Genomic DNA, 56,589 nt, shown 5'->3' on the forward strand with positions numbered 1-56,589 from the left:
TGGAATGCGCCTCGTTGACCAGGACATCCGTGGCGCCACCCGCGTACAATCCGGCAATACAGGCATTTACGTCACTGGTGAACATCGGCCGGAAACGTTGCCACTGTTCCGACCCGACCTGCACATCCGCCGTCCATGTGACGCCGCTGGCGCCTTCCATGTCGGCTGAAATCATGATCCGCACAACCGACACGTTACGTCTTGGCACCCGTTGCTGACACAGATTGACTTCAAGCCCCCATAGGTGGTTACTTCCTCTCAACTTATGAGGAAGAGGTGATCATCGTGAGATCGAGGCTACTGGCGCTCGGTGTCACCCTAGCGGCGTCTGCCCTGGTCACGGTGCCGTTCGCGGCGCCGGTCGGTGCGACTCCGGCCAGTGCGCGAGCAGCCGAGGCGGCGAGCGGTCAGGACGGAAAGCTACTCCGGATCGGGGTCAGCCGGGAGGTTGACACGCTCAACCCGTTCATGTCCATCACCCTGATGGGCACCAGCATCCTGCGGTACCAGTTCGAGTTCCTGACCACCTACAGCCAGGGCTCGATGACACCCGAGGGCGCTCTCGCCGAGAAGTGGGAGACCTCGGAGGACAAGCTGACCTGGACCTATCACATCCGCAAGGACATGAAGTGGTCGGACGGTAAGCCGGTCACCGCGAAGGACGCGGCCTGGACGTTCCAGAAGATGCTGGACGACGAGGTTGCCAGGACCGCGAACGGCAGCTACGTCCAGCAGTGGGAGTCGGTCACGGCGACCGACGACTGGACGCTGAAGATCAAGACCAAGGTCCCGCAGGCGACGATGGACGCCCTCGACATCCCGATCGTGCCTGAGCACGTGTGGTCGAAGGTGTCCGACATCAGCGCCACGCCCGAGCTCCCGATGGTCGGCAACGGGCCGTACTACATCACGGAGTTCAAAGAAGCCCAGTTCACCAAGATGAAGGCCAACAAGAACTACTGGCGCGGGGCTCCCAAGGTCGACGAGATCCACTTCATCTACTACAGCAACTCCGACGCCGCGGTGTCCGCGCTGCAGAGCGGCGAGGTGGACCTGATCAACCCGCTCACGCCGACCCAGTTCGACGCGTTGCAGAGCGAGCCGGACATCGCGCTCAACAACGCGCAGAACCGCCGGTTCAACGAGTTGCTGATCAACCCGGGCGCCGCCACCAGCGACGGCACCGCGATCGGCAACGGCAACCCCGCGCTGAAGGACGTCAAGTTGCGGCAGGCGATCGCCAGGGCGATCGACTCCAAGACGCTCGTGGAAAAGGTGTGGGGCGGCTACGCCACCGAGGCGGCGGGCTACATCCCGCCGATGTTCAAGGACTTCGCGTGGGAGCCGACCGGTGACCAGGTGCGGAAGTTCGACCTCGGCGCGGCGAGCAAGGCGCTCGACGACGCGGGTTACAAGAAGGGCTCCGACGGCATCCGGCTCGACAAGCAGGGCAAGCCGCTGGTTCTCCGGCTGCTCTCGCACGCCGAACGGGACGTCGACGAGAACGCGGGCCCGTTCATCAAGGGCTGGCTGAAGGAAATCGGCATCGAGGTCACCATCCAGCCGAAATCGGACAACCAGGTCAACGAGGAAACCACGCGCGGCGAGTACGACCTGGCGATCTCCGGGTGGAGCGCCAACCCCGACCCGGACTACGTGCTGTCGCTGCAGACGTGTGCCAGCCGGCCGAACGCCGACGGGACGGGTGCCACGCCGGACTCGTTCCTGTGCAACGAGGAATACGACGACCTGTACGCCAAGCAGCTGTCGGAGTTCGACCGGAACAAGCGGATCGACATCGTCAAGGAGATGCAGGCGCTGCTGTACGACCAGGCGACGCTGGTGATCTTCGGCTACGACAACGCTCTCGAGGCTTTCCGGAAGGACAAGTTCGAGGGTTTCCCGCAGCAGCCGACCGGCAGCGGCGTGATCATGTTCCAGCAGAGCTACTGGGGCCTCCTCGGCGCGACGCCGAAGGGCGAGGGTCCGGTGCCGGTGTACGACGGCAGCCAGGGCACCGCGTCCGGCGAGGACACCACGGATGCGGCGGGTGAGGACAGCAGTAACACGGGGCTGATCCTCGGCATCGTCGGCGGTGTGATCGTCGTGGTGCTCGTGGTCGGTCTGCTGGTCGCCCGCGGTCGCCGCAAGACCGCCGACGACCGCGAATAGTAGGTAGCTTCGGCGCGCAGCGTGCGAAGCGACAATTGTTAAGGACAACTGTGTCGGACATCCTCACCCCGACTGAGGAGGCACTGGCAGAGGCTCCGCCACCCACCCGTGGTGGCGGAGCCCTCCGCTACGTGCTGACGAAGATCGGCGGCGGCCTGCTCAGCTTCGCCCTCGTGATCGTGCTGGGCTTCCTGCTCTTCCGCGCCCTGCCCGGCGACGTGGTCCAGACGATGGTCCGCGGCCGGCCCGCGACGCCGGAGATGATCGCGAACCTCAGGCGCGACTACGGGCTGGACCTGCCGCTGTGGCAGCAGTTCATCAACTATGTCGGTGACCTGCTCCACGGCGACCTCGGCGACTCCTACGTCTACCGCGTGCCGGTGCTGGAGAAGATCGGGGAGCGGTTCTGGCCGACGGTGCTGCTGGTCGGGGTGTCCACCCTGATCTCGGTGGCACTCGGGTTGTGGATGGGCACCCGGTCGGGGTGGCGGCGGGGGAGCAGGTTCGACCGGCTATCCACCGGTGTCGCACTGGCGCTGTGGTCGACGCCGACGTTCTGGCTGGGCATGCTGCTGCTCGCGGCCACGTCCGGGCTGTTCCCCACCGCGGGCATCGTCTACTCCGACACTCCGCCGGACTTCTTCTCCCAGGCACTCGACATCGCCCACCACCTGGTGCTGCCGACGGTCACCATGGTCGCGGTCACCTACGCGCAGTACCAGCTGGTGATGCGGTCGTCGCTGATCGAGGAGATGGGCGCTGACTACCTCACCACGGCCCGCGCGAAGGGCCTGCGGGACGACGAGGTGCGGCGCAAGCACGCCGTGCCGAACGCGCTGCTGCCCACGGTCACGCTGGTGTTCCTGCACCTCGGGTTCGTGATCGCGGGTGCCATCAGCGTCGAGACCGTGTTCTCCTGGCCCGGCCTCGGCCGGCTGACCTACGACGCGTTACGGGTCGGTGACCTGCCGCTGCTGCAGGGCACCTTCCTGGTGCTGGCAGGTGCGGTGATCTTCATGAACGTGCTCGCGGACCTGCTGTACCGCGTGCTCGACCCTCGGGTGCGTGCCTCATGACCGCGCCGTCCCCACGCGCACTGGCCTGGCGCAGGCGCGGTGCCGCGTTCGCCGCCGGGTGGCGGGAGTTCGCCAAGCAGCGCTCCGGTCTGGTCGGGCTCGGGCTGCTCGTGGTCATCGTGCTGCTCGCGCTCCTCGCGCCGGTCCTCACCGATCGCGAGGGACTCGACGTCACCAAGGCCACCGGTGGCCGGATGGAGTCGCCGAGCTGGGAGTTCCCGCTCGGCACGGACCGCCCCGGCCGCTCGGTGCTGCTGCTGACGCTGTGGAGTGCCCGGATCTCGCTGACCGTCGGGTTCGTCGCGACGCTGCTGTCGGTCGCGATCGGCACGATCATCGGCATCCTGGCCGCACACTACGGCCGCTGGGTGAACGCCGGTCTCATGCGGATCACCGACTTCTTCCTGGTGCTGCCGTCCCTGGTGCTGGCGATCGCCCTGTCGACGGTGCTGGAACGCGGCATCGGCACGATCATCCTGGCGATCGGGCTGACGTCGTGGCCCTCCGCGGCCCGGCTGGTCAGGGCGCAGACGCTCACGATCGAGGCGCGGCCCTACATCGAACGCTCGCAAGCCCTCGGCGGCGGGCACCTCCACGTGATCTCCAAGCACGTGCTGCCCGCGGTGATGCCGCTGGTGTTCGTGAACACGACCCTCGCGGTCGGCTCCGCGATCGTGGCCGAGTCGACGCTGTCGTTCCTCGGGCTCGGCGACCCGGACCCGATGCGGCCCTCCTGGGGCTCGATGCTGCGCTCGGCGTGGCTCGACTCGGCGATCATCGCGGAGGCGTGGTGGTACCTGCTACCACCCGGCATCGCGATCGGCATCGTCGTGCTGGCGTTCACCATGTGCGGGCGAGCCCTCGAGGCCGTCCTCAACCCACGACTGCGGGAGGGCTGACGTGCCGCTGCTCGAACTGCGGGACCTGTCGGTCCGGTACCGGAACCGGGGCGTGGAGGCGGTGCGCGGGGTCAACCTCACCCTCGACGCCGGCGAGACGCTCGGGCTGGCGGGGGAGTCCGGCTGCGGGAAGTCCACCCTCGCCATGTCGGTGCTGCGGCTGCTGCCGGTCAGCGCCGACATCAGCGGCGAGATCCTCCTGGACGGCGAGGACATCAACACGATGAAGTGGGGCCGTCTGCGTACCGTGCGGTGGACCTCGGCCGCGATCGTGTTCCAGGGCGCGATGCACGCGCTGAACCCGGTCCGCCGGGTCCGCGAGCAGATCGCCGAGCCGATCGAGTTGCACAGTGAGACCGAGTGGTCGGCCTCTGCGCTCCGCAAGCGGGTCAACGAACTGCTCACGCAGGTGGAGCTGCCGACCGAGAAGGGCGACTCCTACCCGCACGAGCTGTCCGGCGGGCAGAAGCAACGGGTCATGATCGCCATGGCGCTGGCGTGCGAGCCACGCTTGGTGATCGCGGACGAGCCGACCACCGCGCTCGACGTGATCGTCCAGGCCCAGGTCCTCGCGTTGATGTCGGACCTGGTGGCGAGGAAGGACATCGGGCTGGTCATGATCAGCCACGACCTCGCCGTGCTGGCCTCGACGTGCAAGCGGCTCGCCGTGATGTACCAGGGCGAGCTGGTCGAGGAGGGCGAGTCCGTGGCCGTCATCGCCGACCCCCAGCACATCCACACCAGGACCCTGGCCGCCGCGTTCCCGACCGTGGGCGACCCGGTGTCGCGGTACGCGCCCGCCACGACCACCACGATCCCGGACGCGGTACCGGAACCCGGCGACGAGCTGCTGCGCACCACCGACCTGCACGTCACGTTCCGCACGAGGGGCGTGACCCACGCGGTGGCCGGCGTCGACCTGTCGGTGCGGCGCGGTGAGATCGTCGCGCTGGTCGGCCAGTCCGGCTCCGGCAAGACCACCCTGGCCCGCACGATCCTCGGCCTGCAGGCGCCGACCAGCGGCCAGGTGACCTACGACGGGCAGCCGGTGCCGCGCTCGTCGCGGGGCCTCAAGGCCTACCGGCGGCAGGTGCAGCTGGTGCTGCAGGACCCGACGAGCGCGCTCAACCCGCGCCACTCGGTGTACGAGTCCATCGCCGAGGGCCTGCGCATCCACAAGGTGCCCGGCGACGAACGCGAGCACGTCGCCGCCGCACTGGACGCGGCGGAACTGCGGCCTCCGGAAGAGTTCATGCCGTTGTTGCCGCACCAGCTCTCCGGCGGTCAGCGGCAACGCGTGGTGATCGCCGGCGCCCTCGCGCTGGCGCCGAAGCTGCTGGTGGCCGACGAGCCGGTGGCGTCCCTCGACGCGTCCGTGCGCGGCGAGATCCTCGCGCTCCTGCTGCGGCTGCGGGCCAACCTCGGCCTTGCCGCGCTGGTCATCACCCACGACCTGGGCCTGGCGTGGAACATCGCCGACCGCGTCGCGGTGATGTACAAGGGCGAACTGGTCGAGGTCGGGCCGGTCGACGAGGTGCTGAACGCCCCGAAGCACTCCTACACGCAGTCGCTGCTGGCCGCGTTGCCGACCACCCGTCCGAAGGAAACCGACATCGCGAGCGGGTGAAAGCAGTATCTCAGGCCGGTAAAGAAGCCTTCTAACGATCAGTATTGGACGCGACACTCAGGGTGACGCCACTTTCTGTTGGCGCCCTGGGGGTCGTCCAATGGCGAGCAGGACAACGAGTCGGGTCGTGGTCGCAGCCGCTCTGGTCGCCAAAGAACAGGGTCGGTGCTGGATGGACACGTCCGACGAGACAGTCCAGAAGTACGCCTGGGTGAAGAACATCGAAGCGTGGACGATCGCCGTCAGCAGCGGACGAGCCGCCGATGACGTGCTTCGGGCCTATGGCGGCGATCCGTAGACCGGCGTCGTGGTGGAACCCGGCTGGCTCACCCAACCTCATCCGACCTACCGGATCCCGGAGCCGTACGGCCGCTACCGAGACGTCGACGGCGCTGACCGCATCGGATGATCACTACCTGACGTATCGTCCCAGGCACGCCTGGTCGGCGAAACGCCACCGTTCCTACGAACGGACCAACCCGCCTGTGTAATCTCAGACCGCCATGTCAACCACCACCGACGCCCACGGGGTGCCCCCCGCAGTGAGCACCGTAGAAGACGCGACCCCAGCGCCCGCACCGGTTCGGCGCGCGCCCGCGCTCCCGGTGCGCACCATCGCGCTCGGCACCATAGGCAGCCTGCTGATCCTCGTGAGCGCGCTCGGTGCGGGCGCGATTCTCGCGCAGGACCCGATGCTCGGCCGCGGCCCGCTGTCCTGGATCCGTTACGGCCACGGCCGCATCCTCGCCACCCTCGTCCTCTACACCGGCTTCGCGCTGGTCGTGTGGGCGTGGGTGCTGCTCGGCCGCCACGTGCTCGCCGGCCGGGTCGGCGCCCGCCCGGTGCTCGTCGCCGCGGTGTGCTGGATGATCCCGATGCTGCTCTCGCCGCCGGTGTTCTCCCGCGACGCCTACCTGTACATCGCGTACGGCACGCTCCCGCTGCACGGTTACGACCCGTACTCGGTCGGTCCCGGCATCCTCGATGTGGACCCGGTGGTCGACAACGTCGACTCGTTCTGGCAGGCCACCCCTGCCCCGTACGGGCCGCTGTTCATCCTGCTGGCCAAGGGCGTCATCTCGATCGCGGGCACCAACATGATCGCCGGTGTCATCCTCATGAAGCTCGGCCTCGTCGTCGGTGTCGCGCTGATGGTCATCGCGATGCCGGGCCTGGTGCGGCACCTCGGCGGCAAGCTCCCGGTGGCACTGTGGCTCGCGGTCGCGGGCCCGATGACCGTCGTGCACCTGGTCGGCGGGCCCCACAACGACGTGCTCATGGTCGGTCTGCTGGCCGTCGGCACGGTGATGGTGCTCGACCGCAGACACGTCCTGGGCATGGTCGTCGTGACCCTCGCGGTCGCGACGAAGGCCACCGCGGGTGTCGCGTTGCCGTTCCTCGTGTGGGTCTGGGCGGGGCACCTGGAGTCGACGCGCTGGCGCAACTTCGCCCGCGCCTGTGCCGCCTCGGTGGGCATCTTCATCGTGACCTTCGCGGCCGCGACGATCGTGTCGGGCGTCAACCTTGGCTGGATCTCCGCGCTCGACGCGCCGACCGCGATCGTGAACTGGCTGTCCATTCCGACCGGTGCGGGTGAGATCCTGCACGGCCTCGTGAGTGTGTTCATCGAGGCGCCGAAGGTCTGGTTCGTCACCGTCATGCGCGTGGCCGGCGGCATCCTGCTGTTGTGGATCCTGGTCCGCCAGTGGTGGCTCGCCCGCGACGGCGGCCCGGACGCCATCCGCCGCGCCGCGATCGCTCTGTTCGCGTTCGCCATCCTGTCGCCTGCGACGCTGCCCTGGTACCTGGTGTGGGGCCTCGTGCTCGCCGCCGCGCTGCGCTGGGAGCGCCGCCAGCTCGCCGTGCTGGTCACGTTCGCGGTGTTCCTCGTCCTGACCTACTCCCCGGCCGGTGACGACCTGCTCTACGACTGGCTGTTCATGGCGCTGGCCGCCGGCATCTCCATCCTCGCCGGACTGTCGCTGCTGCGCCGTGACCCGCTGAACCTCTTCCCCGCTCGCGAGCCGTTCCTGTCGCGCGAGTCGAGCGTTGAGCGCTGACACGGCCGAGAAGGCGGCCGACTCCGTACCCGACGCGCCCGCGCACCCGAGGGGCACGATCGTCCTCGGTACCGTCGGCAGCGTCATCCTGCTGGTCGCGAGCTTCGCGGCCGCGGCGGGCTCGGTGCGGCACCCCTTCGTCGGCGGGCCGCTGGACTGGGTGAACTACGGCCACGGGCACATGCTGGCCGAGCTGGTCACCTACGTCGGCTACGGGCTGCTGGTGTTGGCGTGGATCCGGCTCGGCAGGCTCGTGCTCGCCGGCCGTGTACGGACCAGGTCGGTGCTGCTCGCGGCCGCGTGCTGGACGGTCCCGATGCTGTTCGCCCCGGCACTGTTCACCCGCGACGTGTTCTCCTACCTCGCGCAGGGCGCGGTGGCACTGGAGGGGCTCGACCCGTTCACCGTGCCGCCGACCGTGCTGGGGCACTCCTCGGAGATCCTCAACAACGTCCACCCGTTCTGGCAGGGCACGCCCGCGCCGTACGGGCCGCTGTTCATCCTGCTGGTCAAGGGCACGGTGTGGCTGGTCGGCTCGCACGTGTACGCGGGCATCCTCGTCACCCGGCTGATCGAGGTCGCCGGGCTCGCGCTGCTGGTGTGGGCACTGCCGGGGCTGGTGCGGCACCTCGGCGGGCGGCTGCCGGTCGCCGCGTGGCTGCTGCTCGCGGGCCCGCTCACGGTGGTGCACCTGGTCGGCGGACCGCACAACGATCTGCTGATGATCGGGTTCCTCGCGGCGGGGACACTGCTCGTGCTGGACCGCAGGCACGTGCTCGGCATCGCCGTGGTCACGCTCGGGGTCGCGGTGAAGGCGAGTGCCGGGATCGCGCTGCCGTTCCTGGTGTGGGTGTGGGCGGCGCGGCTGCCGTCGACGCGGTGGCGGAACTTCGTGCGTGCGGCGGCCTGCTCGGTCGGGGTCTTCGTGACCGTGTTCGCGGCCGTGTCGCTGGTCGCGTGGGTGAACCTCGGCTGGCTGATGATGGTGAACGCGTCGTCCCGGCTGGTGAACTGGCTGTCGCCGCCGACCGCGCTCGGTGAGCTGCTGCACGGGCTGGTCAGCATCGTGGCGGACGTGCCGAGGGACCCGTTCGTGACCGTGACCCGGCTCCTCGGCCTTGCGGTGCTGGTCGTGCTGGTGGTGCGGCAGTGGTGGCTCGCGCGTGACGGCGGCGCGGACGCGGTGCGGCGCGCGGCGATCGCGTTGCTGCTGGTCGCGGTGCTGTCGGCGACCATGCTGCCCTGGTACCTGACATGGGCGCTCGCGCTCGGCGCCGCGCTGCCGTGGCGGCCGCGCCGGCTCGCGGTGGCGGCCGGGGTCTCGGTGTTCATGGTGGCGCCGTACTCGGCGTCGGGGGAGCAGCTGCTCTACGAGTGGCCGCTGATGTTCGCCGCGATTGCGTTGTCGGCATGGGCGGGCTACGCGCTGGTGCGGCCTCGCGGAGCACAGGCGCGAGCGTAGCGGCGCCGTCAGACGGGTGCGATGAAGTCCGGCACCCAGCCCGGGTCCTCCTCGCAGATGGGGCAGGGGAGCTCGACCATGATGCCGGGGGTCTTCTCCGCGACCACGACCCCCGACCCGGGCAGGACCATCGGGCGTACCGAGCCGTCCTCGGTGCGGTACTGGGTGATCTGCCGGCAGCCGTGGCACACCGTTCTGGTCGGAGTCGCGGTGCTGTCCATCATTCGCGACAGCATAACGGCGGCCGTGGCAAAACGGATTCTCCGCGATGGCTGGTCGGCGGCGCGGATGCGGCCACGCGTGCCGCGCTCGCCTGAACCGGTCAGCTCAGCGCGGGCTCGTCCAGCGTGAGGGTGCACAGGTCGCCGTCCAAGGTGGCCAGCACACCCAGCGGGATCGTGAGCTGGTCGGCGCAGTGCCCGAAGCCCATGTCCCACACGACCGGCAAACCCAGCCCCACGAGCAGATCCGACACCACGGCCCGGACCTCGTCCGGTTCGCCGCAGCCCGTCCACGAACCCAGCGCGATGCCGGTCGCGCCGGTGAACCACCCCGACCGCAGCAGCTGCGTGATCATACGGTCGACTTGGTACGGCTCCTCGTTGACGTCCTCCAGCACGATGAGCGCACCGTCCGGCGGCACGTGCGCATCGTGCGCCCCGACCTCGGACGACAGCAGCGACAGGTTCCCGCCCACGACCACCCCCGACGCCATCCCGTCGTTGAGCGGCACCGAGTCCGGCCCCGACAACGTCAGCACCGACTCCGGCTCGAACAGTGTCTGCCGGAAGTGCTTCTGTGCACCGATGTCGAACGACACCTCGCTCGCGATCAGCGGCGCGAACAACGTCACGACGTCCAGTTGCGCGCCGATCGCCTGGTGCAGCGCCGTGATGTCGCTGGACCCGGTGAACAGCTTCGGCCCGGCCTCGGCCATCGCGTCCCAGTCGAGCAGGTCGACCATCCGCATGGTCCCGTAGCCACCACGCGCGCACACGACCGCGTCGACCGTCGGATCGCACCACGCCGCCTGCAGGTCCGCGGCCCTGTGCACGTCGAGGCCCGCCAGATAGGGCACCGAAGGGTGCCGGTCGAGGACGTGCTTGCCGACCTCGACGACCAGCCCCCAGCTCTCCAGAATCGACACACCCCGCGCCAGCAGCGCCTCGTCGACCGGACCGGAAGGTGCGACCAGGCGGACCCTGCTGCCCGCCAGCAGCCGCCCTGGGCGCACCCGCGTCACGACTTCAGCTCCAGCACCGGCACCCCGGGCGGTGTGAACCCGAAAACCTGCCCGTAGAACGACAGTTCGGCCTCCAGTGCCGTGGTCACCGATGACGCACGCCGGAACCCGTGTTGCTCACCCTCGAACGTCAGGTACGCGTGCGGCAACCCGCTCCCGTCGAGGCTCGCGACGAACCGGTCCGCCTGCTCGGGCGGGCACACCTCGTCCTCCAGCCCCTGCAGCAACAACACCGGGCCCGCGAGCCGGTCGACGTGGTTGCATGGCGACCGGTCCGCATACCGGTCGGCGTGTTCCGGCAGGACCCCGACGAGTCCCTCGATGTAGCGCGACTCGAAGTCGTGTGTCTCGCCACCGGCGCTGGTCCAGTTGGTCAGGTCGAGGATCGGGAACATGATCGTCGCGCACGCGTACGTCGGCACCGAGGTCATCGACGCCGCCGCCGTCCACCCGCCCGCACTGCCGCCACGCACGGCGAGCCGGGCACCGTCCACGACGCCCTCCTCGGCGAGCGTGCGGGCGGCCGTCGAGCAGTCGTGCACGTCGACCACGCCCCACTGCTCGTTGAGGGACTCGCGGAACTCCCGTCCGTAACCCGCCGAACCACCGTAGTTCACGGCCACCACGGCGATGCCGCGGCTGGTGAAGTACGCGATGTCGCGTTTGAGCACATCGGAGACCTTGCCCGTCGGCCCGCCGTGGACGTGGACCAGCAACGGTGGCGCCGCACCGTCCGGGCCCGCGAAGCCGGGGTTTCGCGGCAGGTACACGAATGCCGGGATCTCCCGCCCGTCCTTGCTGGTGAACACCCGGTGCTCCGGTGTTGGCAGGTACGACGGGTCCGGCAGGTCGTGCGGCTGCCCGGACACGATCGTCTCCACGCCGGTGCCGAGATCGAGCCGCACCACGGCCGCCTCCCGCTGCTGACCGCCCGCCGCCGACACCACGACTCCGTTGTGGGCCACCAGATCCGACGACCACGCGGTCAGATCGGTGTCGACATCGGTCACGGTGCCGCTGCGCTCGTCGAGCACGGCGAGCCGGTCCGACCGCAGCACGGCGTGCCTGCCGCCACCCAGCGGCGCGAACCACCGGCAGCCCAGCACCCACAGCGGCCCACCGAGTTCTTCCTCACAGCGCGCGAGGTTCACCGCACTGCCGTCGAGCCCGACGCGGAACAGGTTCCACCAGCCGTCGGGGTCGTTGAGCACGAGCAGTGAATCCGCCGACTCCCATTCGGCCTGACAGACGCTTTCCCTCGGCCCGCCTGCCAGGACGCGATGCGGCTGACCTGGTTCCGCGACGCACAGTTCTGCGCCGTCCCACGGCATGTTCGGGTGGTCCCAGCCGATCCACGCGAGCCGCGTGCCGTCCGGCGACAGGCGAGGCCCGGACATGAAGTGATGGCTCGCGCCGAGCGAACGCGGGCCGGTGCCGTCGAGCGGCAGCTCCACGAGGTCGCGTGCCACGTCGGTCGGCCGGTCCCCGGTGACCGTCTCGCGGACACACAGTACGGAGGTATTGCCAGGGCCGGGGGAGAGGTCGGCGTACCGCAGACCGTGCCTGCGTGCGGGCACCGGCGTCAGCGGCCGGGGTTCGTCCGTGCCGTCGGCCCAGTCGTAGGCGTAGACGCGTTGATCACCCCAGTCCGTGAACACCACGGTGTTCCCGAGCACAGTCCAGGGCCGCCCGCCGTACTCGTGCACGCGGTTGCGCACATTCCACGGCGCGGCAAGCACCTCGACCGGCGTCCCGTCCGGCCCCTCGCGCATCAGCGCGACCCGTCCATCCTCCGTCGGCCTGCTCTCCGCCCACCACACGATGCCGTCATGCACGTCGACCCATTTGGGAGCGACACCTGCCGCGGCCACCGTCTCCGCCGTGAGCGGCGACTCCCAGCTACCGAACTGCGCGATCTTCACCACGCCGGAGACACTAACCGGGGGATCGGGTCGATGGTGGGTCCGGCAGGCTTCGATACCGTTGTGTCGACTCGCGTGTCGGGGTGGGGACAGGCCTGCTCCAGCGAGGCGTTTGCCGTAGGGTCGGAGGTGCCATGGCTCGAGTAATTCATGTCTTCCGCCAACCCGATCGGTTCGTCGCAGGCACGGTCGGTCAACCTGGCGACCGCACGTTCTACCTACAGGCCTCGGAAAGCGCCCGCACCGTGTCCGTCGCGCTGGAAAAGCAGCAGATGGCGGTACTCGCGGAGCGCATCGGCTCGCTCCTGGAGGAGGTTCACCGCCGCTTCGGCGCGGACCTGCCGGACGAGACGCCGGGCGAGTTCGTCGACGCCGACCCGCTCAATGTCCCGGTCGAGGAGGAGTTCCGCGTCGGCACGATGGGTCTCGGGTGGGACTCCGAGACCAGTGCCGTCGTGATCGAACTGCTGGCGATCACCGAGGCCGAGGTCGACGAGTCGATCGTGCTCGACGACACCGAGGAGGGCCCGGACGCGGTCCGGGTGTTCCTCACCCCGGTCGAGGCGCGCGCGTTCGCCGAGCGCGCCGACCGAGTGATCAACGCGGGCCGGAAGCCGTGCCCGCTGTGCGGTGAGCCGCTCGATCCGGCCGGGCACGTGTGCCCTCGCCAGAACGGCTACCGGCGCACCGAGGACGACGAGGCGGAATAGGGAGTTGCAGCCGTCGGATCCGGGTGTCCTCGAACTGCTCACGCGCGGACGGATCGAGATCGAGGGGCGCCTGGTCGACGCCTCCAACGCCACGCTCTACTGCGAGATCACCGGTGGGGACGAGGTCGCGCACTGCGTGTACAAGCCGGTCAGCGGTGAGCGCGCTCTGTGGGACTTCCCGGACGGCACCCTCGCCGGCCGTGAGGTCGGCTCCTACCTGGTGTCGCAGGCCGCGGGCCTGACGTTGATCCCGCCGACAGTGCTGCGCTCCGGCCCGTTCGGGCCCGGCATGGTGCAGCTGTGGGTGGACACCAAGGAGGGCGACGACCTGGTCGACGTGTGCGCGCCGGAGGACCTGCTGCCCGGCTGGCGGATGGTGCTGCGTGCGCACGACCGGTTCGGTGAGCCCGCCGTGCTCGCACACGCGGACCATCCGAGCGTGCGGCTGATGGCCGCGTTGGACGTGGTGCTGAACAACGCGGACCGCAAGGGCGGGCACGTGCTGCACGGCACCGACGGGAACGTGTACGGCGTCGACCACGGCATCTGCCTGCACACCGAGCACAAGCTGCGGACGGTGCTGTGGGGCTGGGTCGGCGAGCGGCTGCCCGAGGACGTGGCCGACATGCTGGAGACGCTGCGTGCCGGGCTGGACGACCTGTCGGCCGGGCTCGCGGAGCACGTGACGAAGGCGGAGGTCAGGGCGCTGCGGTCACGGCTGTCGGCGCTGTTGTCGGCGAGCGAGTTCCCGACGCCGGGGTCGGACTGGCGGGCCATTCCCTGGCCCGCGTTCTGACTCGTCGACTCAGCGCGACGCGCTCATGACACGGGCGGCGGCCACGACGATGTTCCACAGTGGACTGTTGGTGGTCTCGTAGTAGACGCGGCGGCTACCCGCCTCCCGGTGCTCGGTGAGCATGCCGAGGTGCACGAACCGGCGTAGTTCGGTGCCCGCCGCGCTCTGGGGGATCACCTCGTCCGGCGGTTCCGACTGGTAGAAGCGCCGCGCGCCGCGGTCATGGATCCACAGCGCCACCCGCAGTCGGCACGGACGGCCGAACATCAGCCGTCCGACCTCACCCACGTCCAGCTCCATCGGCGCTCCACCCTCTTGAATCCACTAAGACCTATATAGATGTCCGATGTTAGCGCCCAAGATCGCGCTCGTCCAGTCCGCAACGGGGGACAGGGCAGCAAGGAAGGGGAGATCGTCGGTCGCCGCGGTGCAACCAGGCCCGGCCGCGCCGCGGCGATACCTGACGGGACAGCGGCCTCGTGACGCCGCGGCAGTCCTGGCGTCGCGGGATGGCGATGCGTCCGGCTTCGGGTGACCACTCCCCTGTTCCGACAACAAAAATTAGTTATCAACTATATAGATGTCCAATTTTTCTCGCGATTCCGCCGGGTCGCGACGAACGCGGGAACCTCAAAAGCGGCAAAGAGGGGAGGGTCCTGTGTTCAGGACTCGATCAGCACGTCCTTGGTGTCCGCGCCGGGTGCGTGGAACTCGAGCAGGCGCGTGCCTTCCTTGATGAGCGCTGCCTGGTCCTTCTTGGTGGTCCGCGCCCACGGCGTGATGGTCAGTACGGCTGACTTGCGTTGTCTGGTGATGCGCCATGCGCCTCGGACGAACCCGTCGACGAGCAACGTGCCGGGGAAGACGCCGTTCTTGACGCCGAACAGTCGTTTGCGGTGTTCCTCGGTCAGTACGCGGGTGCGGTCCACGTATGAGAGCAGGAGGTTGTCGAACTCGGGCAGGAAGCGGACGGGTGCCGGGGTGTCCTCGTCGGGGCGGGGCGCGTCGGGCAGGTCGAGCAGTTCCCGGCCGTCGTCGGCGGTGAACCTGCGCACGTCGAGGGTGTCGGTGACTTCGCGGAGCCGGGTCAGGCCTGCCCATGCCTGCAGGTCGGCGACCGACGCGGGGCCGAACGCGGCGAGGTAGCGTTCCGCCATCCGTTTCGGGTCGGGTGACTTGTCCAGGTCGCGGCCCAGCCAGTGCTCGGCCGTGTGGTACTTGGTCTGGCCGCTGCGGCCCCACACGGCGCGTGGCGGGGTCTGGACGAGGGGCAGCAGTCCGCGGACGGCGTGGGCGAGTGCGTCCGGTTCGCGGTCGGGCCACGGCTCGGCGAGCGCGGCGCCCAGTTCCTTCGCGGTGAGTGGCTGGCCGGCGAGCGCCTGCCGGGCCAGATCGGCGAGTTTGGGCAGGTCGAGGTCGGTCAGGTGCCGTGCGTGCAGGGCGTTGGTGCGCAGGTCGCGGTCAAGCAGCGGCTGGATGAGTGGCCGCAGGAAGCACGCGTCGGCGGCGCTGACCAGATGGACGGTGCCGCGCATCAACGCGATACGGACGACTTGCCTGTCGACGAGCGCGTCCGCGAGTTCGGCCGGCTGGAAGTCGGTCAGCCGGGTCCACAGCCCGGTGTACGGCGGGAAGGGCGCTTGTGCCTGCATGCCGACCAGGTGCTCGATCATGCCGATCGCGGGCATGCCGGATCTGGCGAGCAGGTGCTGGCGTGCCAGCGTGGCCCGGTTGATCGCTCTCAGGCTCAGAGTGCCCACCCCGTCGTCCCTTCTTTCAGCGCAGACCGCGGAAGAACTGTCGCATGTCGGTGACCAGCAGGTCCGGCACCTCGAGTGCGGCGAAGTGCCCGCCGGTGTCGAAGTCGGTCCAGTGCGTGATCGTGTTGGCTTGCTCGGCGAACTTCCGGATCGCGATGTCCTCGGCGAAGACGGCGACGCCGGTGGGGACGTCGGTGCGGTATGGCCAGTCGCCGGAGTGCATGTTCTCGTAGTAGATCCGCGCGGAGGAGCCCGCGGTGCCGGTCAGCCAGTACAGCATCACGTTGGTGAGCAGCCGGTCCCGGTCGATCACCGTGTCGGGCAGGGCGTCGACGGGGTGGGTCCACTCCTTGAACTTCTCGATGATCCACGCGAGCTGGCCGGTGGGGGAGTCGGTGAGCGCGTACGCCAGGGTCTGCGGGCGGGTGGCCTGGAGCAGGAAGTAGGCGTTGCCGTCGTTCATGTACAGCTGCTGGCGTGCCCAGCGGGCTCGCTCGACCTCGGTCAGTTCGTCCTCGTCGACGTCGGTGAAGGAGATGAAGCCCGCGGTCGCGGCGTTGACGTGCAGGCCGACGACGTGCTCGGCGTCGACGCGGCCGAGGTCGGGTGTGACGAGGGCGCCGAAGTCGCCGCCCTGTGCTGCGTAGCGGTCGTAGCCGAGGCGGCGCATCAGTTCGGCCCAGGCCCGGGCGATGCGCATGGTGTGCCAGCCTTGGTCGCGGGTGGGGCCGGAGAAGCCGAAGCCGGGCAGTGACGGGATGACCAGGTGGAACGCGTCGGCGGGGTCGCCGCCGTGTGCCGTGGGGTTGGTGAGCGGGCCGATGACGTCGAGGAACTCGACGATGGAGCCGGGCCAGCCGTGGGTGAGGACGAGGGGCAGTGCGTCGGGTTCGGGGGAGCGGACGTGGAGGAAGTGCACGTGCTGGCCGTCGATCTCGGTGGTGAACTGCGGCAGGTCGTTGAGCAGCTTCTCCTGGGCGTGCCAGTCGTATTCGGTACGCCAGTACTGGGTGAGTTCTTTGAGGTAGCCGAGGGGTACGCCGTATCGCCAGTCGACGCCGGGCAGTTCGTCGGGCCAGTGGGCGGCGTCGAGGCGCTGGTTCAGGTCGTCGAGGTCGGCCTGCGGGACGGCGATGCGGAAGGGCTTGATCTCGCTCATGGCGGGCACGCTACGAGCCGATGGTGACAGGTCCGGTCACCAATTCGTGGCACGATTGCCGCATGTTGGAGACGTCGGCTCGGCTGTTGAAGCTGCTGTCGTTGCTGCAGGCGCGGCGAGGCTGGTCGGGTGCGTTGTTGGCGGAGCGGCTCGGGGTGACGTTGCGGACGGTGCGGCGTGACATCGACCGGCTTCGCGACCTGGGTTATCCGGTGGTGGCGCAGCCAGGGGTCGCCGGTGGCTACTGGCTGGAGGCGGGTGCGGCGATGCCGCCGCTGCTTCTGGATGACGACGAGGCGGTGGCGGTCGCGGTGGGGCTGCGGACGGCGGGCACGGTGACCGGCATCGAGGAGACGTCGGTGCGGGCGCTCGCGAAGCTGGAGCAGGTGCTGCCAGCGCGGTTGCGGCACCGGGTGAACGCGGTCGGGCAGGCGACGGTGTCGCTGGCGCACCGGGGTCCGACGGTGGAGCCCGCGCTGCTCACCCGGTTGGCGACGGCGTGCCGGGACCGGGACCTGCTGCGGTTCACCTACGAGCGGGCCGACGGGTCGTCGTCGCCGAGGACGGTCGAGCCGGTGCGGCTCGCGTGCACTGGGCGGCGTTGGTACCTGCTGTGCTGGGATCGGTCGGCGGAGGAGTGGCGCACGTTCCGGGTCGACCGTATTGCGTCGGAGCCGTCGGTGGTGGGCCGGTTTCCACCTCGGGAGCCACCGACCGACGACGTGGCCGCGTACATCTCGCGGGCGATCTCGAACGCGCCGTACCGGTATCAGGGGAAGGTGTTGCTGCACGTGCCGGCCGAGGTGGCGGCCGAGCGGGTGTCGCCCGCGTCGGGGGTGATCGAGGCGCGGGATGCCGATACGTGTGTGTTGCATGTGGGTGGGCCGTCGCTGGACGACTTCCCGGTCTACGTTTGCGCAGATCGGTTTCGAGTTCGAGGTGCTCGAGCCGCCGGAGCTGGTGGAGCAGGTGCGGGTGCTGGCCGGGTTGTTCGGGCGGGCGGCCGGGTTCAGCCGCTGAACAGCCGGTCGAGGTGGTCGTCGAGTGCCTGCTCGGCGTCCGGTGCGCAGTGGTGGCCGACGAGCACGTGGGTGATGAGGCCGTCGAGCACGGCGAGGAGGGTGCGTGTCTCGCGGGCGGGGTCGAGGTGGACGGCCACCATGCCGCGGCGCTGCCCGCGCCGGAGCTGGTCGACGATGAAGGCGTGCAGGTCGGCGTGTTCCTTGCGGAGGCTGGCGGCGAACTCGGCGGACACCGCGGACCGGGCGAGGAACATGAGCAGGAAGTGCGCTTCGACGGTGCGCTCCTCGTCGAGTGGCAGCAGCTCGGCGAGCGCCTCGCGGACGATGTCCCTCGGTTCGGGCTCGTCGGCGCCCGGTGGGTCCTCCCGCTGACTCACCCGTGCCGCGATGCGGTCGGTGAGCAGGTCGTACGCGAAGGCCAGCAGCTCGTCCTTGGTCGTGAAGTAGTGCTGGACCTGGCCGAGCGACATGCCGGCGGCCGCGGCGACGTGCCGCATGGTGACCGCCTCGATGCCGCCGTACGCGGACACCCGCCACACGGACTCGGCGATGGTGGCCCGGCGCGAACGATGATCGACCTTCTTGGGCATGGCTTTCCAATACAGAAGACTTGGGGGTGCGGCCACGCCTCGTCTTCGAGTGCGCGCCCACGGTCACGGCGGGGAGCCAGCCGACGACGGAGCGCGACGTGACCGCCTTTGACGTGCACGCCTTTGACGTGCACGGTACTCGATGCCCTCGGGCGCCTATGTGTTCGCCATTGCCCTCAGTGCTGTCAATCGATTGGCTGCCACAGCTGGAAGTGTGTGCCCTGGTTGTCGGTGCACTCCGACAGCAGGCCGTACGGGTGCCTGGTCACCTCCTCGGCCTCACCGCCGGCCGCGCGGACCCGTGCGGCGGCCGCCACGATGTCGTCCACCCGGAAACACAGCTGCACCTCTGGTGCCGTGTCCTGCGGTGACCACATGCCCAGCTGCGGGCGCGTCTCATCGGTGCCCCACGAACCCGGCGTCCCGCCCGGCGTGAGCGGTACCTGGAGCACCGCCTCGTAGAACTCCCGTGCCCGCACCGTGTCCGGGGTCACGATCGTCGCGCGAACGACGTCGCCCTGTCGCAGCCGTGTCGCACCGCGCGGCGGCTGGAGCAGCAGCCAGCGGTGACCGAACGGGTCCACGACCACCCCGGCCCGGCCGTAGGGCTCCGTCCTTGGCTGCCGTTCGACCACGGCGCCGCGGCGTTGTGCCAATACAACTGTCTCGTCCACGTTCGGCACCTGCAGGTGGAGCGAGTGGCTGAACGTCGTCGGCGCGTCGGGTGCGCGCACCGGCACGTCGGGGTAGAGGTCCGATGCCTCGGCGAACATCAGCACGGCGTCGCCGATGTCGACCTCCATGTGCCCGACCGTGCCGTCGGCGTCGACGTGTGCCTCCCCGCGCTGCCGGGCGCCGAAGACCTCCGTGTACCAGTCGAGCGCCGCCCGCGCGTCGGACACCACGAGGTAGGGCGTCAGCGACGGCGGCCACGCCGGTTCTCTGCGAGTCATCTGTACTGCCATGGTTTCTCCCTGGTCGAACACGGCGCGGGTCAGACGCTCCCGCAGCCGTGCGGTGAATGACGGGTCGGGTGCCACCGGGACGGCCGGCTCGCGCAGCACGTCGAACGGGTCGGTCATGACGAGCCCTCCTCCCGATAGCTCCTGCGGAACGCGGTGCGGGCCCGCACCAGCAACGCCTCCGTCGCGTGAGGGTCCTGCCGAGACAGTCCGCGACCTCGCCGACCGGCAGCCCGTCCACGTACCGCAGCGTCAGCGCCGCCCGGTGGTGCGGGCCGAGCCCGGCGAGGACCGTGCGGGCGCGGATCGCGTCGACCGCCTCGTCCCATGGGTCCTCGCGGTCCTCGGCGCCGCCGTCGACGAGCCGCAGCCCGCGCTCCTCGCGTGCGAGGCGCCGCCAGTGGTCGGCGAGCTTGTGCCGCGCGACCCCGATCAGCCATGGCACGGTCGGCTCCGGCGCGCCCGGGGTGCGGACCGCGACCACCGCGGCCAGGAACGCGTCCGCGGTCAGGTCCTCGGCGAGCGACCGGTTCCCGCAGCGCGCCAGCAGGTAGCCGTAGACGTGCGGTAACGCCTCGTCGTACCGTGCCAGCAGGCCCAGCGCCGGGTCCGGTGCTGATGCCGATGCCGGGCCTTCTCGCGTGCCCATGTCCCCATCGTCGTCCGGGACACGCGTTCTCCGACGCCCTCGGTCCAAAGTTTTCGCCACCAACCTCGATAGGGTGACCAGCCGTGCGATCGGAGAACTACGGCGACATCCTGGCCCGCGGCCGGGCCCGCAAGCAGATCCCGGAGGTGGCCGCCGAACCGGGCCTCGTCGCGGAGGACCCGGCGAGCGGCTTCACCGGCGCCGTCGTGCGGTTCGAGAACGGCAACGTGGTGCTCGAGGACCGGCACGGCCGCCACCGTCTGTTCCCGCTCACCCCGGCGGGCTTCCTGATCGACGGCAAACCCGTCACGCTCGTCCGGCCCACCCAGAAGAAGGCGCCCGAACGAGTGATCTCGGCGTCCGGGTCGGTGCGCGTGACGGGCCACACGGCTCGCACCGCGCGCGACAGCCGGCTGTGGGTCGAGGGCATCCACGACGCGGAACTCGTGGAACGCGTGTGGGGCCACGACCTGCGCGTCGAGGGCGTGGTCGTGGAGCCGCTGCACGGCATCGACGACCTGAACGCGCTGGTCACCGAGTTCGGCACCGCGCCGCACCGCAGGCTGGGCGTGCTCGTCGACCACCTCGTGAAGGGCAGCAAGGAAACCCGCATCGTCGACTCGGTGCGTGACCCGAACGTGCTGGTCACCGGCCACCCGTACGTGGATGTGTGGCAGGCGGTGAAACCGGCGGCGGTCGGCATCGGGCAGTGGCCGGCGATCCCGCGTGGCACGCCGTGGAAGGAAGGAATCTGCGCGGCCCTCGGCTGGGGAGAACCGGCCGACGGCTGGCGGCACGTGCTCGCCGGTGTGCGCAGCTACAAGGACCTGGAGACACCGCTGATCGGCGCGGTGGAGCGGCTCATCGATTTCGTCACCACCGGTGAAGAGTAGTGACCAGGGTGGCGTGGGTCTGAGATCATTGCCGCTATGGCCGCATTGTTCTGGCTCATCGGTGGAATCGCGCTGATCGCCGCTGAGATGCTATCCGGGGATTTCTTCCTGCTCATGGTCGGCGTCGGCGCGCTCGCGGGTGCGGGCACCGAGGTGATCTTCGGGAACACCCTGGTCAGCTGCGCGGTGTTCGCGCTGGTGTCGATCGGGCTGGTGACGTTCGCGCGGCCCTGGCTCAAACGCAGAATGCACGGCGAGCTCGTGCACACCAACGCCGATGCGCTGATCGGCCGCAAGGCGGTCGCCGTGTCGATGGTCGACGCGAGCGGCGGGCAGGTGCGACTCGACGGTGACGTGTGGTCGGCTCGCGCGTTCGACGACAAGCAGGCGATCGAGCCGGGCGCCAAGGTGACGATCGTGGAGATCGCCGGCGCGACCGCCGTCGTGCTGGCGGACTTGGATTGACCGGCGTGGGGGTGGACGCGTGCCGACTTCTGGTGGATGCCACCCCGACATGCGCATGTTCGGGTGGCTGATGTGATCTACTTCCACAACACCGCCCAGGAAGCGCCGTCCGGAGTGGAGGCATGTTGATCATTCTCATCGTCGTCGCGGTCGTGGTTTTGTTCGTACTCACGGTCGTGGTGAAGTCGATCCTCGTGATCCCGCAGGCTCAGTCCGCGGTGATCGAGCGGCTCGGCCGGTTCCGGTCGGTCGCCGAGCCCGGCCTGAACTTCCTGGTGCCCTTCCTCGACCGTGTCCGTGCGCGCATCGACCGCCGCGAGCAGGTCGTGTCCTTCCCTCCGCAGCCGGTGATCACCCAGGACAACCTGACGGTGTCCATCGACACGGTCGTCTACTTCCAGGTCACCAACCCTCGTGACGCGGTGTACGAGATCTCCGACTACATCGTCGGTGTGGAGCAGCTGACCACCACGACGCTTCGTAACGTGGTCGGTGGCATGAGCCTGGAGGAGACGCTGACGTCGCGTGACTCCATCAACGGCCAGCTGCGTGGTGTGCTGGACGAGGCCACCGGCCGGTGGGGCATCCGCGTCGCGCGTGTCGAGCTGAAGGCGATCGATCCTCCACCGTCCATTCAGGACTCGATGGAGAAGCAGATGCGCGCGGACCGGGAGAAGCGCGCCATGATCCTGACCGCGGAAGGTACCCGCGAGGCGGCGATCAAGACCGCGGAAGGCCAGAAGCAGAGCCAGATCCTGTCCGCGGAGGGCGCCAAGCAGGCGGCGATCCTCGCGTCCGAGGGTGAGCGGCAGTCGCGGATCCTGCGGGCGCAGGGTGAGCGCGCGGCGCGGTACCTGCAGGCGCAGGGACAGGCGAAGGCCATCGAGAAGGTGTTCGACGCGATCAAGGCCGGCAAGCCGACGCCGGAGGTGCTCGCGTACCAGTATCTGCAGACGCTGCCGCAGATGGCGCAGGGCGACGCCAACAAGGTCTGGATGCTGCCCAACGACTTCGGCAAGGCGCTCGAAGGTTTCGCGAAGGCGCTGGGCGCCCCCGGCGACGACGGGGTCTTCCGGTACGAGCCGCCCGCCTACGAGCCGCCCGCGCGCCGCGACGATGACGACGACGAGATCGAGAGCTGGTTCGACACCTCGACCGACCCGCAGGTCGCCGAGGCGGTGCGCGCGGCGGAAGCCGTTGCGCGCCAAGAGGTCCCGAGCCCGCTGTCCAAGCCCGCCGCACCAGCGGCGCTGTCCCGGCCGCCGCTGCCTGCCGGTCCGCCGGAGCCGGAGCCCGCGCCGGAACCGCTGCCCCCGGCCTACGAGCCGCCGGGGCTGGGTGGTCCTCGGACACCGCCGCCCGGGCGTCCGAACGAGTCGACGGAACTGTCCGACGAGCCGCCGCGCTATCCGTAACCTCGTCAGCGACCTGGACCGCGATGGCCCCGATTCCCGGTGGGAGTCGGGGCCATTGTTGTGCGGGACCGAAGAATTGCCGGCGATGGGTTCCGTTGTGGGCGGCTGGGGATTATGGGGCGCGATTGTCTCCCCACGGGGACACGTCCCGGTTCGCGGTCAGCGGAACGGGGACGACCGGGCCCTCGGATGCTCCATAGTGGTCGAATGACCCGGCTCGATGACGCGATCCAGCTACCCGACGGCGCCTGGGTACGGGGGCGTGGACTGCGCAACCCCGCACCCGGCGGTGCGCCGCCCGAGTTCGGGCTCTACCTCGGCTCCAGGAAACTCCGGGCGCGGCACTCGTTCACCTGGCCGCACGAGTGGCTCGACTGGCCGGACTTCCTGCTCCCGCGCGACACCAGCGCCGCGGTCACCCGGATCCGCGACCTGCACCGCCGCGCGCTCGACGGACAGCGCGTCGAGGTCGCCTGCGGCGGTGGGGTCGGGCGCACCGGCACCACCGTGGCCGCGCTCGCGATCCTCGCGGGTGTCCCCGCCGCCGACGCCGTGTCGTGGACCCGCGCCACCTACCACCCCCGCGCGGTCGAGACCCCGTGGCAGCGCCGCTGGCTCACCGCCCGGTTCGCCCCGGCGCTTCGGGCGGGCGCTGACTGACCGCGCTGACTGACTGCGCCGACAACGCGACCGCCGGGGTCGGGTCCGCGCCACAGCTCGCCGCGCGGCCGTCAGAAATCTCCTGTTCGGTGACCGCCACCCGCCATGCCCGGCCGTCCCGGTGCGCGACCGTCACCAGCCAGCCGTCCTCGACCGGCTCTTCGACGGTCGTCACCGTCAGCGCGTCCAGGTCGGTGATGCCCGTCGACTCGCGCACCGCCACTTCCGCGACCTGGCCGGGCGGGGACCACGTGGACCGGCCGCGGCAGTCGGTCAGGTCGGGCCCGCCCGCCAGCAGACGCGTCGCCGAGTCGATGGTCAGCCGGCCGTAGGAGTACCCGGTCGGCAGCAGCACCGCGGTCGGCGCGAACCGGTGCCCGCCGATGTGAGTGCACTCCCACACCCGCTCGCCATGCGTGACCGCCAGCTCGTCCGCGATCGGACGGCCCAGCAACGCACAGCACACGTCGCGCCTGCCGTTCGTGCACACCAGCAGCAGCGGATCCGATACAGGTGTACCGAGTAACCCGGGAACCCCGGCGCCCGCCCGGGCGAAGTCCAGGTCGAGGAGCTGCTTGGGGTCGGTGAGCATCGTGCGTTCCAGCCAGGTGCGGCCTGGCGCGGTGTGCGCGAGGTAGACGTGCCTGGGCACCGGACGGTGCCGGTCGGGGTGGCGGCCCGGCCTGCGGATCAGCACGATCCGCACCCCGGTCCCCGCCGCCAGCGCGGCGAGCTCCTTCGCGACACCCTCGTCGAGGTGGCTCGCCGACAGCGCCTCCCGGCCCCACGGTCCCGGCTGTTCGATCGCGAGCCATGACCGGGCGAACGCGGCCGTGCCCGCGAGCGGCTCACCGAGCGCCGAGGACTGCGCCGCGCATCTCGGTTGCCGGGCAGGAGTGCGGTTCGCGTGCATTGGCATCAGCGTCTCACGACTGGCAGTGGCGTCACGCTCGTGGTCACGTCGAGTGAGGTCCTGTTCCGGCGCACCCGCTACGCCAGGAGCGGAACCGACATCCGGAAAACGACTGACGCGGATGCATAGGGTGGGAATCATGCGGCCGAAGGTCCCCTACGCCGATCCGGGTGTGCCAGACGCGCGCGGCCCGCTGCGCTTCCTGTGGTGGCTCGTGCGGATGCAGCGCTGGCGGGTAGCGCTCGGAGCGACGCTGAGCACCACATGGATGGTGCTGCTCATGCTCCCGCCCTACCTGTTGGCCCGCGCTATCGACGACGGGTTGCGCGCCCGCGATCTCGGCGCGCTCGGCTTCTGGGTCGTGGTGCTCGCCGTGTCGGGGGTGGCCACCGCGGGCATCGGGGTCATGCGGCACCGCACGATGACCTTCATCCGCAACGACGCCGCCTACCGCACCGTCCAGGTGGTGATCCGGCACGCCGTGCGGGTCGGCGCCGAACTCCCGCGCCGCGTCACCTCCGGAGAGGTGGTGAGCATCGGCGCCGCCGACCTCGACCGCATCGCCCGCACCATGACCTCCACCGGGCCGGGTGTCGGCGCGATCGTCACCTACGGCACGGTCGCGGTGCTGCTCGTGTCGATCTCCCCGCTGCTCGCGGCGGTGGTCCTGGTCGGTGTGCCACTGTTCGTGCTGTCGATCGGGCCGCTGCTCAACCGGTTGCGCCGCACGGAGTCGGTGTACCGGGAGAACCAGGGCGCGCTCACCGCCCGCGCGGGCGACATCGTCGCCGGGCTGCGAGTGCTGTGCGGCATCGGCGGCAAGGACCTGTTCGCGAAGCGCTACCGGGACCGCTCACAGGCACTGCGTGCCGAGGGCTACCGGGTCGGCGCCGTCGCGAGCTGGATCGAGGGGGTCGGCGTCGGGCTGCCGAGCCTGTTCCTCGCGGCCGTCACGTGGCTCGCGGCACGCATGACCGCGGCGGGCGAGATCACCATCGGCGAGATGGTCGCCGTGTACGGGTATGTCGCCGTGCTGTCCACGCCGGTGTACTTCCTCATCGAGGGCGCGCAGGACATCAGCCGCGGTCTGGTCGCCGCCCGCCGCGTGACGAACGTGCTCACCCTCGAACCCGCCGTCAAGGACGGTGGCAGGTCAACCGTATCGGCACCGGCCGGGGCAGCGCCGCTGCACGATCCCGACAGCGGGCTGACCGTCCGGCCGGGCGAGTTGCTCGCGATCGCGGCCACGACCCCCGCCGAGGCCAGCCAGCTGGTGGACCGGCTCGGCCGCTACACCGACTCGGCGGTGACCTGGGGCGGCCGCCGGTTGTCGGAGATCCCGCTCGCCGACGTGCGGTCCCGCGTGCTGGTCGCCGACAACGACGCCTACCTGTTCGCCGGTGCGCTGCGGGACGTGGTCGCCGCCCGGATCGGCGGTGACGACCAGGCGGACGACCGGGCCGTCGCCGACGCCATCCGGGTCGCGATGGCCGAGGACGTGGTCGACGCGCTGCCCTCTGGCGCGGACTCGTTCGTCGACGCGCAGGGCCGGTCCCTGTCCGGCGGGCAGCGACAGCGGCTGCGGCTCGTGCGCGCGCTGCTCGCCGACCCCGAGGTGCTGCTGCTCGTGGAGCCGACCTCGGCGGTCGACGCGCACACCGAGTCGGTGGTGGCCGCGCGGCTGCACGCTGCCCGGCGAGGCCGCACCACCGTGCTGGTGGCGACGTCGCCGCTGCTGCTCGACCGCGCCGACCGCGTCGCGTACCTGGCCGACGGACGGGTCGCCGCCACCGGCACCCACGCCGACCTCCTCGCGACCCAGCCCGGCTACCGGACCGTCGCGTTCCGCGGCAGTGAGGAGGACCTCGTCCGTGACTGACAGCTGGCGGCTGCCCGTCACCGGCGCACGCGGGGTGCGGCGGGCCGGCATGGACATCGTCCGCGCGGACCCCGGCGCCACAGCGCTGGTCGTCGTGACGACCTGCCTCGCGGCCGCCGCCGGGCTCGGCGCGCCGTGGCTCATCGGCCGGATCGTCAACCAGGTCGAATCCGGTACACCTGACCTGGCAACCGTGGACCTGCTGGCACTCGCCATCGTCGCGTTCGCGGCCGGGCACATGGTGCTCACCCGGTTCGCCCGCTACTTCGCGCACCGGTTCGCCGAACGTTCCCTCGCCCGGCTGCGCGAGGAGTTCGTCGGCCGGGCGCTCGCGCTGCCGACCGCGGTGGTCGAACGTGCCGGTACAGGTGACTTGATGTCCCGCACCACCGCCGACGTCGCGACGGTGGGCGCCGCCCTGCGCGACGCCGCGCCCGAGGTGTTCATGGGCACGCTGCAGGCGACGCTCATCTTCGGCGCGATGTTCCTGCTGAGCCCACCGCTGGCGGGGCTCGCTCTCCTGGGCATCTCCGGGCTGTGGTTCGCGGGCAGGTGGTACCTCAAGCGCGCCAGGGTCGCCTACCTCGCGGAGGGCGCGGCCACCTCCGAGCTGTCCGAGTCGATCGCCGCCACGGTCGACGGCGCGCGGACGATCGAGGCGTTCAACCTGCGGGCCCGACGGGTGGCCGACGGCGACGTGGCGGTCCGGGAAGGCTTCCGCACCAAGGTCCACACGCTCTACCTGCGCAGCGTCCTGTTCCCGATGATCGACCTCACCAGCATCACGGCGATGGTGGTCGTGCTGATGGTCGGTGGCGTCATGTACTTCGACGACCTGGTGAGCCTCGGTGCGGTGATCTCGATCGGCCTGTACGCGATGCAGCTGATCAACCCCATCAACCAGGTGCTGATGTGGCTGGAGCAGGTGCAGCGCAGCGGCGCGTCGCTCGCGCGGCTGAAGGGGGTCGGCGAGGTCGAGCCAGCGCCGGTGGGCGACGCGACGCCCGACGACGACCGGCTCGAGGTCGCCGGCGTGCGGTACGCGTACAGCGGTGGCCGGGATGTGCTGCACGGCGTCGACCTTTCGGTGCGGCCGGGGGAGCGGCTCGCGATCGTCGGCCCGTCCGGGGCGGGGAAGTCCACGCTCGGGCGGCTGCTGGCCGGGGTGGACGTGCCGAGAGCGGGCCGGATCACGGTCGGCGGCGCGCAGGTCGCGCTGCTCGCACCGGAAGAGCTGCGGCGGCGGATCGTGCTGGTCACCCAGGAACACCACGTGTTCATCGGCACCGTGCGCGACAACCTCGCGATCGCCGCGCCGGACGCGGACGACAACGCGATGCACGCGGCACTCGCGGCCGTCGACGCGACGTGGGTGCGGGAGCTGCCGGACGGGCTGTCGACCGAGCTGGGTGCCAACGCCATGGCACTGGACGCGCCACAGGCCCAGCAGCTCGCGCTCGCGAGGGTCGTGCTCGCCGACCCGCACACGGTGATCCTCGACGAGGCCACCGCGCTGCTCGACCCGGCCACCGCACGCCACGCCGAACGCGCGATGGCCGCCGTGCTGGCCGGCCGTACGGTCATCGCGATCGCCCACCGACTGCACACCGCGCACTACGCCGACCGCGTGGCGGTCATGGCCGGTGGCCGCATCACGGAACTGGGCAGCCACGACGAACTGGTAGCGGCAGGCGGCGAGTACGCCACCCTGTGGCGCCACTGGCATGGGGAGTAGCTAAGGCATGTCCCTTTTGCGGGCCCATGCGGTGATCATCGGTGCGAGTGTGAGGTCCATGTCGCCGAGGGCGAGGTTGGCGAGATGTGTCTCGATCTCCTCCTCCGTCGCCAACTCCGCGGCCAGCAGCTCGTCGCGGACGTGCCGGACCGTGGCCGCCTCCAGGATCGAGCACGCGGGTGACGCGATCGGGGAATAGGCCTCCGCTCGCACGTCACTCAGGCCTGACTCACGCAGCAGCCGGGGCAGCGTGCGACCGTACGCGAGGTCCGCGCCGCGCTCGGCCATCAGTGTCCGGATCCGGGCGCGCAGGCGGTTCGCCAGCTCCTCGGCGGGGCCGCGCTCGTCCGGGCAGGCGAGCGGCTGCAACGCGGGGTCCGCATCCTCGATCACCAGCCATCCACCCGGACGCAGTGCGTCGACCAGGACTCGCAACGCGGCCGCGCGGTCGGAGAGGTGGACCAGTACCAGCCGCGCGTGAACCAGGTCGAACGTCTCGGACGGCGGCGGATCGCGGAGCACGTCGTGGCGGCGCACCTCAAGGACACCATCCGCCGCGGGCTCGGTCCACGACACGTCGATGTCGGTGGCCAGCACCCGCCCACTCGGTCCCACTCGCTCCGCCAGGCCCCGCGGCACCGAGACACCGCCCGCGCCCACTTCCCAGCACCGCCATCCTTCGCCGAGACCAAGGTCGTCGAGGTGGCGGAACGTCCACGGATCAAACAACTCGGCGAGCGCGACGAACCGCTCGCCCGCCTCCGGGCGGCGGTTGTCAAGCAGGTAACGGTTCACCACACCAGCTTGGCCCGGTCGACCTGGTGTGGACACAGACATTGACGAACGTCACGGACTGCTCCAACTCGGCGGGTTCGCCGCGGGCAGCTCCGCAGGCGGCTCAACGACACCATGATGTCCTTTGGCCTCAAGCATTTCTACGAGAAGGCCACCGGCTGGCTCTACACCTACGACGTCGGGCCGCTGCCCGTGCCGGCATAACGCGCGACCAGCTCCGCACCCAGCCGCGCCAGCTCCGCACGTACCTCGGGGGAGTCCTCGACATCGAGCATGGCGCCCCACCCGGCGAGCGGCTGCGCGATCATGAGGGGAGTGGGCGCGGCCGGACCCGGACCCGGCCGTCGTCGAGCGTGTCGAGCACCTCGCAGTGCCGCCCGTACTGGTCCCGCAGCACGAACACGAACCGCGCCGCCACCAGAACCGTTGCCGAGACAAGCGACCTGCGTCGCTCGACCTCGGTGACGACCCCCTCCCACGCCGACGACAGGTCGAAGTCGGCAGGCCGGTCGAACGTCTCGGCAGTCATCTCCGCGTCGGCGATACGGTCGACCCGGAACGTCCGCTGACCGCGTTCGGTGCCGGCGACCAGGTACCAGATCTCGTCCTTGTCGACCAGACCCCACGGCTCGACGGTCCGCACGGCACGCTCCCGCCCACGCCCCTCATAGGTGAACCGCACCGTCCTGCGCCCCACCACCGCCTGCTGCAACAACGCGACCACAGGTGAGCGCTCCCGGGAGCGCTCACCCCAGCGCGCCGGGTCCAGGACCACGGCGTCCGCTGCGGCCTCGGCATCGGCACGGAACGTGCCGGGCAGCGCCCGAACAAGCTTGCGGAGCGCGGCCTTCGCCTCCGGGGCGACCGCGGCCGCGGGCCCGACCAGCAGGAACAACGCCTGCGCCTCGGCCGAGGACAACCCGGACAGGTCCGTGCGGGCACCGCCGACGAGCGACCAGCCGCCACCACGGCCGGGCTGCGGGTACACCGGGATACCCGCGGTCGACAGGGCTTCGAGATCCCGCCGCGCCGTGGCGACGGAAACCTCCAGCTCATCGGCGATCTCGGCGGCGGTGACCCGGCCACGCGCCTGCATGAGCAGGAGGGTCGCCACAAGACGGTCGGCACGCATGACCCCATTCTCCCCGGAAAAGTGCGCAATCGGTGAGCACTTTGCGGAGCAGAGTGAAGTCCAGCAGAGCCCCACAGCCGAAGGGATCACCGACATGTTCCGCGGATTCGCCACCATCAGCTACTACGCCGACGACATGACCGCCGCAGAGGCCTGGTACACCGACCTGCTCGGCCTGCCGCCCTACTTCCGGCGCGACCACGACGGCGCACCCGCGTACCTCGAGTACCGGATCGGCGACCACCAGGCCGAACTCGGCCTCATCGACAGCAGGTTCGCATCACACGACGTCAGGAACGGCCCGGCGGGCGTGATCATGTACTGGCATGTCGACGACCTGAGCGGCACGCTCGCGCGCCTGCTCGCCATGGGCGCGACACAACTGGACGGCATCACCGCCCGGGGAGAAGGCTTCGAGACGGCGTCCGCGGTCGACCCCTTCGGCAACGTCATCGGGATCATGACCAACCCGCACTACCTGACGGTGCTCGCCGAACGGAGCGCCTGACCCAGCGCCCGGCTCACCGGCTCACCGCGGTCTCCCGCCCGACCCGCGACAGCTTCTCCGGGTTGCGCACGAAGTAGAGCCCGGTGACCAACGCGTCCTCGACCCGTACGGCGATGACGGCATCGATCTCCCCGGCGAGCCGCAGGAGCAGCGCCGGACAACCGTTGGCCTGCACCAGTTCGAACGACGCCTCGGCCGTACCGAGCCGCTCCACACCGACACCGAGCAGGCGCACCACCTTGTCCCTTCCCACGACAGGCCGGGGGAGCGCCTGCTTGATCCCGCCGCCGTCGGTCAGCACGACCACGTCCGGCGCGAGGATGTCGACCAGGCCCTGCAGGTCGCCGGTCTCGACGGCCCGCTGGAACGCGGCCAGCGCGGTCCGGGTCTCGGCGGGGGAGACCACGTCACGCGGCCGCCGCGCGGCGACGTGGTCCCGTGCCCGGTGGGCGATCTGGCGGACGGCGGCGGGGCTCTTGCCGACGGCCTCCGCGATCTCGTCGTACCCGACGTCGAACACCTCACGCAGCACGAAGACCGCCCGCTCGGTCGGCCCCAGTGTTTCGAGGACCAACAGCATCGCCATCGAGACACTGTCGGCCAGCGCCACGTCCTCGGCCACGTCCGGCGCGGTCAGCAACGGCTCCGGCAGCCACGGTCCGACATACGACTCCTTGCGCCTGCCCAGCGTCCGCAGCCGGGTGAGCGCCAGGCGGGTGGTGATCCGGACCAGATAGGCACGCCGCTCGCGCACCGTGTCGAGGTCGACGCCCACCCAGCGCAGCCACGTCTCCTGCAGGACGTCCTCCGCGTCCGCCGCCGAACCGAGCATCTCGTAGGCGACGGTGAAGAGCAGGTTGCGGTGCGCGACGAAGGTCTCGGTGGCGGGGTCCGCGATCGGCGACGTGGACATGGGCGGTACCTGTCTCCTCGGGCTCGGCTGTGTCGCCCACAAGACGCCGGTCCCTGGCGTTCTGTGACACCGGCCTTCGTGGCGTGTGCCACTGGAGGAGCGTACTGGCGGGGGTCAGGAGACGGGGTCGGCACACCACTTACTTAACATAATGTAGATTATCGAACTTTTTCGAACTATCGAACTTATGGAGGGGTGGGAACCGAATACGCCAGAAACGGGCCGTAGTGTAGCTCGGGTGCTGGTCAGAGCCGGTCTGGGATGAGGGTGGCACCACTGGTCCCGAGTTCTCGGACTGCGGTGTTGCCGAGGCCGCGCCCTTACCGACCGAGTCCACGGTCGGCCGACGTATCGACGCCGTGCCGACCGCGGCGGTCGTCTTCAACTCCTGTGCGAACGAGCGCAGCAAAACGCAACGGTCTCATGGTTATACGATGAACTGGTCAGCGGTCTGTGTTGGTCTCCCAGACGGTAAAACCGGCGAAATCTCGGATGTAGACGTTCCACGGTATTCGTCGTCAGCGCCGCCAGCCGAAGCGGTGACCGCGCGCGCACCTACACCATCGCGCGCGACACCGGCCCCGCCCCGCCAAGGACCCCGCGCACCTCGCCCACCCGTCCGACGCGCTCAGGAGCGCCCTTCCCGACCCGGCTGTACATCCGCAGGTAGAACAACCGAGCCCCGGGCACCGTCCGGGACCAGCGCCTCACCGCAGCAGGTTCTCCGCTTGCGTCGCAGTCACCCGTAAGAACTGCTCTGACCAGCACCTGAGCTACACCGCGGCCCGTTTCTGGCGTATTCGGTTCCCACCCCTATGGGACAACCGTGTGAGCGGCCGACTTGGTGCCGTTGGCAGAACCTGGCGAGGAGAAATCTCAGGAGGATGCTTCTGAGGGAACTTTCACTGCCCTGGGCGGGAACACGTTCCCGTGGTCGCGGCCGAGCGGCGGGGTACCCGCTCAAGCTATCTCCCCCGTCCCTCCCCTGACCTCAGTCACTTTTCGTCACGTGACGATATTGAGGTCAGGGTAGGACGCGACTAGGCAGCCGTCGTCATCGCCACTTCGACGAGTACCCGCTCGACCCTGGCGATCAGCGAGGCCCGGCGCAGACACCACACCCGGAACGCGCGCCGGTCTCCGTTGTCCAGCGCGGCGTCGATCTGGGCATCGGTATTGACGATACAGATTTGCAGGCCGCTGATCTCCGCCGTGGAGTTCGACTTGGACATTGCGCACCACCGCCCACCAAAGGGTTTTCCCCGACCCGACCAGGTCGTCCTTCATGTGTACAGCGGCCCGCTTGAACCACGGTTGAGTACGTCAAGTCCTCACGTGGAGTTCTGCGCGTCCAATGACATCGCCTCGCCCGCGTCTTCCGCGTTCGGCATGAGGCGGGGCGAGCGCATCCATGTGCCGTGCGGGCGCGCGAGCAGATCGCTGAGCGGCTCGGGCTTGCCGAGGTGGAAGCCTTGTGCCACCCGGACTCCGAGCCGCGCCAGCGCGTCGACCTGGGTCGCGCGTTCGACCCACTCGGCGACGACGGACACGCCGAGGCCGCGGGCGATGTCGACGATTCCCTGTACCAGCACGGTGTCCCGGCTGCCGTAGTCGATGCCGCGGACGAACTCGCCGTCGATCTTGACGCCGGTGATCGGCAGTTGCTTGAGGTGCACGAACGAGCCGAAGCCCGCGCCGAAGTCGTCGAGGGAGATGCGGCAGCCGCTGGCGCGCAGTTGCTGGGCGAGGCTGCGTGCGGCGGCGAGGTTGGTGACGGCGGCGGTCTCGGTGATCTCGAACCCGAGCCTGCCGGGTGCCACGCCCGCGGCGGCGAGGCGGTCGAGTACGTAATCGCCGAAGTCCTCGTCCTCCAGCGTGCGGCCGGAGACGTTGACGTTGAACCGCAGGCCCGGGTACGGGTGTGCGACGAGCGCGTCGATGGCGGTGCCCGCGACCCAGCGGTCGATTTCGAGGACGAGTCCGCTGCGTTCCGCGGCGGGCAGGAACTCCCCCGGGCCGAGCCTTGGCTGGCGGCCGTCCTCCATACGCAGCAGGAGCTCGTGGCCGACGACGCGGTTGCTGCCGAGCTTGACCATCGGCATGGCGTGCAGTTCGAGGCCCCCGTTGGTGAGGGCGTTGCGGAGCCGGTCGAGGACGGTGACGCGCATGGCGGTGTCGGCGTAGTGGCCCTGCTCGTACACGGTCACGCGGTTGCGGCCGCCGTCCTTGGACGCGTACAGGGCGAGGTCGGCGTTGGCGAGGACGTCCTGCCAGCTCTCCCCCGACTGGAATCCCGCGACGCCCGCGCTGACGGTGATGCGGGTGGTGCCGACGCCGCCGGTGACGGGGATGGTGGCGACGGCGTTGCGGAGCCGGTCTGCGACGCGGACGGCGGTGGCCTCGTCGGTGTCCTCTAGGACGACGGCGAACTCGTCGCCGCCGAGCCTGCCGAGGATGTGGCCCGCGCCGAGGCGGTCCCGCAGGACGTTCGCGAGCGTGCACATGACCCGGTCCCCCGCCGGGTGGCCGCGGAGGTCGTTGATGTCCTTGAAGTTGTCGAGGTCGAGCAGCAGGAGGGCGCCGTCGCCGCCGAGGGCGAGCTGGCGTTCCAGTTCCCTCGTGAGGGCGCGCCGGTTGAGCAGGCCGGTGAGGGGGTCCTCGTCGGCCATTCGGATGAGCGCCTTCTGCCATTCGTCGCGTTCTGCCGGTTCGACGTCACTTTCGCGCCAACGGCTCACATCACTAACCCGATAGAGGTAACCGTCGTTGAGCTGAGTGCAGCGGACCTCGAGCCAGCGATGCTGATCGGTGCCCGTTCGGAGGGACACGACGACGCTGTCGGCGCTGTCGCGCTCGCCGGGACCGTCGGGTGCGCCAACCAGAAGGGCGGGCAGGGAACGGCCGACGCACTGCTCCGGTGTGAGGGCGAGCAGTTCGGCCATGACGCGGTTCAACCAGCGCACACAGCATCGTGTGTCGGTCACGGCGAACGCCGTGTCAGCGGCGTCCAGCACCTCACTCAGTGAGGTGCCGTCGGTGTCCATCCGCGTGCCTCGCGTCGTTGATCGGGCAATTGCGCACGAAGCGTAGTCGACTGAGTGGGTTTAGCGCAGCCGCTCAAGGCCATGAGCGTTTTCGACGACCGCCGCGGCGAGGTTCTTGAGTTCGAGCGGTCCCGCGCCGTCGTCGGCGGCGGTGGCCACGTCCTCGGCGGCGCAGCGGAGCTGGAAGAGCCGGTCCTGGAGGTCGGCGAGCTCGGCCGAGGACAGGACGACCGCGTCCTCCGGCAAGCCGCCGCGCTGGACCGCGGAGCGGCGTTCGTATGCGCGCTGACGGCAGGACTGGGAGCAGTACCTGCGTGGACGGCCGACCTTGCCGTCCTCCGGTAACCGCAGACCGCACCAGCCGCAGTGCCGGACGTCGGCGCGGGACTTGAGTCGTTCTGGAGCGATCACCTGTCGAACCTCACGAGTCTGACGCTAGCTGGCCACTGCCCGTGCACCGGCGAGCCACGCCGCTGAGGCACACTCCACAGTGTGCATGACCACGCTTTTCTCGCCGGGCCGCACCCGCGTGCGTTCGTCCACCGGGGCTGGCACTACGACGACCTCGACGGTATGGAGAACTCGCTGTCCGCGTTCCGGCGGGCGATGAGCGAGGGCTACCAGTACCTGGAGACCGACGTCCACGCGACGTCCGACGGGGTGGTCGTGGTGCACCACGACGCGGTGCTCGACCGCACCACCGACATGTCCGGTCCGATCGCGCGGCAGTCGTGGCAGGCGGTGCGTGCCGCGAAGATCGGCGGGCGGGAACCGGTGAGCAGGTTGGAGGACCTGCTCGAGGAACTGCCGGACGCGTTGCTGAACATCGACGTGAAGGCGTCGCCTGCGATCCAGCCGCTGGTCGACACGCTGCGCAGGACGAACGCGTTCGGCCGGGTGTGTGTCGCGTCGTTCTCCGAGGCCAGGTTGGAGCGGGTGCGGCGCAGCGCGGGTGACGGGCTGCTGACGTCGATGGGCACGAGGGCGATCGCGCGGCTGTGGGCGGCGGGCAGGCTGCCCGCGTTCGTGCGGGACAGGCGTGGGCACCAGCGGATCGCGCAGGTGCCGGTGCGGCAGGGCCGGGTGACGGTCGTGGACAAGCGGCTGATCGCGGCCGCGCGGCGGCGTGGCGTCGAGGTGCATGTGTGGACCATCGACGAGCCGGACCAGATGCACGAGCTGATCGACCTCGGCGTGGACGGGATCATGACCGACAGGCCGGGGGTGCTGCGGGACGTGCTGCGGGCACGGGGGGCATGGCCCTCGGCGTGACGGCTACCGGATGGACTCGGCGATCGCGATCGCCTCTCGTTCGGTGAGGTCGCCCTCCACGCGGTAGGTGACGCCGTCGGCCTCCCAGATCAGGGTGGTGCCTGCCAGGCGGGCGGTCTCCTCGCGCAGGTTGCCGTCGCGGTCGGTGTAGAGGACCGGGTGGGGGCGGTCGACCCAGACCGCGGGGCCGCCGTCGACGGTCACGTGGTGGATGTCCTCGGCCGTGGTGAACTTGGTGAACATCTGATCGAGGCCGCCGTCGAACTGGTCGACGCGGACGGCGCCGAACGCCATGGTCACGACGCGGTCGCCGTCGATCAGGCGGACCGCGCCCGGCGGGCCGAGACCGGTTGGCACGCGCAGCGGGAAGTCGACGGCGGCCCTCGCCTCGGCGAGGGTGACGTCCCGCTCCCCCGGCAGCGGCGGGTCAAGGGACGGGGTGACGGGCGCGGGGGCGTTCTGTAGCTCCACGCCGCCGATGCGCAGGAAGTCGAGGACGGCGGCGCGGACCGCCGGGGAGACGACCATGGCCGTGGCGAGCGCGACCAGTGCGGCCACGGCGGCGGCGAGCAGTCGGCGCGGGAGCGTGCTGGGCGCGGGCCGGTCGAGGCGGGCCAGCACCCGGTCGGTCATCGGGGGCGGGTCGGGCACGTCCAGCCGGGCGCCGAGTGAGCGCAGGGCGGCTTCGAGGTCATCGGCCACGTGTCACCTCCTGCGCCAGGTGCGATGGCAGTGCGCGGCGCAGCTTCTCCAGCGCGCGGGACAGCCGGGACTTCACCGAGCCGCGTGGCCAGCCCAGCACCTGCGCGGTCTCGGCCTCGGACAGGTCGAGGAAGTAGCGGCAGGTGAGGACGAGCCGGTCGCGCTGGGGCATGGCGTTGACGGCGGTGAGGAGGAAGGCGTGGGTGTCGGCGGCGACGGCGGACTGCTCGGGTGAGGCCGGGTCGGCGGTGTCGGGCCGCAGCGCCATCCGCAGTTCGAGGGTGGTGCGGCGGCGGAAGGAGCGGCGCAGGTTGTGGGTCTCGTTGGCGACGATCCGCAGCAGCCATGGCCGGAACGCGGCATCCGCGCGGAACGAGCCGAGCGCGCGGTAGCCCTTCACGAACGCCTCCTGCACCACGTCCTCGGCCTCGTGGCCGGCGCCGAGCAGGTAGGCGGTCCGGTGCGCGAGCGCGCTGTACCGGGCGACCAGGTACGCATACGCCTCCTGGTCACCATTCCGTGCTCGCGCTACTGCCTCGTCCTCTTCCGTCTCGTGCTCCTCGACCGGTCTCGTGTCAGGTGGTACACCGCCGGAACCGGATGGGTTCCACCGGTGTAGTCATGGCATGAGAACGCGGCGATTCCTCGTGGTGACGTTGACGGTGCTGGCGACCGGGCTCCTCGCGGCCGCACCGGCGCAGGCGGGTGCGTGGGAGGAGACCCTGCTCGATCCGCCGCCCGCGCGGGTCGAGGCCGGCGTGACCTACACGTTCGGCTACTGGATCCTCCAGCACGGGTCGTATCCGTTCCAGGGTGGCGATCTGGGGCCGACCGCGCTGCTGGCGACCGACGAGAAGGGCACCGTGGTCGACTTTCCCGGCACGGCGGGCGCGACCGACGGCCACTATTCGGCGGAGGTGGTGTTCCCGCACGATGGCCGGTGGACCATCGGGTCCCAGCACGACGTGATCATGCCGGACGCGCTGGTGGCGACGGTGACGGTCCCGGGCGAGGTGGCGATCGCGCCGAGCATGATGACCGAGCGGGCGGACCACGAGTGGGGTCCGGTGCGGCCGTCGTTCCCGCCGTCGGCACCGGACGCGAACATGGGCGCACCGCAGGAGGCTGTGCCCGGCGCACCGAAGGCGTTGATCGATCCCGGCCAGGTGGCGCCGCGCAGCCGGCAGACGGCGGTACCTGACGAATCGGATGCCGCGCCGTGGTTGTTCCTCGCGGGCGGGGTCGTGGTGGCCGGGCTCGCGGGGTTGCTCGTCCGCCGGTACCGGCGGACCGCCTGATCAGCGTCTGGGTGGCTGGCCCCGCCACGCGGCGGTCCAGGTCTTCGGGCCGAGCAGCCCGGAGTCCTTGATGCCGTTCGCGCGCTGCAGTGCAAATACGGCTGTACGGGTTTCGTCGCGGTAGCAGCCGGTGCCCTGGAAGTCGTAGCCGAAGGCGTTCATCCGGAGCTGGAAGGTACGCAGGGCGCGGTGGCAGTCGCCGTACTGGAAGACCTTGCCCGGCCACGGCGGCATCCATGCCGCCGGGGGTGGCGCGGAGCTACCGCCCATGTAGGCGGACTCGGCGTAGCTGGGGACACGTTTGCTGCGTGCGTGGCCGTCTTCGCGGAGACCGAGCTTGCGGGCGCAGGTCCATGGCTGCCATCCGCGCATCCGGTACAGGTAGAGCGCGCGGTAGTCCTGTTCGGCGGGGGTGGCCCGGTGCGGGAGGCCGGTGCCGCCGACGCTGCGCCAGGTGGGCAGGTCGAACTGGTAGGCGCCGTGGTGTTTGCCGCTCGCGGAGACGATGTTGTAGCGGCCGCCCGACTCGCACAGCCGCAGGCGGGCCCAGTCGCCGCCGGGTGGATCGGCCACGGCGGTGGTCTGCGCGAGGCCGATGAGGAGTCCGGTCGCCAGGAAGGTGCTCAGGACGATCTGCCTACCGCTCATGCAAGGACCGTACGTCTGAGTCACAGATGCCACAACCGCACCATCAGTCACACCTGTCACGGCACTGTTTTGTATCAGCTGTCCCAAGTGGATCACCCTTGCCACCTGTCCCTGTAGGGTCCGCGTGCCAACCCTCGGACGGAGGTTCAATGAGCGTGGTGGATGGCAGCCCCGAGACGGTGCCCAGCGCCCCCGACCGCAAGCGTGAGCAGGGCGGTTGGGTCTGGTACGACTGGGCGAACTCGGTGTTCCCGACGTCGGTCATCACCGTCTTCGGGTCGCTGTACCTGACCGCCATCGCGGCGGACGCGGCCATCGCGGACAAGGCCACCAACGGCCCGAACCCGTGCCCGTCCGACGGTGACGGCGGCACCAACAAGCTCGTGAACTGCCAGATCTCCGTGTTCGGCCTCGACTTCCAGGCCGGTTCGCTGTGGGGCTACCTGCTCGCCGCCGCCACGCTCATCCAGGTGCTGATCGTGCCGCTGTTCGGCGCGATCGCCGACCGCACGCAGAACAAGAAGCGGATGCTCGCGTTCTCCGCGTTCGGCGGTGCGATCGCGACGGCGCTGATGGCTCTGGTGAGCGGCACGAACTGGCAGCTCGGGGTCTTCCTGTTCATCCTCGGCAACATCGGCTACGGCACGTCGGTGGTGATCTACTACTCGTTCATCCCGGAGATCGCGACCGCCGACGAACGGGACGGACTGTCCACTCGCGGCTGGGCGTTCGGGTACCTGGGCAGCGGGCTGGCGCTGCTGGTGCAGCTCGTGGTGTACCTGGCGCACGACTCGCTGGGGCTGTCCGAGGGCGGCGCGGCGCAGGTCGCGTTCCTGCTGTCGGGCATCTGGTGGGCGGCGTTCACGCTGATCCCGTTGCGGCGGTTGAAGGACCACCAGCGTCCGCACGGTTCGGAGCACGGCGCGGGCGGGGTGATGATCGGCGGGTTACGCGAGCTGAAGAACACGGTGAAGCTGGCGCGGGCGTACCCGCTGACGCTGGCCTTCCTCGGCACGTACCTGATCTACACCGACGGCATCGCGACCGTCGCGAACGTGTCGGCGCAGTACGGGTCGGAGGAGCTGAACTTCGACCAGACCGTGCTCATCTCGACCATCCTCATCGTGCAGTTCGTGGCGTTCGTCGGCGGCGTGCTGCACGGCGTCGTGGCCCGGCGCGTCGGCGCGAAGCGAACGATCATGATGAGCCTGACGGTGTGGCTGCTCGTGATCGCGGCCGCGTACTTCGTGCAGGCCGGGCAGGCACTGCAGTTCTACCTGCTGGCGGCCGGGATCGGGTTGGTGCTGGGCGGCACGAACGCCTTGTCGCGGTCGCTGTTCAGCCAGATGGTGCCGCCGGGCAAGGAGGCGCAGTACTTCTCGATCTACGAGATCGGTGAGCGCGCCACGTCGTGGATGGGGCCGCTGCTGTTCGCCGCGGTCGCCGGTTCGACGGGCTCGTACCGGCCGGCGATCATCTCGCTGGTGGTCTTCTTCTTCGTCGGCCTGGTGCTGATGTTCTTCGTCCCGGTACGCAAGGCCATCCGCGCGGTGGGCAACCCGGAGCCGTCGCTCCTCTAGCCCTTTCCCATTGTCGCGGCGTGGCGGGCCGCGATCGGGTCGCGCAGGCGCAGTGTCGAGCCGTCGGTGAAGTCGACGCGCAGCCACGGTTTCGGCGGCAGGCTCCGGCCCGCCAGCTCGGCGGTGACCCTGCGGACGCGGGCCGCCGGCACGTCCAGCACCGAGGTGACCGGCCGCGTGGGGTCCGGCGGATCGGTCAGCGACGCGGTCGCCACGATCAGGGTCAGCCGGTCGCGGGTCAGCACCAGCCGGGCGGCACCCGCGGTGTGGGCGAGCAGGTCGGCGACCGCCACGGCGTCGCGGTCGGCGCGGTCCGCCTGCGCCCAGTAGGCGATCGTCGGGTCGTCGAGCCAGCCGTCCGGTCCCTGCGAGGTCACGGCGGGCAGCGGCCAGCGCGCCGGTGGCAGGTTCAGCCCGGGCATCCGGCCAAGCGGGGTGTGCGGCACCCGCAGTTCACGGCCGAGCTGGGCGCCAACGTACCCGGCGTTCGCCGTGGCCGCCACCAGGATCTCCGCACCCGGCAGCAGAACGGTGGCCTGCTCGAGTGCCTCCCGCGCGAGCTTCGCGGCCCAGTCGCCGCGGGCACCGGGCCGTAGCGGCGGTGCGCCGTTGGTGAGACCGAGGGCGTATTCGCACTCGTCGCGGTCGGTCATGCCGACCAGGAAGTCCAGGCCAGAGCCGTCGACCAGCCGGAGCCGCAGCACGGGCGCCGCCGCGCGCTCCGCCACCTCGAATCCGGCGATCTGCCCGCAGCGGATCTCGGCCAGCGGCTCCATCTTCGGTGGCGCGACCGGCTCGCCCTCGACGTTGCCCAAGCCCCACAGCTTGCGCCGGTCGGCGACGCGCTCGGCGAGGTCCTTGCCGAGCGCCATGATGCCGCTGCCCACCCGTGCCGCCCTGGCGAGGAACCCACCGGGTTCAGTACGGGTGTACAGAGCGAGCCGCTGGCGGGTCAGCACGTACAGGCGGTGGGGCCCGCCGGACAATGACGACACGGTACGCACGTATCGGTGCGCGAGGCAGTCCAGCGCCTTGCCCCACACAATCAAGTCAGCTGACTTGTCATCGTCGTGGTGGTGAAGGCCGGGGAGGTCGAACAGGTGCTTGTCGGCGTACGCGGCCCATACCGGACCGCCCTCCCCCGGCTGGTCCATGAGCGACCGCGCGACCGTCGCCGGACCGAGCGGGTCGGCGAGGAACTCGGTCGCATCCGCCCTTACCGCACCGATCGACACTCGCACGCGATCATCCTAAGAGGGTGCGCGAATAGGGCGGCGGACATCCACCGACCCTATTCGCGCACCCTCTTAGCAGCGAAGCGGCGGAGGATTCCATCCACGACGATCTCCAGCCCCAGCGTCGAGAGACCGGACCGCGCGGGCAGCACCGGCAGGTCCGCCGCCGCGGCCGCGCGGTTGGCGAACGTGTCACGGTCGAACGTGTCGTACCGGCCGAGCACCGTGCCGTAGACGTGCTCCCACAGGATCCGCGACGCGTCAGGGATGTCCGCCTCCGGTAGGCCTGCGGCGCGGAACGCGTCGAACAGCCGCCGCACGAGCGGCACCACCCGAGGGCCGGCCAGCCCGTCGATGGTGACCGCGAGGACCGACCATGGATCGGCCGCCAGCACCTCGTGCATGGCGGAGATGAGGGCGAGGATCTCGGCACGTGGGTTGGCCGAGGGCTCGGGCTCCACCATGTCCGCCGCGACCGCGTCGAGCATCGCGACCACGACACCGTCGCGGTCGCCGATCGCCTGCCGCAGCGCGGCCATCGTGGTCCCCAGTTCCTCGGCGACCACCCCGATGGTCACCGCGTGGAGGCCGTCGCGGCGCGCGATCTCCCGCCCGGCCGCGGCGATCGCGTCCCGGTCCGGCACCACCGACGGCGTGGCAGGGACGGGCTTGTCGCACGGCACGCCGGCCACCGGCTGACCGAGCCTGCTGGCGAGGCCGTCGAGCATGATCGCGAGCTTGTCATCGAGCCAGCCACGCCGCTCGAACCGCGACGCCTCCTGACTCTCGTACAGCTCGCGCAGGCTGCGCCTGCCGCGCGAGGTGTCGAAGACCCGGCTCATCCGGCGCACGCCGATCTCCGCCGCGACCGTGAGGTCCGTGGTGAAGTCCACGGCGATCACGGCGTCGCGGGCGCTGAGCCCCTCCGCCCGCAGCCGCACCACGTACTGGTCCGCGATCCCGAGTGCCTTGCCTGGCATGCTCGGGACCACCTGCGAGGTCTCCGCCATGCCAGGGTGCTGCTCGAGGAAGCGCCACACCGCGTCGGCGAACGAGACCATGACCTCCCGCCACCCCAGGTCGGTGCCCGGCCAGTCGAACTCGCGCAGCGCGAGGTCCAGGGCCGCGACCAGCAGGTCGTCCCGGTCGCGCACGTACCGGTACAGGGTGGAGTGGCTGACGCCCAGCCGCCGGGCGACGGCGGGCATCGACAGGTTCGGCAAGCCCTCCGCCAGAGCGGCCCGCGCCACGTCGTCCCTGGTCAAGGAGGGAGGCCGACCGGGACGGCGAGGCCCCCGGGACTCCATGTTCACCGCCGTACAGTACCCAGCCTGCAGGCGTTCCATGCCAGGTCGTGGTCGCCGCCAAGGGCGACCGCCACCGACACCGTCAATTCGGGAGAGGCGAGCCGGCCACCAGCTCGGTCCACGTCTCCTTCGTACCCCGGCCGACCCTCAGCAGCACCAGGTCGCCGGGCATCACCGAACCCGCTCGCAGTTCACGCCGCAGCATCGGCCACACCTCGACCGCGACCGGACCGCAGAACACGTGCTGCACGCGCGCCAGCACCTGCAACGGCGGTGACCCCGCACCTTGGCAAGTCACTCGTACCGGATCGACGTCCGCGTGGCGGCGTGGTGCGGGAACCGCCGGCGCGGCAAGGGCTCTGCGGTCGTCCATAGCACTCCTGTCAGGCCCCGACCCAGGTGTTCGCCACCAGCTCGGCGACGAACAACGCACGGACCGGGTGGTCACTGAGTTCACCCCGCGGCTCGAACAGCTTCGCGACCTGCCAGTCCAGCCGGGTGAGCCGGTGGTGCACGTCGATGACGGCCGTGCGGGTCGGCCGCTGCGCGGCGACCTCCAGGTACCCGCGCAGCGACGCCAGTGCCGCGAGCACGTCGGTGATCGCGCCGAGTGTGAGCCGGTGATGGAGCAGCGGCCGGCCGCTGGTGAGCGGCCGAGGCCCGGTCGGAACCGGACCGGCGTCGACCCCGGCCGGGGTCGCCGCGCCAGCCCGGCCCGGTTCGAACAGACCTCGCCCCAGCGCCTGGTCGAGCAGCTTTCGAGCCAGCCCGATCCGCACCGCGGCCAGCCGCAGCCCGACCACCTCCGGATGATCACCCGCGTGCCGCAGCGGCGCCAGCCCCGCCGGCAGCCGCACGTCGAGGATCGCAACCCCTTCGGAGGTGGCCATGTGGTGCTCGAGGACCGTCGCGCCCTCGTGCACTCGTTGTGTGGGGACCGCCGCCCACCCCGCGTGGGCGACGGCCATCAGATCCGCGTCGTCCAGGTCGGCCAGTGCGCGCGTGAGTCCCGCGGACAGGCCGGACGTGTAGCCGACCGACTCGAAGTCGGTGACGTCCAGCCACGCGAACACACTGGTCAACTCGGAGTCCTTCCCGAAACGTCGTAGCGGTGGCGGCACGACTGCCGTGAGGGGGCCGGCCGGAGTCGTACCGCCACCGCGCAAGAGGCCGTCGTACCGGCGCTCCCGCCATGACGAAACCCGATCAAGGGCGGCCGGACCAGGCACTTCCACCGGCACAATCACCGGCACAATCAGCGCTGCGTCCCGGCGCGCGCACGCGCAGTGAGAACGCGGGCTGCCAGCACAAATGTGGGTGACGATCACCCATGCGCCACCCGGGGTGGGTAGGCGACGGTGGACCGGTCCACCGTTCCCGCCGTCCCGTGAGGAGGTCCCGTCATGGCAGCGCGCCCCGCGTTCGGCACGGCCCTGCGGGCCTACCGGGCCGGTGCCGGCCTCACTCAGGAGGACCTGGCCGAACGGTCGGGACTGTCGGTCCGCGCCATCCGCAACCTCGAGAACGGCCGTACCGAACGCCCGCAACGGCAGACGGTTCCGCTGCTCGGGCTGGCCCTGCGGCTGCGCGAATCCGACTACGCGGTGCTGCTCGCCGCGGCCGGACGAGGCGAGGCTGAGCCGTCGGCGGTGTCGACGGTTCGATCCGGCGGCCGGTGCGAGCTGCCGCCGGACGTGCCGGAGCTGTGCGGCCGGGACCTGCCGGTCGCCACGCTCACCGGCGCCATGACCGCACCGGGGCCGAGATCGGTGCTGGTCAGCGGTGGCCCAGGGGTGGGGCGGACCGCGGTGGCGGTGCACGTGGCGCACCGGCTGCGGGACCGGTTCCCCGACGGCCAGCTGTACGCCGACCTCGACCAGCCCGACCGCACACCGATGTCCGTCGACGCGGTGCTCCTGCGGCTGCTGCGGTCCCTCGACGTCACCGACCCGCCGGAGACCAGGGAGGAACGGGCCGCGCTGGTTCGGGCGGAGCTGGCGGCGCGACAGGTGCTCGTGGTGCTCGAGAACGTGGCGCACGAGGCGCAGGTGCGGCCGCTGCTGACCGGCGCGTCACCGAGCGCGGTGCTGATGACCAGCCGCCGTGAGCTGCTCGCACTGCCCGGCGTCCAGACCGTGCGGCTCGACCCGCTGGGCGCGGACTGTGCCCGGCAGATCCTCGTCCGTCTGGTCGGGGACCGTGTCCGGGCCGAACCCGCCGCCGCGCGGGCGATCGTCGACGCCTGTGCCCGGCTGCCGGTCGCACTGCACATCGCCGGTTCCTGGCTCGCGGCGCGGCCGCACCGCCTGCTCGCCGACCTGTCCGCCCTGCTCACCGACGACGATCTCGTGCTCGACCGGCTCACGGTCGCCGACCTGTCGGTCCGCGCGTGCATCGCCACGCACGTCGCCACGCTGCGCCCCGACGAGCAGCGGTTGCTGCACCAGCTGGCCCACCTCGACACCGACACGATGAGCGCGGCCGACCTGTGTCACCCGCTCGCCACCGCGGAACCCGCACTGCGTGACGGGCTCGACGCGCTCGCACACGCGCACCTGCTCACCCCGGCCGGTCCGGGGTATCGGATGAATCCGCTGGTGAGGCGGTACGCGCAAGAGGAAGCCGGCCTGCCCCGGCTGAGGGCGGCGCGATGATGTGATACGGCTGCGAAAAAACTCGAACACAGATGGCGCCGTGCGCGGGGAATATGCGTAGTTTCCACCCATGACCCCGCGCTCACGGGCTGGCACCGTCCTGTCCATGACCGAGACGGGTCCGGCCGGCGCGTTCGCCGCAGCCTGGTGGGCACCCGCCCTGGCGTTGGCGGAGCGGCCTGCGCCGGTGAGAGGTGCGGTGCCGAGCATCGAGGCACGGGCCAGGGTCGCCCGCTGGCGCGCGGGCTTCGGTTCGGGCAACCGGTTCGACCAGCGGCTCGCGGCCGACGGCCTCGACGAGGTCGCGCTGCTGGGCCTGCTCACCGAGACCCCGGCCGCGCTCGCCGGGCGTGTGCCCCGGCCCGGCTGGGCCGACACCGCCGAACGCGCGGTCCGCGCCGCGATGGCCCACCACGTCGACACAGACGACTGGCGAACCGCGCTCGCCGCCGTACTGCGTCCCTTCGTCACCGGCGCCACCGATGATCTCACCGACCGGATCGCCGCGTACGCCCACCAGATCGACCTCGCCCCGCTCGTCACCGCGTTCGCCGAGCGGCTGTCCCGCCTCCTGGTGTCCGTCGCGACCAGGACCTTCGCCCACGAGCTGAACACCGCCGTGGCCGAGGGCCGGGTCTCGGGTTTCGCGGAGTTCGCGACCCGGCTGACCGAGCCCGCGCGGTTCGCGGCGCTGCTCACCACGTACCCGGTGCTGGCCAGGCTGCTCGGGCAGGCCAGCACCCTCCAGACCGACGCCTTCGCAGAACTGCTCACCCGGTTCGCGGCCGACCGGGCCCGGATCATCACCACGCTGCTCGGCGCCGCCGACCCCGGCCCGCTGACCGAGGTCCGGGCTGGCCTCGGCGACACGCACCGGCGCGGCCGGTCGGTCGCGGTCCTGTCCTTCGCCGACGGCAGCCGGGTCGTCTACAAGCCACGCGACCTCGGCGCGCACGAACGCTTCGGCGCCGCCGCGGCTTGGCTTGGTGAGGTGGTGGGTGACCTCGACCTGCGCACCGCGGCCGCGGTGGCGCGCGACGGGTACGGCTGGGTCGAGTTCGTGCCGTCCCGGCCGCTGCCGGACCTCGCCGCCGCCGACCGGTTCTACCGGCGCCAGGGCGCGCTGCTGGTCCTGCTGCACGCGCTGCACGCGGCGGACATGCACTTCGAGAACGTGATCGCCTGCGGCGAGCAGCCCGTGCTGGTGGACACCGAGGCACTGTTCCACCCCGCACTCGCCGCACCGGCCGACGGCGTCGACCCGGCGGGCCGCATGCTGGCGGAGTCCGTGCAGCGCACCGGGCTCCTCCCGGTCGTCGTCGCTGGCGAGGGCGGCGCGGCGGACGTGTCGGCGCTCGGCGGGACGACCATGACCGACGTCGTGACCGACTGGGCACCCGACGAACGCGGCGCGCTGCGGGAGCTGCGGCGCACGGTCACCCACACCGGCGCTGGCAACCTGCCCCGGTTCGACGGCCGGAACGGGGCCGTCGCCGACGTGGCCGACCACGACAAGGCACTGCTGGACGGGTTCCGCACCGCCTACGACGCGATCATCCGGCACCGCGCCGAGTTCACCGACCTGCTCGACGAGTGCGCGGACGACGAGGTGCGGGTCGCGGTCCGGCACTCCCGCGGGTACGCCCGCCTGCTCGCCGAGTCCACCCGGCCCGAGCTGCTCCACGACGGGCTGACCAGGGACAACGCGCTCGACGTGCTGTGGGTCGAGTCGGCGGAGGACCCGCTGCGGTGGCGGGTGTGCCGCCATGAGCTGGCCGACCTGTGGGCACTGGACGTGCCCATGTTCACCGCGCGTCCCGGGTCAGCCGACCTGTGGAGCGGTGCGGGGCACCGGTTGCCCGGTGTGCTGGAGCGGCCCGGTCTCGCGAGTGCGCTCGCGAAGGTCAACGCGATGAGCGAGGTCGACCTTCGCGACCAGGAGTGGATCATCGCGGCCGCGCTCGCGACCCGCGTGCCCGCCGGGCCGCACCGCAGCGTCGAACCCGTCCCCGGCCACCTCGCGGGCACCGCCGCCCCGCCAGAGCGGCTGCTCGTGTCCGCGTGCGCGCTCGCCGACCGGATCGTCGCCCGGACCCACGCCGCCGGTGACCGCGTCAACTGGCTCGGCCTCGAACTCGTCGACGACCAGCGGTGGCTGGTCCTGCCGATGGGCGCGAGCCTCGGCAACGGCTACCTCGGTGTCGCGTTGTTCCTCGCCCAGGTCGCGGAGGTGTCCGGGGTGCCCCGTTACGCCGACGCGGCCCGCCGGGCACTTGGCGGCCTGCCGAGACTGTTCGACCTGATGCGTGCCAGGCCCGACCTGGTCGGCAGCATCGGCTGCGGCGGGTTCCACGGGTTCGGCGGCATCGCCTACGGCCTGTCCCGGCTCACCACGCTGCTCGGCGACGACGGTCTGCGCGACGCCACCCGCACGGCGGTCGAGCTGGCCGCGGCCGCCGCGAAGGCACCCGGTCCGGCCGGGGTCGCGAGCGGTGGCGCGGGCTGCCTCGCCGCCATGACCGCCGTGCACGCCGAACTGGGCCTGCGTGAAGCCGCCGACCTGGCCAAGGAGTGCGCGGACGGGCTCGCCGAGCTGGTCCGCCGCACCGGCGGGCAGTGCGGGCAGCCGACGGGACCATCCGGGTTCGCCGGCGGCGCCGCAGGCATCGCCTGGGCACTGGCACCCCACGCGCCGGAGGCCGCCGCGCTCGCCGCCGCACACGCCCGCGCCGACGACGGTGACCTCGGGTGGTGCACCGGCGCCGCGGGCCTGGCCATCGCGGGCGGCGCGGGCGGCCAGCTCGACGAACTGCTCGCCGACCGGCCCGTGCTGCGCGACCTCAGCCTGTGCCACGGCGAACTCGGTATCGCGGAAGCCCTCGCCGGCGATCACACAGAGCGGGCGGCGGTGACCCGCCGCAGGCGTGCGGGGCTGATCCTCGACGCCTACACGCAGTACGGCCCGACGTGCGGCACTCCGGACGACGTGCCGACCCCCGGCCTGCTCAACGGTGTCGCCGGGATCGGCTACGGGCTGCTCCGTCTCGGCTACGCGGAGCGGGTTCCGTCCGTTCTGCTGCTCGAACCATCACGACCAACCGACCACGTCCGACACCCCCACTGAAGAGAAACAGGAGCACACTGTGTCCGAGGACCTGTTCAGCACCGACGCAACCGCCGACGCCGAAGCCACCGCGAAGGGCGGCTACCCGACACCGCTGCTGCGTTTCATGCCGGCCATCAACTTCGGGGTGCGTGCGGCCGCGCTCGCCGGCCTGGCGGTGTCGGCGGGCGCGATCGCCATCGGGCTCGCGGGCGCGTTCGACGATGTCACCGCGGCCGCGAACACCACGTGCTGCAAACCTGACTGACGCGGGTAAACGTGGTGCGAACCGGATGAGATCGTCCGATTCGCACCACTCTGGATCAGGCGGAGGGCACCTCGGTAGTCTCGGCAATCGTGCGGAACCGCTCGTCAACCGTGGTGGGCCGCGACCAGGAGCTCCGCACCGTCGAGAACGCCCTGACCGCGGCGGCCTCGGGGCGGGGCGGCGCGGTCTTTCTCGTCGGCGAAAGCGGCATCGGGAAGTCACGACTCGCCGCCGCGGCCGCTGACCAGGCCTTCCAGGCCGACATGGTGCTGATGCGTGGTCGCGGCAGCGCCATCGGCCCCATGGTGCCCTTCCGCTCCCTCACCGAGGCGCTGCTGTCGCTGCTGCGTGCCGGTGAGCCCCTCGACATCGCGGCACTCGGCCCGTACCGGCCGGTGCTGGCGCGGCTCATCCCCGACTGGGGTACCCCGGCCGCGCAGCAGCAGGACGGGTCGCTCGTCATCCTGGCCGAGGCGGTCCTGCGGCTCACCGGTCTCGCCGGGAAGGACCGCGGTTGCCTCCTTTCCCTCGACGATCTGCAGGACGCCGACGCCGAGAGCCTCGCGGTCGTCGAGTACCTGATCGACAACCTCGACCACCAGCCCACCCTGCTGCTCGGCGCCATCCGCAACGAGCCATGTCCCGCGCTCGACCTCGCCCGCTCCGCGGCCCGCCGCGGCACCGCGGTGGTCGTCGAGCTGGACCGGCTGAACCGCGCCGGACTGCGTGCTCTCGTCGGCGCGTGCCTGTCGGTGCAGGCGGCGAACGTGCCGCAGCAGGCGGTGGACCTCCTGTGGGCGGGTAGCGCGGGCAACCCGTTCCTGATCGAGGAGTTGCTCGGCGGCATCATCGACGGTGGCCTGCTCGTGCAGGCGGGCACCGGCTGGCGCATGGCCGACCCGCCGCCCGATGACGTGCCCGCGACGTTCGCGAGGACCGTCGCCCGCCGCGTCGAGGCGCTCGGGCCCGCCGTGGCGCGGCTCCTGTCGGTGGCGGCGGTGGTCGGCAGGCGGTTCCCCGTCGCCGTCGCCCAGGCCGTGACCGGGCTGCCGGACCGCGAGCTGCTCTCGCACCTGCACGGCGAGTCCGGCGCGCAGCTCGTGCAGCCCGACGACCAGCTGCCCGACTGGTACACCTTCCAGCACCAGCTCATCCGCGAAGCGCTGCTGACCCTGCTGCCCCCTGGCGAACGGGCCCGGCTCGCCGAACAGGTCGCCGACGCGCTCGAAACCGTCTACCCGGGCCTGCCAGGCGAGTGGTGCCAGACCGCCGCGACATTGCGGCTCGACGCGGGCAACACCACCGTCGCGGGCCGCCTGTTCGCCGAGGCGGGCCGCCGCGCGATCACCCAGGGCGCCGCGAACTCGGCGGTCGGGCTGCTCGACCGCGCGTGGGAACTGCTCGCCGGGGACGAGGAACGGGCCGACACGCTCGAACACCTCGTCTACGCGCTCGCCGAGGCCGGGCTCACCGAACGGGCGCTCGCGTCGGTCGGGACCCTCGACCAGGTCGGCGGCCTCGACCCGCGCCGCAGGGCCCGCCTGCACACCCGGCTCGCGTGGGCCGCGCAGGTCGCGGGCCCCGGCCCGAACAGCCTCGCGCAGATCAACGCCGCCAGGACCCTGCTCGGCCCGGACGCCGACGAGGCGGACACCGCGCCGATCGACATCGTCGAAGCACACCTCGTGCTCGACGTGCCAGGACAGGGACAGCTGGAGAAGGCGGAAAGGCTCGCGCGCCGGGCGGCGGAGGTCGCCGACCGGGTGCCGCTGCCCGCGGTCGCGTGCCAGGCGTGGCAGTTGCTCGGGGCCCTGCAACGGTCGAAGGACCCGGCCGCGGCGACCGCGTGCCTGGAACGGGCCCGGTCCACCGCGGTCCGCCACGACCTGCCGATCTGGGAGATCCACGCGCTGGTGCGCCTCGGCAACGACGACGCACTGCGCGACGGCTACCTCGACCGGCTCGAACAGGCCCGCACCCAGGCCACGCTCGTCGGCGCGGTCACCGCCCGCTGCCAGGCCGAGCAGAGCATCGCGCTGTACACGATCCTCGAAGGCGACTTCGCGGCCGCCGAGGCGCTGGTCGACCAGGTGTTCGCGGCGTCGAGCAGGCTCAAGCTCGTCGAGAACGTGCACTACGTGCTGGTGGTGCGGGCGATCCTCGCCGGGCACCGGGGACGCCGCAAGGAGATGGACGAGGCGCTCGCGACGTTCCGGCGGTGGGAGGGCGACACCCAGCCGCTGTACGCACCCCGCATGTACGGGCTCGCGCGGGCGTTCTGCGCACTGCTGGAGGAGAACCGGCCACGTGCGGTCGAGGAGCAGGCGTACTCGCTGCAGGCCGAGGACGCCACGCCGACCGTGTACCACCTCGGTGGCCGGTACGGCCTGAACCTGTTGCTGGGCGCGGTGACCGGCACGATCACGCGGGACGAGTTCGACGCCGTCGCGTCCTCGCCCGCGGCCGGGTTCCGGTGGGACCGGATGTTCGCGCGGTTCGGGCACGCGATCCTCGCCGGCCGCGCCGGTGCCGTGGCCGAGGCGGACACGGCGGTCGCCGACGCACTCACCGCGGGCACCCCGTACCCGATGGGCAGGCACCTGGGACTGCGGCTGGTCGCCGAGTGCGCGCTGACCGACGGGTGGGGCACCCCGGTCGAATGGCTGCGTGCCGCCGAGGACTACTTCCACTCCACCGACATCCCGGCCGTCGCGAGCGCGTGCCGCGCGTTGCTGCGCAACAGCGGTGTGCGGGTCGGGCAGCGGCGGACCGGGCTCGCGGAGATGCCGTCGGTGCTGCGGTCGGCCGGCCTGACCGTCCGCGAGTACGAGGTGCTGCGCCTGCTCGCCGACCGGCTCGGCAACCGCGAGATCGCCACCCGGCTGCACCTGTCGCCGCGCACGGTCGAGAAACACGTGTCGAGCCTGATCACCAAGACCGGCCTGCCCAACCGCATCGCGCTGTCCGAGTACGCGGTAAGCACCAGCCCGCCTCCCCGTGACACGCCGTCGGCAAATACCGGGCGATGACCGGATCGTGCGTGAGAATCAAGTGACACGACTCGAAACGCGAGTGGCGGATCAAGTAGGGGGACCCGCGTGGACCGGCTGGCTCAGCTGATCAAACCCGTTCCGCTGCCCACGTTCTCCTCGGCCATCTGCGAGTGGCTGCAGGACGCGCACGATGCCGCCGCGGACCTCCAGCGGGTCCGGCTGAGCGGGCCACGCGGCAACTGGAACAACCCCACCAGCTTCGGCATGGACCGCTACCAGTACCTCGTCAAGACGGCCGGATCGCTCACGGCCACGCTGCCGGAACTCCAGGTCGAGTCCGCGTTCCAGACGGTCGCGCTGAAGCTCCCGAAGGTCGGCATCTACCAGATGCAGGTGCACGGCGGGCCAACCGGATCCATCGCGGACGCGAGTGATCTCCGCAGGGAACTGTTGAACAGCCGCGATCACCAGGCCCTGTTCAGCAGGCCCGACGCGCTGTTCGGGGACCGCCACCGGCTCACCCTCCTCTGGACGGGTAGCGAGAAGGACGGCCTCACCGGTGCGTGGATCGGCGAAGGGGAGCTCGTCGAGAACCGCATCGACTGGTTCTGGCGGGAAAGCCTGCACGACGTCACCGGGGCGGTGGGCATTCCGCGCCAGACCGGGCCGCTCGACCCGACGATCTTCGAACTGTCCGAGCCGACGCTGCCGCTGCGTCCACGTGACTCGGACGAGGGTCGCCAGTCCGGCTGACCCGGGTCGTCCCACTCTCCGTACATGGACCACCATGCACGGCAACAGATCCACGCGTTCTTGAAGGAGTAGTCCCGTGCACCCGGATGCCTTCGCCGTCGCGCAGGCATTCGCTCCAGCCCGCCTCACGATGGCCCGCGAGCTGGCAGGCCTGCGCAAGCGGGACCTCGCAGAGGCCATCGACCGCACCGCGGCCGCCGTGTCCCAGTACGAGCTGGGCCAGGCCCGGCCCAGCGGCGAGACACTGGCACGCTGCGCCATGGCACTCGACGTGCCCGTCTCCTTCTTCGTCGCGGGCCGCCCGCAGCTGCGTCTCGACACCGCGGGCGCGCACTTCCGGTCCCTGCGCACCACCACCGCGCACCAGCGGCAGCAGGCACTCGCGCACGTCGAACTGCTGTGGGAGCTGATCGACCAGCTCGACAACGTCCTCGAACTGCCGCCGCTCGACCTCGGCCTCCCGCTCGGGGCGCGGCCCGGCGAACCGGCGGCCACCGCGAACCTGATCCGCACGGCGTGGGGCATCCCCTCGGGTCCGGTCGTGCACCTGGTCCGCACACTCGAAACCCGAGGCCTCGTGCTCACCCAGCTCCCCGGCGTGGACGCAGAGACCATCGACGCGTTCTCCGCCGCACTGCACGGCAGGCCGATGATCGTGTTGTCCCGCAAGGGAAACCCGATGCGGCAGCGGTTCTCCGTCGCCCACGAGCTCGGCCACCTGCTGCTCCACCCCGACCCGGCACCCGGCGACGGCAGGCACGAGCGCGAGGCCAACACGTTCGCCGCCGAACTGCTCATGCCCGCCGACGAGATCCGCGACCGCCTGCCGACCCCGGTCGACATCACCGACCTCAAGGAGACCGCCGACGGCTACGGCGTGTCGGTCGCCGCGCTCGCCTACCGAGGCAAGGACCTCGGTGTGTACAGCGAGTCGACCCTGCGCCGCGTCATGGCGACGCTCACGAAGCTCGGCTGGCGCACCGGGGAACCCGTCGGGTCCCGCTATCCCGGCGAGCGCCCTGAGCTGCTCATTCGCGCCGCCGAACTCGCGCAGCGCCACGGCCTGCCGCTGCCACTGCTCGCGGACCGCCTGCACCTGCCGCTCCCCCGGCTCCGCGACCTGCTCGGCATGCCGGACCCGAGACCGCGGCTGCGGCTCATCCACGGGGACGGATGACAAGAGGGTGCGCGAACAGGGTCGGTGGATGGCCGCCTCGGCGCGGTGGGCGCCGCCATGCCCTGTTCGCGCACCCTCTAAGTCCCTTTTGCCTGGGTACCGCCGATCGTCGGTGGTACCCCCCGCCACCAGCCATTAACGACCCGTTAATACTCTGGCCATGATCGCGGAGAGGAGGGGTCGATGCGGCTGCGACTGAAGCCACGGGACAACAGGTTCTTCGACCTGTTCAGCGTCGCAGGTGCGAACATCGCCACGGCGACAACGGTGCTGCGCGAGTTCGTCACCGTGCCCACCGAGGAGCGCGACGAGCTGGCCAAGAAGATGCGCGCGGCCGAGCACGCCGGCGACGACGCGACCCACGCGATCATCGAGCAGCTGGACCGGTCGTTCATCACGCCGTTCGACCGCGAGGACATCTACCGGCTCGCCGTCCGGCTCGACGACGTCGTCGACTACATGGACGCGGCCGTCGACCTCACCACCCTGTACAACCCGGAGGCGTTACCCGACAACGTGCGCCTGCAGGTCGAGGTGCTCGACAAGTGCGCGAAGCTGACCACGGCCGCCATGCCGCGACTCGCCACGTTACGCAACCTCACCGACTTCTGGGTGCAGATCAACGAGCTGGAGAACGAGGCCGACCAGATCTACCGGCGCCTGCTGCAGTTCTTGTTCAACGGCAGCCACGACCCGCTCACTGTGATGAAGCTCAAGGAGATCGTCGATCAGCTCGAGTTCGCGGCTGACGCGTTCGAGCACGTCGCCGACGTGGTCCACAGCATCGCGGTGAAAGAGTCCTGACACAGTGGACTGGGACTGGATCGCGCTGATCCTCGTCATCGTGCTGGTGACGGGCTTCGACTACACCAACGGCTTCCACGACGCGGCCAACGCGATCGCGACCGCGGTGTCCACCAGAGCGCTGTCGCTGCGGGGCGCACTCGGACTGGCCGCGATCATGAACCTGATCGGCGCGCTCGCGGGCACCGGGGTCGCCGTCACCGTCGCCAAGGGCATCATCGACACCCCGCACTCCTCACACGGCATGGCCGTCATCGGCGCCGCACTCGTCGGCGCCATCCTGTGGAACGTCACCACCTGGTACTTCGGACTGCCGTCCTCGTCGTCGCACGCGCTGATCGGCGGGATGGTCGGCGCCGCTCTCGCGTCCGCCACGACCGTGCACTGGGGTGGGGTGCTGACCAAGGTCGTGATCCCGATGATCCTCTCGCCGCTCGTCGGGTTGACGCTGGGCTATCTCGTGATGATCGGCCTGATGTGGGCGTTCCACCGCGCGAACCCGCACCGCGCGGGCAGGCTGCTGCGCCGGGCCCAGATCGTCTCGGCCTCCAGCCTCGCGCTGGGCCACGGCCTGCAGGACGCGCAGAAGAGCATGGGTGTCATCGTCCTCGCCCTCGTCGTGACCGGTCACCAGGACGACTACCACGTCCCGTTCTGGGTGATCCTGCTGTGCGCGACCGCGCTCGCGGCAGGCACGTGGTCCGGCGGGCTGCGGATCATGCGGACGCTCGGCAGGCGGATCTTCCACCTCACCCCCGCACACGGGTTCGCCGCCGAGATCTCCGCGTCGTCGGTCCTGTACATGACGGCCTTCGTGTTCGCCGCGCCCGTGTCCACCACCCACGTGGTCACCTCGGCGGTCATGGGAGTCGGCGCGACCCAGCGCCGCAAGGCGGTCCGCTGGTCGGTGGCCGGAGACATCGCGATCGGCTGGGTGCTGACGTTCCCGGGCGCCGCCTCCGTCGCCGCGCTCACGTTCGGGTTGCTGAGCCTGTTCTGAGACCGAAGTGCTCGTGGATCAGCTCAGGCTGGGTGTGGGTGTGGCCGCTCAGGTGATCGCACACGTCGAGACGGTCATGTCGGCATAGCCCGCCGCGAGCGCGGGTGTGGTTTCGGTGCACAGACCTGCGGTGATCAGCGCCTCGGCCAGGGGTGCGGCGTCGATTCCGGTGCGGGCACTGACGTCGGCGATGGCGGCGGGTTGCCCGCTCAAGAACAGCCGCAACACGGGCAGGGCGTCCGCCGGGACTGTGATCTTCTTCCCTACTGCCGTGATGATGACCGTGTCGTCGCGGACGGCCAGATCTGGTGCGAAGTCGGTGACGCACACGACCGTCTCCAGCGGGCCGAAGACGCCGAACGTCGTGCTGTGGCGGCCCGGAACATGTTCGCGGCGGCGAGCTGTCAGGTAGTCGGTCGGGCTGTGCGTGCGCAGCAGCGCGGCGGCGGCCTGCGCGAATTCCTGGTGCTGGTCTTGTTGCCGTACGGGGTCGGCGTGCTGGTCCAGGTCGTGGCGGAACGTGGCGTTGGCGCGGGCCTGGTCGGCGACCCATTCCAGCCAGTCGACGCCGGTGCGTTGAGTGAGGCCGAAGGTGGCGTGGAGGCTGTGCCCGTCGCCGCTGCCGGTCCGGGTGGCCTGGTGCCACCACCCTCGGGGGATGTGCATGACGTCCCCGGCGCGCATCGTGCCAGCCCACACGATCTCGGTGCTGGGCTCGGTATTCGGTTCGGCGTCGCGGTCCATCGGCGCGGCACGAGAGGGGCCTCGAACCTCCCAGCTTTTCTCCCCGGCGAGCTGCACGCAGACCACGTCGTGCGAATCCCAGTGGATTCCCCAGCCGCTCGCGGCTTGGGTGGTGAGGTAGGCGTTCACGCGTGCGTGTTCCCCTGTCCACCAGGCCAGGGCTCGGCAGGCGACTTCCAGGGTGGCGTCGAGTGGGCCGAGGTCGTCGCAGACCAGCGTGGCCCCCTGCTTCAGGAGATGCCCGATCCTAGGCATGTTCGCCATCGAGACACGGTGTCCCCGGCTGGTGGGCGCCATGGTCAGGTAGTCGCGGGGGTGCAGGTCGCCACCGCCTTGTAGACAGCGCAGTTGCGGGTAGGTCAGGCTGCGCCGGGCGATGATGTCCAGCAACGTGGCCGGGTTGAGCAGCCGCACACACAGGTCGGGGTCGGGCAGTGTGCCGATGGCGAAAGCGGTGCCCACCAGCGCGGGACCGCTCCAGCCCAGGGCGTGCTCGATTCCGTGAACAAGCTGGTGGTCCACGGGACTTCCTTCCCTGACGAGATGGTGGTGGATGTGGGCACGTCGTGGCGGCACCAGGAGATGTGCGT

Annotated in this window: 49 protein-coding genes and 4 pseudogenes (1 of these 53 cut by a window edge); 28 read left to right on the forward strand and 25 right to left on the reverse strand. The window is 70.6% G+C overall.

What is annotated here, in order from left to right; genetic code table 11:
* Positions 1–175, reverse strand: the 5' end (the start) of a protein-coding gene (locus WBA97_RS31330; protein ID WP_424234571.1) for a M55 family metallopeptidase. Its footprint begins 644 nt before the window's first position; only the first 175 of its 819 coding nucleotides appear in the window; it begins with the start codon at positions 173–175; its stop codon lies beyond the left edge, outside the window.
* A gap of 110 nt (positions 176–285) precedes the next feature.
* Between WBA97_RS31330 and WBA97_RS31335 the strand changes: the two genes are divergently transcribed.
* From WBA97_RS31335 to mptB (WBA97_RS31365), 7 genes are all read left to right on the forward strand, one after another.
* The gene (locus WBA97_RS31335; RefSeq protein WP_424234572.1) at positions 286–2,172 is read left to right on the forward strand and encodes an ABC transporter substrate-binding protein; all 1,887 of its coding nucleotides are present in this window, start codon (positions 286–288) and stop codon (positions 2,170–2,172) included.
* 50 nt (positions 2,173–2,222) lie between these two features.
* On the forward strand, positions 2,223–3,248 hold the full coding sequence (locus WBA97_RS31340; protein ID WP_424234573.1) for an ABC transporter permease: 1,026 nt from the start codon (positions 2,223–2,225) through the stop codon (positions 3,246–3,248).
* Positions 3,245–4,147: an ABC transporter permease gene (locus WBA97_RS31345; protein WP_424234574.1), complete on the forward strand. Its 903-nt coding sequence runs from the start codon at positions 3,245–3,247 to the stop codon at positions 4,145–4,147. The genes WBA97_RS31340 and WBA97_RS31345 overlap by 4 nt, the downstream gene beginning before the upstream one ends.
* A 1-nt stretch (position 4,148) precedes the next feature.
* The gene (locus WBA97_RS31350) at positions 4,149–5,774 is read left to right on the forward strand and encodes a dipeptide ABC transporter ATP-binding protein (RefSeq protein WP_424234575.1); all 1,626 of its coding nucleotides are present in this window, start codon (positions 4,149–4,151) and stop codon (positions 5,772–5,774) included.
* A gap of 172 nt (positions 5,775–5,946) precedes the next feature.
* A complete protein-coding gene (locus WBA97_RS31355; RefSeq protein WP_424234576.1) occupies positions 5,947–6,072 on the forward strand; it encodes a hypothetical protein in 126 nt (41 codons plus the stop codon).
* A 205-nt stretch (positions 6,073–6,277) separates the two neighbouring features.
* Positions 6,278–7,834 carry a polyprenol phosphomannose-dependent alpha 1,6 mannosyltransferase MptB gene (gene mptB, locus WBA97_RS31360; RefSeq protein WP_424234577.1) on the forward strand — a complete coding sequence of 519 codons (1,557 nt, stop codon included), beginning with the start codon at positions 6,278–6,280 and terminating at the stop codon, positions 7,832–7,834.
* Positions 7,824–9,296 carry a polyprenol phosphomannose-dependent alpha 1,6 mannosyltransferase MptB gene (mptB, locus tag WBA97_RS31365; RefSeq protein WP_424234578.1) on the forward strand — a complete coding sequence of 491 codons (1,473 nt, stop codon included), beginning with the start codon at positions 7,824–7,826 and terminating at the stop codon, positions 9,294–9,296. The genes mptB (WBA97_RS31360) and mptB (WBA97_RS31365) overlap by 11 nt, the downstream gene beginning before the upstream one ends.
* 8 nt (positions 9,297–9,304) lie before the next feature.
* Here the strand turns inward: mptB (WBA97_RS31365) and WBA97_RS31370 are convergent, their stop codons facing one another.
* The 3 genes from WBA97_RS31370 to WBA97_RS31380 all read right to left on the reverse strand — a co-directional run bounded on the left by WBA97_RS31370 (position 9,305) and on the right by WBA97_RS31380 (position 12,464).
* Positions 9,305–9,520, reverse strand: coding sequence for a hypothetical protein (locus WBA97_RS31370; RefSeq protein ID WP_424234579.1), 216 nt, complete (start codon positions 9,518–9,520; stop codon positions 9,305–9,307).
* Between the two features lie 98 nt (positions 9,521–9,618).
* Positions 9,619–10,539, reverse strand: coding sequence for a S66 peptidase family protein (locus WBA97_RS31375; protein WP_424234580.1), 921 nt, complete (start codon positions 10,537–10,539; stop codon positions 9,619–9,621).
* Positions 10,536–12,464, reverse strand: a complete 1,929-nt coding sequence (locus WBA97_RS31380) for a prolyl oligopeptidase family serine peptidase (protein WP_424234581.1) — start codon at positions 12,462–12,464, stop codon at positions 10,536–10,538. The genes WBA97_RS31375 and WBA97_RS31380 overlap by 4 nt, the downstream gene beginning before the upstream one ends.
* A 131-nt stretch (positions 12,465–12,595) precedes the next feature.
* Here WBA97_RS31380 and WBA97_RS31385 point away from each other — a divergent pair, with 131 nt between their 5' ends.
* The gene (locus WBA97_RS31385) at positions 12,596–13,171 is read left to right on the forward strand and encodes a DUF3090 domain-containing protein (protein ID WP_424234582.1); all 576 of its coding nucleotides are present in this window, start codon (positions 12,596–12,598) and stop codon (positions 13,169–13,171) included.
* Between the two features lie 4 nt (positions 13,172–13,175).
* On the forward strand, positions 13,176–13,967 hold the full coding sequence (locus tag WBA97_RS31390; RefSeq protein ID WP_424234583.1) for an SCO1664 family protein: 792 nt from the start codon (positions 13,176–13,178) through the stop codon (positions 13,965–13,967).
* Between the two features lie 9 nt (positions 13,968–13,976).
* Here the strand turns inward: WBA97_RS31390 and WBA97_RS31395 are convergent, their stop codons facing one another.
* The 3 genes from WBA97_RS31395 to WBA97_RS31405 all read right to left on the reverse strand — a co-directional run bounded on the left by WBA97_RS31395 (position 13,977) and on the right by WBA97_RS31405 (position 16,886).
* Complete coding sequence (locus WBA97_RS31395; protein WP_424234584.1) at positions 13,977–14,267, reverse strand: hypothetical protein; 291 nt, start codon at positions 14,265–14,267, stop codon at positions 13,977–13,979.
* 362 nt (positions 14,268–14,629) lie between these two features.
* Positions 14,630–15,727 (reverse strand): winged helix DNA-binding domain-containing protein, encoded by a 1,098-nt coding sequence (locus WBA97_RS31400; RefSeq protein WP_424234585.1) that lies wholly within the window; start codon positions 15,725–15,727, stop codon positions 14,630–14,632.
* 16 nt (positions 15,728–15,743) lie between these two features.
* Entirely contained in the window at positions 15,744–16,886 is a 1,143-nt protein-coding gene (locus WBA97_RS31405; protein WP_424234586.1) for an epoxide hydrolase family protein, read from the reverse strand.
* 62 nt (positions 16,887–16,948) lie between these two features.
* Between WBA97_RS31405 and WBA97_RS31410 the strand changes: the two are divergent.
* Positions 16,949–17,906: pseudogene (locus WBA97_RS31410) on the forward strand (helix-turn-helix transcriptional regulator).
* Here WBA97_RS31410 and WBA97_RS31415 read toward each other — a convergent pair.
* From WBA97_RS31415 to WBA97_RS31425, 3 genes and pseudogenes are all read right to left on the reverse strand, one after another.
* Positions 17,896–18,498 carry a TetR/AcrR family transcriptional regulator gene (locus tag WBA97_RS31415; RefSeq protein WP_424234587.1) on the reverse strand — a complete coding sequence of 201 codons (603 nt, stop codon included), beginning with the start codon at positions 18,496–18,498 and terminating at the stop codon, positions 17,896–17,898. The pseudogene WBA97_RS31410 and the gene WBA97_RS31415 overlap by 11 nt on opposite strands.
* Positions 18,499–18,683: 185 nt before the next feature.
* Positions 18,684–19,580 carry a VOC family protein gene (locus tag WBA97_RS31420; protein ID WP_424234588.1) on the reverse strand — a complete coding sequence of 299 codons (897 nt, stop codon included), beginning with the start codon at positions 19,578–19,580 and terminating at the stop codon, positions 18,684–18,686.
* Positions 19,577–20,109, reverse strand: a pseudogene (locus WBA97_RS31425) (RNA polymerase sigma factor). Before WBA97_RS31425 ends, WBA97_RS31420 begins: the two are co-directional and overlap by 4 nt.
* Positions 20,110–20,192: 83 nt before the next feature.
* On the opposite strand from WBA97_RS31425, the gene WBA97_RS31430 reads away from it, so the two are divergent.
* The 4 genes from WBA97_RS31430 to WBA97_RS31445 all read left to right on the forward strand — a co-directional run bounded on the left by WBA97_RS31430 (position 20,193) and on the right by WBA97_RS31445 (position 23,542).
* Positions 20,193–21,002 carry a DUF3097 domain-containing protein gene (locus tag WBA97_RS31430; protein ID WP_424234589.1) on the forward strand — a complete coding sequence of 270 codons (810 nt, stop codon included), beginning with the start codon at positions 20,193–20,195 and terminating at the stop codon, positions 21,000–21,002.
* A gap of 36 nt (positions 21,003–21,038) precedes the next feature.
* Positions 21,039–21,467, forward strand: coding sequence for an NfeD family protein (locus tag WBA97_RS31435; RefSeq protein ID WP_424234590.1), 429 nt, complete (start codon positions 21,039–21,041; stop codon positions 21,465–21,467).
* Positions 21,468–21,589: 122 nt separating this feature from the next.
* Complete coding sequence (locus tag WBA97_RS31440; RefSeq protein WP_424234591.1) at positions 21,590–22,882, forward strand: SPFH domain-containing protein; 1,293 nt, start codon at positions 21,590–21,592, stop codon at positions 22,880–22,882.
* 207 nt (positions 22,883–23,089) lie between these two features.
* Entirely contained in the window at positions 23,090–23,542 is a 453-nt protein-coding gene (locus WBA97_RS31445; protein ID WP_424234592.1) for a protein-tyrosine phosphatase family protein, read from the forward strand.
* Here the strand turns inward: WBA97_RS31445 and WBA97_RS31450 are convergent.
* Positions 23,499–24,455 (reverse strand): sucrase ferredoxin, encoded by a 957-nt coding sequence (locus tag WBA97_RS31450; protein ID WP_424234593.1) that lies wholly within the window; start codon positions 24,453–24,455, stop codon positions 23,499–23,501. The two genes, WBA97_RS31445 and WBA97_RS31450, sit on opposite strands and share 44 nt — an antisense overlap.
* 139 nt (positions 24,456–24,594) lie before the next feature.
* On the opposite strand from WBA97_RS31450, the gene WBA97_RS31455 reads away from it, so the two are divergent.
* A complete protein-coding gene (locus tag WBA97_RS31455; RefSeq protein WP_424234594.1) occupies positions 24,595–26,334 on the forward strand; it encodes an ABC transporter ATP-binding protein in 1,740 nt (579 codons plus the stop codon).
* Positions 26,327–28,069: an ABC transporter ATP-binding protein gene (locus tag WBA97_RS31460; protein WP_424234595.1), complete on the forward strand. Its 1,743-nt coding sequence runs from the start codon at positions 26,327–26,329 to the stop codon at positions 28,067–28,069. Before WBA97_RS31455 ends, WBA97_RS31460 begins: the two co-directional genes overlap by 8 nt.
* On the opposite strand, the gene WBA97_RS31465 is transcribed toward WBA97_RS31460, so the two are convergent.
* Together WBA97_RS31465 and WBA97_RS31470 are read right to left on the reverse strand one after the other, a co-directional pair.
* Entirely contained in the window at positions 28,070–28,864 is a 795-nt protein-coding gene (locus WBA97_RS31465; protein WP_424234596.1) for a methyltransferase domain-containing protein, read from the reverse strand.
* Between the two features lie 170 nt (positions 28,865–29,034).
* A pseudogene (locus WBA97_RS31470) lies at positions 29,035–29,996 on the reverse strand (helix-turn-helix transcriptional regulator).
* Between the two features lie 94 nt (positions 29,997–30,090).
* Here WBA97_RS31470 and WBA97_RS31475 point away from each other — a divergent pair.
* Entirely contained in the window at positions 30,091–30,504 is a 414-nt protein-coding gene (locus WBA97_RS31475) for a VOC family protein (RefSeq protein ID WP_424234597.1), read from the forward strand.
* Between the two features lie 13 nt (positions 30,505–30,517).
* Here WBA97_RS31475 and WBA97_RS31480 read toward each other — a convergent pair whose 3' ends face one another.
* The 4 genes from WBA97_RS31480 to WBA97_RS31495 all read right to left on the reverse strand — a co-directional run bounded on the left by WBA97_RS31480 (position 30,518) and on the right by WBA97_RS31495 (position 34,872).
* Positions 30,518–31,417, reverse strand: coding sequence for an RNA polymerase sigma-70 factor (locus WBA97_RS31480; RefSeq protein WP_424234598.1), 900 nt, complete (start codon positions 31,415–31,417; stop codon positions 30,518–30,520).
* Between the two features lie 1,040 nt (positions 31,418–32,457).
* Positions 32,458–32,649 (reverse strand): hypothetical protein, encoded by a 192-nt coding sequence (locus WBA97_RS31485; RefSeq protein WP_424234599.1) that lies wholly within the window; start codon positions 32,647–32,649, stop codon positions 32,458–32,460.
* Positions 32,650–32,748: 99 nt separating this feature from the next.
* Positions 32,749–34,461 (reverse strand): putative bifunctional diguanylate cyclase/phosphodiesterase, encoded by a 1,713-nt coding sequence (locus WBA97_RS31490; protein WP_424234600.1) that lies wholly within the window; start codon positions 34,459–34,461, stop codon positions 32,749–32,751.
* 60 nt (positions 34,462–34,521) lie between these two features.
* Positions 34,522–34,872, reverse strand: coding sequence for a hypothetical protein (locus WBA97_RS31495; RefSeq protein WP_424234601.1), 351 nt, complete (start codon positions 34,870–34,872; stop codon positions 34,522–34,524).
* A gap of 81 nt (positions 34,873–34,953) precedes the next feature.
* Here WBA97_RS31495 and WBA97_RS31500 point away from each other — a divergent pair, with 81 nt between their 5' ends.
* Entirely contained in the window at positions 34,954–35,733 is a 780-nt protein-coding gene (locus WBA97_RS31500) for a glycerophosphodiester phosphodiesterase (protein ID WP_424234602.1), read from the forward strand.
* A gap of 3 nt (positions 35,734–35,736) precedes the next feature.
* Here WBA97_RS31500 and WBA97_RS31505 read toward each other — a convergent pair whose 3' ends face one another.
* Together WBA97_RS31505 and WBA97_RS31510 are read right to left on the reverse strand one after the other, a co-directional pair.
* Positions 35,737–36,435, reverse strand: coding sequence for a DUF4367 domain-containing protein (locus WBA97_RS31505; RefSeq protein WP_424234603.1), 699 nt, complete (start codon positions 36,433–36,435; stop codon positions 35,737–35,739).
* Positions 36,425–36,928 (reverse strand): annotated as a pseudogene (locus tag WBA97_RS31510) (RNA polymerase sigma factor); the annotation flags it as partial. The gene WBA97_RS31505 and the pseudogene WBA97_RS31510, both read right to left, overlap by 11 nt.
* 133 nt (positions 36,929–37,061) lie before the next feature.
* Between WBA97_RS31510 and WBA97_RS31515 the strand changes: the two are divergent.
* A complete protein-coding gene (locus WBA97_RS31515) occupies positions 37,062–37,733 on the forward strand; it encodes a hypothetical protein (protein ID WP_424234604.1) in 672 nt (223 codons plus the stop codon).
* Here WBA97_RS31515 and WBA97_RS31520 read toward each other — a convergent pair whose 3' ends face one another.
* Positions 37,734–38,381: a transglycosylase family protein gene (locus WBA97_RS31520; RefSeq protein ID WP_424234605.1), complete on the reverse strand. Its 648-nt coding sequence runs from the start codon at positions 38,379–38,381 to the stop codon at positions 37,734–37,736. It abuts the gene before it with no gap.
* A 149-nt stretch (positions 38,382–38,530) separates the two neighbouring features.
* On the opposite strand from WBA97_RS31520, the gene WBA97_RS31525 reads away from it, so the two are divergent.
* Positions 38,531–39,961: an MFS transporter gene (locus WBA97_RS31525; protein ID WP_424234606.1), complete on the forward strand. Its 1,431-nt coding sequence runs from the start codon at positions 38,531–38,533 to the stop codon at positions 39,959–39,961.
* Here the strand turns inward: WBA97_RS31525 and WBA97_RS31530 are convergent.
* From WBA97_RS31530 to WBA97_RS31545, 4 genes are all read right to left on the reverse strand, one after another.
* Positions 39,958–41,202: a hypothetical protein gene (locus WBA97_RS31530; RefSeq protein WP_424234607.1), complete on the reverse strand. Its 1,245-nt coding sequence runs from the start codon at positions 41,200–41,202 to the stop codon at positions 39,958–39,960. The two genes, WBA97_RS31525 and WBA97_RS31530, sit on opposite strands and share 4 nt — an antisense overlap.
* A gap of 50 nt (positions 41,203–41,252) precedes the next feature.
* Positions 41,253–42,461: a TetR/AcrR family transcriptional regulator gene (locus WBA97_RS31535; RefSeq protein WP_424234608.1), complete on the reverse strand. Its 1,209-nt coding sequence runs from the start codon at positions 42,459–42,461 to the stop codon at positions 41,253–41,255.
* Between the two features lie 124 nt (positions 42,462–42,585).
* A complete protein-coding gene (locus tag WBA97_RS31540) occupies positions 42,586–42,771 on the reverse strand; it encodes a hypothetical protein (RefSeq protein WP_424234609.1) in 186 nt (61 codons plus the stop codon).
* Positions 42,772–42,886: 115 nt separating this feature from the next.
* The gene (locus WBA97_RS31545) at positions 42,887–43,585 is read right to left on the reverse strand and encodes a hypothetical protein (RefSeq protein WP_424234610.1); all 699 of its coding nucleotides are present in this window, start codon (positions 43,583–43,585) and stop codon (positions 42,887–42,889) included.
* 321 nt (positions 43,586–43,906) lie between these two features.
* Here WBA97_RS31545 and WBA97_RS31550 point away from each other — a divergent pair, with 321 nt between their 5' ends.
* The 8 genes from WBA97_RS31550 to WBA97_RS31585 all read left to right on the forward strand — a co-directional run bounded on the left by WBA97_RS31550 (position 43,907) and on the right by WBA97_RS31585 (position 55,255).
* Positions 43,907–45,157, forward strand: coding sequence for a helix-turn-helix domain-containing protein (locus tag WBA97_RS31550; protein WP_424234611.1), 1,251 nt, complete (start codon positions 43,907–43,909; stop codon positions 45,155–45,157).
* 106 nt (positions 45,158–45,263) lie between these two features.
* Positions 45,264–48,281: a type 2 lanthipeptide synthetase LanM family protein gene (locus WBA97_RS31555; protein ID WP_424234612.1), complete on the forward strand. Its 3,018-nt coding sequence runs from the start codon at positions 45,264–45,266 to the stop codon at positions 48,279–48,281.
* A 19-nt stretch (positions 48,282–48,300) separates the two neighbouring features.
* Positions 48,301–48,528 carry a hypothetical protein gene (locus tag WBA97_RS31560; RefSeq protein ID WP_424234613.1) on the forward strand — a complete coding sequence of 76 codons (228 nt, stop codon included), beginning with the start codon at positions 48,301–48,303 and terminating at the stop codon, positions 48,526–48,528.
* A gap of 89 nt (positions 48,529–48,617) precedes the next feature.
* Positions 48,618–51,557, forward strand: a complete 2,940-nt coding sequence (locus tag WBA97_RS31565; RefSeq protein ID WP_424234614.1) for an AAA family ATPase — start codon at positions 48,618–48,620, stop codon at positions 51,555–51,557.
* 69 nt (positions 51,558–51,626) lie between these two features.
* The gene (locus tag WBA97_RS31570) at positions 51,627–52,274 is read left to right on the forward strand and encodes a hypothetical protein (RefSeq protein ID WP_424234615.1); all 648 of its coding nucleotides are present in this window, start codon (positions 51,627–51,629) and stop codon (positions 52,272–52,274) included.
* 76 nt (positions 52,275–52,350) lie between these two features.
* Positions 52,351–53,451 carry a helix-turn-helix domain-containing protein gene (locus WBA97_RS31575; protein WP_424234616.1) on the forward strand — a complete coding sequence of 367 codons (1,101 nt, stop codon included), beginning with the start codon at positions 52,351–52,353 and terminating at the stop codon, positions 53,449–53,451.
* Positions 53,452–53,634: 183 nt separating this feature from the next.
* A complete protein-coding gene (locus tag WBA97_RS31580) occupies positions 53,635–54,255 on the forward strand; it encodes a DUF47 domain-containing protein (protein WP_424234617.1) in 621 nt (206 codons plus the stop codon).
* Positions 54,256–54,259: 4 nt separating this feature from the next.
* Positions 54,260–55,255: an anion permease gene (locus tag WBA97_RS31585; protein WP_424234618.1), complete on the forward strand. Its 996-nt coding sequence runs from the start codon at positions 54,260–54,262 to the stop codon at positions 55,253–55,255.
* Positions 55,256–55,303: 48 nt separating this feature from the next.
* On the opposite strand, the gene WBA97_RS31590 is transcribed toward WBA97_RS31585, so the two are convergent.
* Positions 55,304–56,461, reverse strand: coding sequence for a JmjC domain-containing protein (locus WBA97_RS31590; protein ID WP_424234619.1), 1,158 nt, complete (start codon positions 56,459–56,461; stop codon positions 55,304–55,306).
* Between the last annotated feature and the right edge of the window lie 128 nt (positions 56,462–56,589).

The organism is Actinophytocola sp. (genome assembly GCF_049647105.1).
In the GTDB taxonomy this organism is placed as follows: domain Bacteria; phylum Actinomycetota; class Actinomycetes; order Mycobacteriales; family Pseudonocardiaceae; genus Actinophytocola.

What these genes read in the sequence shown, in the direction of transcription:
- WBA97_RS31345 (WP_424234574.1), top strand. Translation starts at nt 3,245, where the DNA reads ATGACCGCGCCGTCCCCACGCGCACTGGCCTGGCGCAGGCGCGGTGCC.
- WBA97_RS31355 (WP_424234576.1), top strand. Translation starts at nt 5,947, where the DNA reads ATGGACACGTCCGACGAGACAGTCCAGAAGTACGCCTGGGTGAAGAAC.
- mptB (WP_424234577.1), top strand. Translation starts at nt 6,278, where the DNA reads ATGTCAACCACCACCGACGCCCACGGGGTGCCCCCCGCAGTGAGCACC.
- WBA97_RS31370 (WP_424234579.1), bottom strand. Translation starts at nt 9,520, where the DNA reads ATGATGGACAGCACCGCGACTCCGACCAGAACGGTGTGCCACGGCTGC.
- WBA97_RS31385 (WP_424234582.1), top strand. Translation starts at nt 12,596, where the DNA reads ATGGCTCGAGTAATTCATGTCTTCCGCCAACCCGATCGGTTCGTCGCA.
- WBA97_RS31395 (WP_424234584.1), bottom strand. Translation starts at nt 14,267, where the DNA reads ATGGAGCTGGACGTGGGTGAGGTCGGACGGCTGATGTTCGGCCGTCCG.
- WBA97_RS31405 (WP_424234586.1), bottom strand. Translation starts at nt 16,886, where the DNA reads ATGAGCGAGATCAAGCCCTTCCGCATCGCCGTCCCGCAGGCCGACCTC.
- WBA97_RS31415 (WP_424234587.1), bottom strand. Translation starts at nt 18,498, where the DNA reads ATGCCCAAGAAGGTCGATCATCGTTCGCGCCGGGCCACCATCGCCGAG.
- WBA97_RS31420 (WP_424234588.1), bottom strand. Translation starts at nt 19,580, where the DNA reads ATGACCGACCCGTTCGACGTGCTGCGCGAGCCGGCCGTCCCGGTGGCA.
- WBA97_RS31435 (WP_424234590.1), top strand. Translation starts at nt 21,039, where the DNA reads ATGGCCGCATTGTTCTGGCTCATCGGTGGAATCGCGCTGATCGCCGCT.
- WBA97_RS31440 (WP_424234591.1), top strand. Translation starts at nt 21,590, where the DNA reads ATGTTGATCATTCTCATCGTCGTCGCGGTCGTGGTTTTGTTCGTACTC.
- WBA97_RS31445 (WP_424234592.1), top strand. Translation starts at nt 23,090, where the DNA reads ATGACCCGGCTCGATGACGCGATCCAGCTACCCGACGGCGCCTGGGTA.
- WBA97_RS31450 (WP_424234593.1), bottom strand. Translation starts at nt 24,455, where the DNA reads ATGCACGCGAACCGCACTCCTGCCCGGCAACCGAGATGCGCGGCGCAG.
- WBA97_RS31455 (WP_424234594.1), top strand. Translation starts at nt 24,595, where the DNA reads ATGCGGCCGAAGGTCCCCTACGCCGATCCGGGTGTGCCAGACGCGCGC.
- WBA97_RS31475 (WP_424234597.1), top strand. Translation starts at nt 30,091, where the DNA reads ATGTTCCGCGGATTCGCCACCATCAGCTACTACGCCGACGACATGACC.
- WBA97_RS31480 (WP_424234598.1), bottom strand. Translation starts at nt 31,417, where the DNA reads ATGTCCACGTCGCCGATCGCGGACCCCGCCACCGAGACCTTCGTCGCG.
- WBA97_RS31485 (WP_424234599.1), bottom strand. Translation starts at nt 32,649, where the DNA reads ATGTCCAAGTCGAACTCCACGGCGGAGATCAGCGGCCTGCAAATCTGT.
- WBA97_RS31490 (WP_424234600.1), bottom strand. Translation starts at nt 34,461, where the DNA reads ATGGACACCGACGGCACCTCACTGAGTGAGGTGCTGGACGCCGCTGAC.
- WBA97_RS31515 (WP_424234604.1), top strand. Translation starts at nt 37,062, where the DNA reads ATGAGAACGCGGCGATTCCTCGTGGTGACGTTGACGGTGCTGGCGACC.
- WBA97_RS31520 (WP_424234605.1), bottom strand. Translation starts at nt 38,381, where the DNA reads ATGAGCGGTAGGCAGATCGTCCTGAGCACCTTCCTGGCGACCGGACTC.
- WBA97_RS31525 (WP_424234606.1), top strand. Translation starts at nt 38,531, where the DNA reads ATGAGCGTGGTGGATGGCAGCCCCGAGACGGTGCCCAGCGCCCCCGAC.
- WBA97_RS31550 (WP_424234611.1), top strand. Translation starts at nt 43,907, where the DNA reads ATGGCAGCGCGCCCCGCGTTCGGCACGGCCCTGCGGGCCTACCGGGCC.
- WBA97_RS31555 (WP_424234612.1), top strand. Translation starts at nt 45,264, where the DNA reads ATGACCGAGACGGGTCCGGCCGGCGCGTTCGCCGCAGCCTGGTGGGCA.
- WBA97_RS31580 (WP_424234617.1), top strand. Translation starts at nt 53,635, where the DNA reads ATGCGGCTGCGACTGAAGCCACGGGACAACAGGTTCTTCGACCTGTTC.